Origin of the sequence: Streptomyces sp. ITFR-21 (genome assembly GCF_031844685.1) — a bacterium.
GTDB lineage: Bacteria > Actinomycetota > Actinomycetes > Streptomycetales > Streptomycetaceae > Actinacidiphila.
Window position 1 is genome coordinate 4865666 of the sequence record NZ_CP134605.1, and the last position, 57017, is coordinate 4922682.

Genomic DNA, 57017 nt, shown 5'->3' on the forward strand with positions numbered 1-57017 from the left:
AACAGTGCCCGCCCCCCTCACCCGGGGCCCACGGCGCGTTGTGCGGCGCGTCCGGTGTCCGATTGTCGTCACGTCCACTTCCTTCCGGCGGTACGGACACCGAGCCCGCCTCCGCTCGTTTTCCGGGCGGAGCAATTTCCCTCATCTGTCAGCAAAGGCGGTCAAACAAGTGGCTACGGAGATCGACGATCCGCAGGCCGGTACGGATCCGGGCGCGCGGGATGCGGCCGGCCGGGGCGGATCTCCGGCCGATCCGGTTTTCGCCCTGCACCGCGGCGGGAAGATGGCTATCGTCTCCACCGTGCCGGTGCGGGACGCCGACGACCTGTCGCTGGCGTACACGCCCGGGGTCGCCGAGGTCTGCACGGCCATCGCCGAGGACCCGGACCTGGTGCACGACTACACCTGGACGTCGCACGTGGTCGCGGTGGTCACCGACGGCACCGCGGTGCTGGGCCTCGGCGACATCGGCCCGCAGGCGTCGCTGCCCGTGATGGAGGGCAAGGCGATCCTGTTCAAGCAGTTCGGCGGGGTCGACGCGGTACCGATCGCGCTGGCCTGCACGGACGTCGACGAGATCGTGGAGACCGTGGTCCGGCTCGCGCCGTCCTTCGGCGGCGTCAACCTGGAGGACATCTCCGCCCCCCGCTGCTTCGAGATCGAACGCCGGCTGAAGGAGCGGCTGGACATCCCGGTCTTCCACGACGACCAGCACGGCACCGCGGTGGTCACCCTGGCGGCGCTGCGCAACGCCTGCACCCTCACCGGCCGGAGCCTAGGCGAGCTGCGCGCGGTCATCTCCGGTGCCGGCGCGGCCGGTGTCGCGATCGCCAGGATCCTGGTGGAGGCGGGCATCGGCGACGTGGCGGTCACCGACCGCAAGGGCGTGGTGCACGCCGGACGCGACGACCTCAACCCGGTCAAACGGGAGCTGGCGTCGTATACGAACAAGGCCGGCCTGACCGGAACGCTGGAGTCCGCGCTCCTCGGCGCGGACGCCTTCATCGGCGTCTCCGGCGGCACCGTCGCCGAGGCGGCCGTGGCCGGGATGGCCGAGGGCGCCTTCATCTTCGCCATGGCCAACCCGACCCCCGAGATCCACCCCGAGGTCGCCCACAAGTACGCGGCCGTCGTCGCCACCGGTCGCAGCGACTTCCCCAACCAGATCAACAACGTCCTCGCCTTCCCCGGCATCTTCGCCGGCGCCCTCCAGGTGCGCGCCTCCGCGATCACCGAGGGCATGAAGCTGGCCGCCGCCGAGGCGCTGGCGGCGGTGGTCGCCGGTGAGCTCAGCGCCGACCACGTCATCCCGTCCCCCTTCGACCCCCGGGTCGCCCCGGCGGTGACCGCGGCGGTCGCCGCCGCGGCCCGCGCGGAGGGCGTCGCGCGGCGGTAGGCCGGCCGGCGCGGCGGCCTGCGGGCCACCGGTTGCCGACGGCAATGCCCACCTGCCCGCTCAGCAGGCAGGTGGGCATTGCCGGTTCCGCCGGTACTGCCGGTACTGCCGGTACTGCCGGTACCGTGGTCGGGCCGCTTCCCGCGGTGCCGCCGGCCCCGGCCCGGTGGGCGGGTCAGCGGTTGACGCGGGCGCGCCAGGCGAGGAACGGCACCAGCGGGGACCTGCCGTCCAGGTACAGCCAGGGCCGCTCGGTGGCCCTGTTCCCCAGCGCCCGGAACAGCCGGCGCGCAGCGCCGTGGTCGCCGGCCATCGCGAACGCCATTGCGAAGGCGTTGAAGGCCAGCGCCCAGTCCCGGTCGCGGGCGAAGGCCGGGTGGAACACCGAACGCCCCGCGGCCTCGTACAGCTCGCCCAGCACCCGGGCGCCGCCCAGGTAGACCGACTCCGGGTCGCCGCCCAGGCTCAGCCACTCCTCCAGGTGGGCGAGGGCGACCAGTTCACCGAGCCGGCCGCCCTCCGGGGCGGCGAGCATCGACGCGCGGGCGAAGGCGTGCATCTGCCGGTGCGAGCCGCCCCACTTCCGGCACAGCTGCTGCAGGTGCTGCCGGTACGCGGCGGCATGGCCGGGCGCCCGGCGGCAGACCGCCTCGAACCGGTACTCGGCGACCTCCGGCCCGACCTGGAGGCCGCGGCCGGACATCTGCAGGAAGTACCAGGGCGCCGCCCACGCCGGTTCCCGTTCGGCCGCTTCGAGCAGCTGCCCCTCGGCGGTCCCGAGCCGGGCGTGGAACAGCTCCCACTGCCCCTCGGAGACGTGGCGCGCCTCGAAGCCGGTGCGGGCGTGCCAGGCCCAGCCCACGTGCCGGGCGCCGGAGACCAGCAGCGGCAGCGGGTCGCCCGGGTCGGCGGCGATCACGTCCCCGATCCAGCGCTCCACCCCCGCGACGTCCTGCAGCCCCTCGACCAGGAAGCTCAGGTCCTCCCCGTCGGCCGCGGCGGCGGCCAACCGCCCGCGGATCTCCGGCCACCTCTCCGCGCCCTCCCTGGCCGCCGCCCGGATCCCGGCGCGCCGCGGGTCGCCGAACGACGGGTCGATCGCCGGCGCCCGCCTGCGCGGCCGGAGGAACCGGTCGCCTTCCGCCTGGCGGACACGCAAGCGGCTGGTCCAGGGCATACGGCGACCTCCTCGGGCTCGGCAGGATCGTACGTCCGCGAGGCCCCGCCCGCTCGCCGGGCCGGCTCAGCCCTGGCCGGCTCAGCCCTGGTCGGCGGAGCCGCGCAGGGCGGCTGCGATGTGCTCGGCGGCGGCCGACAGATGGCGGCGCACCTCGCGCAGCCCGGCGTCGTCGACACCGCGGTCGCGGGCCGTGTCGCGGATGCCGTCGCGGAAGCGGTCCAGCAGCCGTTCGAGGTCGCGCAACGGGTCCTCCGACGGCGGGGTGCCGTCGTCCGCGGCGGGGTACGGGGGCGGGGCCGCCCAGCCCCGGGGCGTGGCGGGGGCGTCCGTCCGGCAGGCGCCTGCCCCCGCCCCGGCGCCGGGCCCCGGGTCCGCCGCGAAGCCGCCCGGTCCGGGCTGCCCGAACCGGCCCATCTCCCGGGTGAGTTCGGCCAGCCCCTCGCGCAGCCCGGTCTGCCAGTCGCCGCCCTTGCTGTACGTCTGGACCTGCTCCTGCACCTGCCGGGCGATCCGCTGCACCTCGTCCCGCGCGCTGTCCACCGCCTCGCGGGCCGCCTTCGCCTGGCGGCGGGCGTCGTGGGCCTCCTCCTTGGCGCGGCGGCTCTCCTCCCGGGCCCGCTGCGCCTGCTCCCTCCACTCCTGCCGGTCCCTGCCGTCCTGGCCGTGCCGGGGGGCGCCCTCCGGGGCGCCGGCGGTACGGGTCTGCTGCGCCGCCGCCCACACCTCGCGGCGCAGATCGCCGGCCGCTCCCCGTACGTCCTCGCGGATCTCGGCCGCCAGGGTGGACACCGACTCACGGATCTCCGCCTCCAGGCCGGCGATCTCGTCGGCGCGGTCGGCCAGTTCGGCGCGGCCGGCCGCGGTGAGCGCGTAGACCTTGCGCCCGCCCTCGGTGGAGTGGGTGACCAGGCCCTCCTTCTCCAGCTTGGCCAGCCGCGGGTAGACGGTGCCGGCCGAGGGCGCGTACAGCCCCTGGAAGCGCTCCTCCAGCAGCCGGATCACCTCGTAGCCGTGCCGCGGCGACTCGTCCAGCAGCTTGAGCAGGTAGAGCCGGAGCCGGCCGTGGGCGAAGACGGGCGCCATGTCAGATGTCCTTTCGCAGCGAGGCAAGCTCCCCGCCCGGTACGCCGGGGCCGTTCGGGCCGTCGGCGGCGTCCCGCGCGTCGTCGAGCGGCGGCCGGCGCAGCAGCGCGATGGCGCCCGAGACGGTGGTGGCCCGCAGCCGGGCGCTCCCGCCGCCGATCCGGCCGGTGATCCGCTGGGGACCCCACTGGCCGGTGACCCGCAGTTCGTCGAAGGCGCAGGAGACCGGCCCGCTGGTGGTGTTGGCGTCCACCTCCGCGTCGCGGGGCTCGGGGATGCGGATGGCGATCTGGCCGGAGACGCTGGTCAGCTTCACCTGGGCGCCGGCGACGTTGACCGCGCCGTTCACGATCCTCACGTTCAGGGTGTCCACCCGTTCGGTGAAGACGAACTTCTCGGGTTCGCCGACCGTCCGCTCCGACGTGCCGCTCATCGTGCCCCTCCTCGGGTACGCCAGCAACGCAACATATCGCGTCTTCGTAAGACACGATATATCGCGTGAGGCGGAAGTCAAGACCCCGGTTGGTGCCGCCGTCCGCCGGCGGCGGTGCGCACGGCATCCGCGGGCGGGGGAGGGAACCCGGGACTACTCCGCGTCCCCGTCGTCCCCGTCGTCCAGCCGGGCCAGCCAGGTCGCCAGCCGCTCCACCGGAATCTCGAACTCCGGATTGAGGTCGACGAATTCCCGCAGCCGGTCGGCGAGCCACTCGAAGGTGACCTCCTCCTCGCCGCGCCGGTCCGCCAGCTCTTCGATGCCGCGGTCGGTGAAGTACAAGGTCTGCTCCGGAAACAGGGTCGGGACGGGCGGGGACGGGCAGGGGCGAACAGGGACGGGCAGGGACGGACGGGGGCGAGGGCGGGTCAGGGCGGGCGGCGACGGGTCAGGACGAGGGGGACGGGACGCACACCGCGGGGACGGGCGGGGGCGGGCGCGGCCGGGGGCCCGTACCGCGAAGGTACGGGCCCCCGGCCGTCGCCCAGACCGACGCGGGATCAGATCTCGAAGACCTCGTTGATCAGCTCGTCCTGCTGCGCCGCGTGCCGCTTCGCGGAGCCGACCGCCGGGGAGGACGACGCCGGACGGGAGACGCGGCGCAGCCGGTCCGCGTTGTCCGGGGCCGCGCCCAGCAGCAGGTCCAGGTGGTCGATCAGGTTGAGTGCGATGAACGGCCAGGCGCCCTGGTTGGCCGGCTCGGCCTGCGCCCAGACGAACTTCTGCGCCTTGCTGTACGGCGCCACCGCGGCCTGGATCTCGGTGCCCGGCAGCGGGTACAGCCGCTCGATCCGGATGAACGCGATGTCGGTCGCGCCGCGCTTGGCCCGCTCCTCGATCAGGTCGTAGTAGACCTTGCCCGAGCAGAACACCACCTTGCGCACCGCGTCCGGCTCCACCGTGGTGTCGCCGATCACCGGCTGGAACTGCCCGGCGGTGAAGTCCTCGGCCTTCGACGCCGCCGCCTTCAGCCGCAGCATCGACTTCGGGGTGAAGACGATCAGCGGCTTGTGGTGCGGGTTGTGCACCTGCCAGCGCAGCAGGTGGAAGTAGTTGGCCGGGGTGGACGGCACGGCGACCGTCATGTTGTTCTGCGCGCACAGCTGGAGGAAGCGCTCGATCCGGGCCGAGGAGTGGTCCGGGCCCTGGCCCTCGTAGCCGTGCGGCAGCAGCAGGGTGACGCCGGAGGTCTGGCCCCACTTCTGCTCGGCCGACGAGATGAACTCGTCCACGATGGTGGCCGCGCCGTTGACGAAGTCGCCGAACTGCGCCTCCCACATCACCAGCGCGTCGGGCCTGGCCAGCGAGTACCCGTACTCGAAGCCCATCGCCGCGTACTCGCTGAGCAGCGAGTCGTAGACGTTGTAGCGGGCCTGGTCCTCCGACAGGTGCTGGAGCGGGGTGTAGTCCGCGCCGGTCCGCCGGTCGATGAGCACCGCGTGCCGCTGGCCGAAGGTGCCGCGCCGGGAGTCCTGGCCGGCCAGCCGGACCGGGGTGCCCTCCAGCAGCAGCGAGCCGATCGCCAGCGTCTCACCCATGCCCCAGTCGATGGTGCCCTCCTCGACCATGGCCGCCCGGCGCTGGAGCTGCGGCAGCAGCCGCGGGTGCACGGTGACCGCCTCGGGGATGTTCACCTGCGACTCGGCGATCCGCTTGACCACCTCGGAGGAGACCGCGGTGGGCACCGGGACCGGGAAGTCCGGCTGCGCGGAGCCGGACTGGCCCGCGGGGCCGGCCGGCGCGGAGGCGGCCTCACGGACCTCGGTGAAGACCTTCTCCAGCTGGCCCTGGTAGTCCTGCAGCGCCTGCTCGGCCTCTTCCAGGGTGATGTCGCCGCGCCCGATCAGCGACTCGGTGTAGAGCTTGCGCACCGAGCGCTTCTTGTCGATCAGGTCGTACATCAGCGGCTGGGTGAAGGCCGGGTTGTCGGACTCGTTGTGGCCGCGGCGACGGTAGCAGATCAGGTCGATCACGACGTCCTTGTTGAACGCCTGCCGGAACTCGAAGGCCAGCCGCGCCACGCGGACCACGGCCTCCGGGTCGTCGCCGTTGACGTGGAAGATCGGCGCCTCGATCATCCGGGCCACGTCGGTGCAGTACATCGAGGAGCGCGCCGACTCCGGGGCGGCGGTGAAGCCGACCTGGTTGTTGATCACCACGTGGATGGTGCCGCCGGTGCGGTAGCCGCGCAGCTGCGACATGTTGAGCGTCTCGGCCACGACGCCCTGGCCGGCGAAGGCCGCGTCGCCGTGCAGCGCGATCGGCAGCACGGTGAAGTCGGTGCCCGCCTTGTTGATGATGTCCTGCTTGGCGCGGGCGATGCCCTCCACCACCGGGTCGACCGCCTCCAGGTGGGAGGGGTTGGCGGCCAGCGAGACCTTGATCTGCTCGCCGTCCAGACCGGTGAAGGTGCCCTGGGCGCCCAGGTGGTACTTCACGTCACCGGAGCCGTGCATCGACTTCGGGTCGAGGTTGCCCTCGAACTCGCGGAAGATCTGCGCGTACGACTTGCCGACGATGTTCGCCAGCACGTTCAGCCGGCCGCGGTGGGCCATGCCGATCACGGTCTCGTCCAGCCGCGACTCGGCGGCGGCGTCGATCACCGCGTCCAGCAGCGGGATGACGGACTCGCCGCCCTCCAGCGAGAACCGCTTCTGGCCGACGTACTTGGTCTGCAGGAAGGTCTCGAACGCCTCCGCCGCGTTCAGCCGGCGCAGGATGCGCAGCTGCTCCTCGCGCTCGGGCTTGGCGTGCGGGCGCTCGATCCGGTCCTGGATCCACCTGCGCTGCTTGGGGTCCTGGATGTGCATGAACTCCACGCCGACCGTGCGGCAGTAGGAGTCGCGCAGCACCCCGAGGATGTCGCGCAGCTTCATCAGGGACTTGCCGGCGAAGCCGCCGACCGCGAACTCCCGCTCCAGGTCCCACAGGGTGAGCCCGTGCTCCAGCACGTCCAGGTCGGGGTGCTTGCGCTGGCGGTACTCCAGCGGGTCGGTGTCGGCCATCACGTGGCCGCGGACCCGGTAGGAGTGGATCAGCTCGAAGACCCGGGCGGCCTTCGTCACGTCGTCGTCGTGCCCGGCGTCGATGTCGGTGCGCCAGCGGACCGGCTCGTACGGGATGCGCAGCGCGGCGAAGACGTCGTCGAAGAAGTCGTTCTCGCCCAGCAGCAGCTGGTTCATGATCCGCAGGAACTCGCCAGAGGCGGCACCCTGGATCACCCGGTGGTCGTAGGTGCTGGTGAGCGTCATGACCTTGGAGATGCCCAGCTTGTTCAGGGTGTCCTGCGAGGTGCCCTGGAACTCGGCCGGGTAGTCCATCGAGCCGACGCCGAGGATCATGCTCTGACCGGGCATCAGCCGCGGCACCGAGTGCACGGTGCCCAGGCCGCCCGGGTTGGTCAGTGAGGCGGTGACACCGCTGAAGTCGTCCATCGTCAGCTTGCCGGCGCGGGCGCGGCGGACGATGTCCTCGTAGGCCTGCCAGAACTCGAAGAAGTTCAGCGTCTCGGCCTTTTTGATGGCCGCGACGACCAGTTGGCGGTCGCCGTTGGCCTTCACCAGGTCGATGGCCAGGCCCAGGTTCACGTGGTCCGGCTTGACCAGGGTGGGCTTGCCGTCCCGCTCGGCGAAGGAGTGGTTCATCGACGGCATGGCCTTGAGGGCCTGCACCATCGCGTACCCGATGAGGTGGGTGAAGGAGACCTTCCCGCCCCGGGCCCGCTTGAGGTGGTTGTTGATGACGATGCGGTTGTCGAACAGCAGCTTCACCGGGACGGCCCGCACCGAGGTTGCGGTGGGCAGTTCCAGCGAGGCGTGCATGTTCTTGGCGACGGCTGCGGCCGGGCCGCGCAGCGTGACGTACTCGGTGGCCGGTTCCGCGGTGGGCGCGGCGCCGTTCGCGGCGGCCTTGGCGGCGGGCGCCGGCGACGGGGCCGGCGCGGCGGCCGGGGTCGCCGGAGCCGCCGGGGGGGCGGTGCTGGCGACCGGGGCGGACGCGGGGGCCTGCGGGGCGGTTGGAGCCGCGGCGGCGGCCGAGCCGTTCACCGGCGGCTTGGGCGTCGTCGCGGCCGTCGCGGTCGCCGCGGGGCTGGCGGCCGGGGTCGCCGGGGTGGGCGGCGTGGCGCCGGGGGCGGCCTTGGTGGTGGCGGATCCGGGGACGCCCGCCACGGCCCGTGCGGCGGCTCCGGACGCCCCGCCCTGGCCGGCGGGGGCGGCCGGCGCGGCGGAGCCGTCCGGCTTGTAGTCGGCGAAGAAGTCCCACCAGGCTCGGTCTACCGAGTTCGGGTCCTGGAGGTACTGCTGGTAGATCTCATCGACGAGCCACTCGTTGGGGCCGAAGCCCGCGGCAGGGCCTTCGCCCTGCGCTTGGTGGTCGGTGGAGACGCTCGAGCTATTGGGGGACTGTGGCGACACGGCGGCAACCGCCCTCTTCCGCTTCACAAAAAAAGATGGTGGACAGCGGAAATAAAGGCTACGCCTTCATGACCCCTGCTCGCAGGCCCGGGGGTCCACTCGTCGCGCAAGTCACACCCGGAACCTGGTTTCACCGCCATTCCTGGCGGGAAAGTGGTCCCTCTTCAGGGTTCACCCGCGCTATGCGGGTAGCGCGCGGGCGTCGACGGCCGCGCGCCGGCCGGGCAGCGCACCTCCATGGTGCCTGAACCGCGTCAATGTTGCACCGAGGGTCCACCTGGAAGGGTGACGAGGATCCGGCAGCCGCGCGGGGATTCGGCCACCTCGATCCGGCCGCCGTGCAGATCCACCGCCCAGCGCGCGATGGCCAGGCCCAGTCCCGTACCGCCGTCGCCGCCCGGGTGGGAGCCGCGGTGGAAGCGGTCGAAGACCCGGACCCGGTCCGCCTCCGGGATGCCGGGCCCCTCGTCGCGAACGTCCAGCAGGAGGCTGCCGGGCGCGGTGCCGCCGCGGGCCCGTACCGTGACCCGGCCGCCGGGCGGGCTGTGCTTGACCGCGTTGTCCACCAGGTTGGCCACCACCTGGTGCAGCCGCTCGCCGTCGGCGTAGGCGACCAGCTCGGGCGGCGAGACGTCCAGGTGCAGGTGGACGTCGGCGCGCGGCCGGGACCGGGAGCCGGTCGGCTTGGCGCTGCCCATGCCCAGGCTCGCGGTCTTGATCACCGCCGACAGGTACGGCCACACCTCGAACCGCTTGGCGTCCAGCCGGACCGCCCCGCTGTCCAGCCGGGACAGGTCCAGCAGCTGGCTGACCAGCTTGCCGAGCCGCTCGGTCTGCTGCAACGCCAGCCGCATGGTCTCCGGGTCGGCGGCCGAGACCCCGTCCACCACGTTCTCCAGCACCGCCCGCAGCGCGGCGATCGGGGTGCGCAGCTCGTGCGAGACGTTCGCCACCAGCTCTTTGCGGTGCCGGTCGGCGGCGGCCAGGTCGGCGGCCATCCGGTTGAAGGTGCCGGCCAGTTCGCCGACCTCGTCGCGGCGCCTGCGGCTCACCCGGCGGCTGTAGTCGCCGCCGGCCATCGCGCGGGCCACCGCGGTCATCTCACGCAGCGGCGCGGTCAGGTTGGTGGCGACGATCTGGCTGATCAGCAGCGAGGCGATGATCGAGAAGATGGTGATCACCCGCAGCTCGGTGGCCGAGCGGATGGCCACCGTCACCAGCAGGGTGGTGATCAGCACCGAGACGATCACCAGCAGCTGAAGCGCCGCCTTGATCGAGCGGAAGGGGTCCCAGGGCCGCAGCGCCGCCCATATCCGCCGCCGCCAGCTCACCGCGCGCCTGGTCCCCCCGCCCGGGGCGGCGGCCTTGGCGCTCATGGCGCCGGGGTCTCCAGCGCGTAGCCCACACCGTGCACGGTACGGATCCGCTCGGCGCCGATCTTGCGGCGCAGCGCCTTGACGTGGCTGTCGACGGTACGGGTGCCGGAGGCGTCGGCCCAGTCCCACACCTCGGCCAGCAGCTGCTCGCGGGAGAGCACCGCCCGCGGCTGCTGGGCGAGGCACACCAGCAGCTCGAACTCGGTGGGGGTCAGGTGGATGTCCGAGCCGCCGACCCGGACCCGGCGCTGGGCGTGGTCGATCTCCAGGTCGCCGAGCTGGATACTGGCGCCGCGCGGGCTGTGCGCCGCGGTCGCCGCGCGCTCCATCCGGCGCAGCAGGACGTGCACCCGGGCAGCCAGCTCCCGCATGGAGAACGGCTTGGTCATGTAGTCGTCGGCGCCCACCCCGAGCCCCACCAGCATGTCGGTCTCGTCGTCGCGGGCGGTGAGCATCAGTACCGGGACCGGCCGGTCGGCCTGCACCCGGCGGCAGACCTCCAGGCCGTCGAAGCCGGGCAGCATCACGTCGAGGACCAGCAGGTCCGGGCGCCAGGAGTGGGCCGAGTCCACGGCGGACGGGCCGTCGCCCGCGGTCCGTACCGAGAATCCCTCCGCCTGCAGCCGGGCCGCGATGGCCTGCGTTATCGTCTGGTCGTCCTCGACGACCAGCACCCGGCGCTGCGCGCCCGGAGTCTGCGTGCTGTCCACTTCCGCCCCACAAAGTCGTCCTGAATACGGGCAGCGTACGGGGCCGTCCGCGGGCCTGACTACGACGCCTTCACGCCGTGACGGCTATGTGCACCACGTCCGGCACCCCGCGGGCGACCTGGATCTCGATGGTGCGCACCCGGTCGAAGCCGGCGTCCCGCAGCGCCGTCTCGAAGGCGGCCGACGGCTGCGCCGACCAGACGGCGAGGACTCCGCCGGGACGGAGGCGGCCCCGGCAGGCGGCGAGGCCGCTGGGAGTGTAGAGACTGTCGTTGTTCTCGGTGACTGTCCAGTCCGGGCCGTTGTCGATGTCCAGGCACAGCGCGTCGTAGGTGTCGGAGGAGGTGCGGACGTACGCCACCAGGTCCTGGTGGAGCACCCGCACCCGGGGGTCGTCCAGCGCGTGCGCGGAGAAGCGGGCCAGCGGCCCGGTCCGGTGCCAGGCCACCACCGCGTCCTCCCGCTCCACCACCGCGATCCGGCCCCAGCGGGGCTCGGCGGCGGCCCTGGCCAGCGAGAAGCCGACGCCGAGGCCGCCGATCAGCAGGTCCGGGCCGCTCGTACGGTCCCCGTCCCCGTTCCGGTCGGGGGTGTGGTCCGGGCCGGACGTACGGCCGCGGTCGCCGTCCCCGTCCAGCGCTTCGAGGGCGGCGTCGACCAGCAGCCGCTCGGACCGGCCGTCGGAGGTGTCCATCAGGAAGCAGCCGTTGGCGATGATCTCGAACCGCTCGCCGCGCCGCCGCAGCACGACTTCGCCGTACGGACCCTCGCGGCGGTCGAGGACGACGGGTGAGGCGGCGGTGTCGGGCGGTGACGGCATGGGTCCATTCTGGCGGAGGCGCGGGGCCGGCGCGGACCGGGAGGCGGGGGCTGTGGACAACTGGCGGGAGGCTGTGGAGAAGCCGGCGGGGGAGCGCACACCGGCGGGTGAAAAGGGGCGCCGCGGGGTCTTCCCGGCGGGCGCCGTTCACGGCCCGCACACCGGGACCTCCGTGAGCGTTGGCCGGCGGGCAATGGACACCGGAGCCGCCCGTGCGTAGGTTCCGCGCATGTCATCCCTTTTCAAGAACCCCGTGGCGCGGCGTCTGCTGCGTCCGGCCGCCTCGTTGGTCGACCAGCGGGTGCAGCGGCCGGTCAGCCGGCTGCGCAAGGACCTCGACCGGGCCGCGTACGGCGACCGTGAGGCCCGCGAGGCGCTCCGCAGGGAGCTGGACGGCCTGCGCGAGGAACTGGGGTCCCTGCGCGAGGAGGTGACCGGGCTGCGCGTCCGGCAGTTCGCCTTCGACCTGCTCTTCGAGCGGGTCGGCCGGTCCGGGAACCGGACGCCCACCCGGCAGGAGCACGAGGAGCTGGTACGGGAGATCGCCGCGGTGTCGGGGAAGGACGCCCGTTTCGCCCGCCGCGACGCCGCGGCCGCCTTCCGCAGCGTCATCGCCCTGGAGTCGCTGGGGCTCGGCCGGCTGGCCGGCACCACCGCGAACGTGTGCGGCAAGCTCGCCGCCATCCCGCTGCTCGACCCGCCCAACGGCGACGTGCTGGAGATCGGCACCCTCTTCGGGCTCTTCTCCGCCGCGATGCTGCGGATGATGCACCGGGCCGGCGTCGAGCCGCGGCTGACCGTCGTCGACCCGCTGGCCGGCAGCCAGCTCCAGCCGGGCACCGCCTCCGGCGCCGAGCCCACCGGCACCCCGGTCCGGCTGGACGTGGTCCGCGCCAACCTCGCCCTCGGCGGCACCGCGGGCGAACTGGCCCGGGTCCACCAGGGCCTGTCCGGCGACCCGGCCGTCCGCGAGGCCGTCTCCGACCGCAAATACGGGGTCATCGTCGTCGACGGCGACCACACGGCGGCGGGGGTGGCCGCAGACCTGGAATGGGCCGAGCTGATCGCCGCTCCCGGCGGCATCGTCGTGCTCGACGACTACGGCGACCCCGGCTGGGCGGGCGTCCAGGAGGCGGCCGACGAGCACCTGGCCGGCCCGACCCGCTTCGAGATGCTCGGCCGGGTGGCCACCTCGGCGTTCCTGCGCGCCCGCGACTGAGAGGCCGCCCGCCGCCCACTGCCGCCCGCCCGCCGACACCCCGCCGCCGCGGGCCGGGGAGATCGCTCTCGGCGAACACGCGGCCGGGAACACCGGAGCCCTTCGCAGCATTGAGCCAGGTGTACTCAACTTGCTTGCAAAGGGAGCGATCATGGCGTTTGAGCCCCGGACCCCCAACCCTCTCACCCTGCCCGTCCTCCCGCTGGACGACGAGGTCGTGCTGCCCGGCATGGTGGTCCCGCTGGACCTGACGGACTCCGAGGTGCGCGCCGCGGTGGAGGCCGCCCAGGCGGCGCACGGCGGGCCGGGGCCGGGGAAGCCCCAGGTACTGCTGGTGCCGCGGGTGGACGGGAAGTACACCGCGGTCGGCACGCTCGGCACCGTCGAGCAGGTCGGCCGGCTGTCGGACGGCGACCCCGGCGCGGTGATCCGCGGCCGGTCCCGGATCAGGATCGGCGCCGGCACCACCGGCCCCGGCGCGGCCCTGTGGGTGGAGGGCACCCCGGTGGCGGAGCCGCCCGCCGCGGAGGCGCCCGGCACCGTCGCCGAGCTGATGAAGGAGTACAAGGCACTGGCCACCAGCTGGCTGCGCAAGCGCGGCGCCTGGCAGGTCGTGGACCGCGTCCAGCAGATCGAGGACGTGGGCCAGCTCGCCGACAACTCCGGCTACAGCCCCTACCTGACCACCGAACAGCGCGTCGAGCTGCTGGAGACCACCGAACCGGTGGCCCGGCTGCGGCTGGCCATCCAGTGGCTGCGCGACCACCTCGCCGAGCAGGACGTGGCCGAGACCATCCGCAAGGACGTGCAGGAGGGCATGGAGAAGCAGCAGCGGGAGTTCCTGCTCCGCCAGCAGCTCGAAGCCGTCCGCAAGGAGCTCGCCGAGCTCAAGGGCGACCCGGAGAACGAGGGCGACGACTACCGCGCCCGGGTGGAGGCCGCCGACCTGCCGGAGAACGTCCGCGAGGCGGCCCTGAAGGAGGTCGGGAAGCTGGAGCGCTCCTCGGACGCCTCCCCCGAGGGCAGCTGGATCCGCACCTGGCTGGACACCGTCCTCGAACTGCCGTGGAACACCACCACCGAGGACACCTACGACGTGGCGGGCGCCCGCGCCGTCCTGGACGCCGACCACGCCGGACTGGACGACGTCAAGGAGCGCATCACCGAGTACCTGGCCGTCCGCAAGCGCCGGGCCGACCGCGGCCTGGGCGTGGTGGGAGGCCGCCGCGGCGGCGCGGTGCTGGCCCTGGTCGGCCCGCCCGGTGTCGGCAAGACCTCGCTCGGCGAGTCGGTGGCCCGCGCCATGGGCCGCACGTTCGTCCGGGTGGCGCTCGGCGGTGTCCGCGACGAGGCGGAGATCCGCGGCCACCGCAGGACGTACGTCGGCGCGCTGCCCGGCCGGATCGTCCGGGCGATCAAGGAGGCCGGGTCGATGAACCCGGTGGTGCTGCTCGACGAGGTCGACAAGGTCGGCTCCGACTACCGGGGCGACCCGGCCGCGGCTCTGCTGGAGGTCCTCGACCCGGCGCAGAACCACACCTTCCGGGACCACTACCTGGAGGTCGAACTGGACCTGTCGGACGTGGTGTTCCTGGCCACCGCCAACGTCCTGGAGGCCATCCCCGAGCCGCTGCTGGACCGGATGGAGCTGGTCCGGCTGGACGGCTACACCGAGGACGAGAAGATCGTCATCGCCCGTGACCACCTGCTGCCGCGTCAGCTGGAGCGGGCCGGACTGGCCGCCGAGGAGGTGGCCCTGGCCGAGGACGCGCTGCGCAGGCTGACCACCGAGTACACCCGTGAGGCGGGCGTGCGGAACCTGGAGCGGACCCTCGCCCGGATCCTGCGGAAGATCGCGGCCCGGCACGAACTGGGCGACCGGCAACTGCCCTTCACCGTGACCTCGGCGGACCTGCGGGCGCTGATCGGCCGGCCGCACCACGTGCCGGAGTCCGCGCAGGACCCGGAGGAGCGGCGGACCGCGGTGCCGGGTGTGGCCACCGGTCTCGCGGTCACCGGGGCGGGCGGTGACGTGCTCTACATCGAGGCGTCGCTGGCCGACCCGGAGTCCGGCGGCGCGGGCCTGCAGCTCACCGGCCAGCTGGGCGACGTGATGAAGGAGTCGGCGCAGATCGCGCTGTCCTTCCTGCGCTCGCACGGCGCCGAGCTGGAGCTGCCGGTCGGCGACCTGAAGGAGCGCGGGGTGCACCTGCACGTGCCGGCCGGCGCCGTCCCCAAGGACGGCCCGAGCGCCGGTGTGACGATGACGTCCGCGCTGGCCTCGCTGCTGTCGGGACGGCGGGTGCGCACCGATGTGGCGATGACCGGTGAGGTGTCGCTGACCGGCCGGGTGCTGCCGATCGGCGGGGTCAAGCAGAAGCTGCTGGCCGCCCACCGGGCCGGGATCACCACGGTGATCATCCCCAAGCGCAACGAGCCCGACCTGGACGACGTTCCGGCCGAGATCCTCCAGGCGCTGGAGGTGCACCCGGTGAGCGACGTGCGCCAGGTACTGAAGCTGGCGCTGGAGCCCGCCGCCGTGACCGCGTCCGCCGCCGCGACCGGCGGGGACCCGGTGCAGGTGGCCGCGTAGGGCCGCCCGCCCCCGCGACCGCGCGGCGGCGCGTCCCAGCCCCCCGCCCGGCGACCGGGCGGGGGGCGGCCCGCGTCCTGGGGCGCCGCGGGAGCGGCGCGGATCAGCCCGCCGCGTACGCCTGGAGCCGGTCCTGCGCGCCGTTGAACCGGTCCTGGTCACCGGGGAAGGTGCCGGAGTCGGCGAACTGCCAGATGGTCTGGTAGCCCCAGCCGGCCGGCAGGGCGCCGACCGCGGTGCTGTAGCGGGCGATCCACAGCGCGTTGGTGCCGGCGAAGGCGGCGCTGTTGCCGGTGCACTGCGTCCACCAGCTGGTGGTGCTGTAGATCGTCGGGTAGCGGCCGGTACGGGCGTGGTACTCGTTGCTGAACGCGGAGATCCAGCCGACCATGCCGCTGGCGCTCAGCCCGTAGCAGGTCGCGCCGTACGGGTTGTACTCGATGTCCAGCGCGCCCGGCAGCGTCCTGCCGTCGGCCGACCAGCCGCCGCCGTGCGCGATGAAGTAGTCGGCCTGGGTGGCGCCGGCCGAGACGTCCGGCAGGGCGAAGTGGTACGAGCCGCGGACCATGCCGACGTTGTAGGAGCCGTTGTACTGCTGGGCGAACGACGGGCTGGTGTACGAGACGCCCTCGGTGGCCTTGACATAGGCGAACCGGGCGCCGGCCGCCCAGGTGGCCGCCCAGTCGACGCTGCCCTGGTAGTTCGAGACGTCCAGGCCCGGCGTCTGGGTGGCCAGCAGGGACGCCGCGCCGCCGCCGGCCGGGCGGGCGGAGCCCTCGTGGGCGCGGACGGTGGAGCCCATCCAGTCCAGGTCGGGGTGGGCGAGGCGGCCGCCGCCGGCCGCGTGGGCGGTCCCCGGGGCGGTCAGGACCAAGGCGAGCAGGGTGACGAAGAGACCGGCCAGCAGCGCGAGCCTGGTCCGGGCCGAGCCGGTGCCGTGCACGACGGAGAGACCTCCGTGGGACATGCGTGCCTCCAGATGGCAGGGGGGGACTCGGCATGACCTTGATTGGGCCATGACAGATCTGACGGTACGTCGGACGCTACGCGCGTGGAAAGAGGGGCCTTGAACCGCCGTTGGTCTACTCCTGCGAAATACTTGGCGCGCTGCGGAAACCGCCGTGGGTGGAGAGAAGTTTCAGGTGTTGAAAGCGGGGAGTCTGTGACCGACGCCGAGGAGCGCGCGCCGGACGGCCGGCGGGAGCCCGCCCGCGTGCCGGACCCGGCGGGTCCGCCCGCCGGCGCGGGAGCCGCCGGCGCCCCGGCGGGCGGGGTGCCGGAGTGGGGGACGGACGCGCTGGAGCGGGAGCTGTCGGTGCTGTTCCGGCGGGCCGGGGCGGCGTCCGGCGAACTGGCCAGGGCGGTGCACCCGGAGCTGGAGCCGGCCGCGTACGGACTGCTGGCCCGGCTGGCGGAGGCCGAGCCGGCCCGCGCCACCGACCTGGCCGGGTACTTCGGGGTCGGCAAGGCCACCATGAGCCGGCAGCTGCGCGCCCTGGAGGAGCTCGGCCTGGTCGCCCGCGAGCCCGACCCCGCCGACGGCCGCGCCTACCTGATGCGGCTGACCGCCGAGGGCGGCGACCGCTTCACCCGGGTCCGCACCGCCCGCCGCGAGCAGTATCTGCGCCGGCTGGCCGCCTGGGACCAGGCCGAGGTCGCCGAACTCTCCAGGCTGCTGCACGAGCTGAACGGCCTTCCGTTCGGCGAGGGCCCCCCGTAGCCGCCGCGGCCGACGGCCCTCAGAACTCCACCAGCACCGCCGTGGCGTCGTCGTAGGGTTTGCCGCGGGGCACGCGCACTCCCGCCGGGTCGGCGTCCTCCAGGGACCGCACGCGGGCGATCAGGGCCCGCGGACCCGCCTCCTGGAGCAGGGCGAAGACGCCCGGCCAGTCGTCGCCGCCGAAGACCTCCACGCCCCGGGCCGCGCCGTCGGTGAGCGCCGCCAGCGCCCGTACCCCGGCGGCCGGGGTACGGCCGGTCACCGCGCGGGAGACCACCGCCGGGTCCGCGGCGGCGGTGAAGAAGCCGCCGTCCAGATTGCGCAGCGGCGCCACCGGCACGCCCGCCGCCCGCAGCCGGTCGATCCGGTCGTCCAGTACCGGCGTCACCGAGCCGTCCGGCGCCTGGAGAAGCAGCGCCGAGTCCGACAGCACCAGGTGCTCCACCTCCGCCCCGCCCCAGCGCACCGCGACCACCGTGGCCTGTGGGGTCAGTGGGTGAGAAAGATCACAGGTCGCGCGATGCGCGTCGGCGGTGCGGGAGATGGCCTCGGCGAGACACGCGGCCAAGGGCACCGCGGGCCGCGCGACGGACAGTTCGAGCAGCGCGCCGCCCAGCCGGGCGGTGAACCAGGGCACCGAGTGGCGGCAGTCCCCGTTGCCGGGCGGGGGCGTCACCCCGTCCAGCAGGACCACCGTCCCGCCCCGCCCGCCGGCGGGCAGCGCGACGGACACGAAGTCCTCGTTGGGCACCTCGGGGCGGCCGGGTTCGGTCGCCGTCTCGATCCGCATGCGGCCAGTGTGCCGGACCCCCGGCGGTTCCCGCCGGCACCGGCCGGTACCGGCGGCTCCCGGCGGCCGGGAGAGCCGCGCACCCGGTCCGGACCAAGATCACCGTGGCTGCGGGTGCGTATCCTGCCAAAGCCCGCTGCCGGACGCCAGGGGACCGCCGGGCCGGGGCAGTCTGGCCCCCGGTGCCGGACTTGTCGGTCAACTCACCTGTGCGATTCACTCGTTCGGGTGTCCGGGGGAGGGACGCCTGGCCCCCCTCCCGGCAGGGCTGCAAGGGTCGGAGGGACTTCTGCATATTCCCGGGGGACACCCCGGCCCCGGCCCCGGGCGATACGTGATTGCGAGCACCGACATTGCGTGAAGGACGTCACCCGCGACGCGAAGGGCGGGTCAGGCGGCGCATGCTCGCCGCGCTGCTCGGCTGCGCCGCCGCGCTCCTGGCCGCCGCCACGCCGGGCGTGGCCCTCGCCGGGCACGACCTGTCAGCGGCCCAGGAGCAGGTGGACGCGGCCCGGCTGGCCGCCCGCGCCGTCGTACTGGCCCACGACCTCGCCGACGAGCGGGACGACGCGGCGATCCGCGCGGGCGGCGGCCCCGTCGGCCGGGACCGGCTGGCCACCGACCGGTCGAACGCCGACCGCCAGGCCCGGGACGTGGCTCCCGGCGCACCCGCCGAGGTGCGGACCGCGCTGGCCGCGCTGCCCGCCGCCCGCGCGGCGGCCGACAGCGGCAAAGGCGGCCCGCAGGCCGTCGTCGCCGGCTACCAGCCGCTGATCGACGCCCTCGGCAGACTCTGCGGACCGGTCACCGCGCCGCTCGGCCGGGCGGTGGACGCCGCCGCCCGGCAGCGCGGACTGCTGGTCGGCGCGCTCGCCGCCGGCGGCAGCCGGCGCGGCCCGGTCGCCGCCGCGCAGGCCGCGCACCTCCAGGAGCAGGCCGCGCTCGCCGACTTCCGGGCCACCGCGCCCGCCGCCCTGCGCGCCCGCTACGACCAGACGGTCAACGGCGCCGACGCCGCCGCCGCGGACCGCGACCTCGCCGAACTCCTCGACGGCCCCGCGCTCACCGGCGCCGACCGCGGACTGGGCGCCGACGCCACCGACCGGGCGCTCACCGCCCGGCTCGCCCTGATGCGCAGCGTCGAGGCGTCCGCGGCGGCCGACGAGGCCCGGCGGGCCGCCGACCACCGCGACCACCAGGTCACCGTCCTGGAACTGCGGGTCGCGCTGGTCGCGCTGTGCCTGATCCTGTTCGCCGGCGTGCTCGTCTCGCTGTTCCGCAGCGTCACCCGGCCGCTGGCCGCGCTGCACCGCTGGTCGCGTGCGGACGGCGAGAGCGGCCAGGGCGCCAGGGTGCTCGGCCGCGACGAGTTCGCCGCCGTCGCCCGGCGGGCCAACGCGCTCACCCAGGAAGCGCAGGCACTGCGCGCCCGGGTCCACGAACTCGCCGCGGAACGCGACGCGCTGTCCGCGGCGCACAACGCGCTGACCGCCGAGCGCGATGGCCTGCTGCGGACCAGGGACGACCTGCTGCGCAGCCGCGAGGAGCTCGCCGGCCGGTTCACCGAGGCCAGCGCCCGCAACGCCGCCCACGTCACCTACGTCAACCTCGGCCTGCGCACCCTCGGCCTGGTCGAGCGCCAACTCGCCCTGATCGAGGCGCTGGAGGACCGCGAGCAGGAGCCGGAACGGCTCGACCAGCTGTTCCGGCTCGACCACCTCGCCACCCGGATGCGCCGCAACAGCGAGAACCTGCTGGTGCTGACCGGCACCGAGCACAGCCACGGCGCCACCGCCCGCCCGGTCGCGCTGGTCGACGTGGCCCGCGCCGCGATCTCCGAGGTCGAGCGGTACGAACGGGTGCACATCCAGACCATGCCCGACGTCCGGGTGGCCGGCCGGGCCGCCGACGACATCAGCCACCTGATCGCCGAACTCCTGGACAACGCGACCGGGTTCTCCGCGCCGGCCGCCTCCGTCCACCTCTCCGGCTGGCTGCTGGAGAACGGCGAGGTGATGCTCTCGGTCGAGGACTCCGGCATCGGGATGCCCGACGAGCGGCTGAACGAGCTCAACGAGCTGCTCGCCGATCCCCGCCCGGCGCCGCCCGGCACCGCCGCCGGCATGGGCCTGTACGTGGTCGCCCGACTGGCCCAGCGGCACGGCGTCCGCACCCAGCTGCGCCCCCAGGCGGTCGGCGGCACCGCGGCCGTCGTGGTCCTGCCGCAGCGGCTGCTGCCCGCGGTCGACCCGCAGGAGCCGCCCGCCACCCCGATCGAGGCCGCGCTGGCCGGCGCCCAGGTCACCGGCCGCCGCGCCGCGCCCGCCCCGGGACCGGACAGCGGCCCCGACACCGCGCCCGCGGCGGCGCGATCCGTTCCGCAGCCGTTCGCCGGGCCCGCCGCCGTACCGCAGGACCGGCCGTCCCCGCTGGCCCGGCGGGTACCGGCCGGGCAGCCCGTGCAGGCGGCGCGACCCGCGCAACCCGCGCAACCCGAGCAGTCCGCCCGCGCCGCCGAAGCCGTGCGGCACGACCGGGCCGGGCCGGAGGCCGGGGCCGGCGGCGAGGCGCCGGCCACCAGGAGGCTGCCGCAGCGGGTGCCGCGGCCGGCCGGGATGGGCGACGTGCTCGTACAGGGGCCGCGGCGACCGCGCGGCGGACCGGTGGACGCGGCCGAACTGCGCCGCAAGCTGGGCGGGTTGCAGCGGGGACTGCAGGCCGGCCGGCGCGACGCCGAGCACGAGATCAGCGCCGGTACCGGCCCGACGGCCGGCCCGGCCGGCGCCGCGGACCAGCCGCCCAGGCCGCGGACCGAGCCGCCGGCGCCGCAGCGCCCCGCCACCCGGCGGCACGCCGCGCCCGGACCGCCGGCACCGGAACCGCTGCCGGCGGCGGCACCGGCCCAGCGGCCCGCGCCCGCGCCCGCACCGCAGCCGCCGCCCGCCGCGTGGCCCGTGCCGCAGTCCGCGCCCGTGCCGGAGGCACCACGGGTACGAAGAAGCACTCAGGGGGACACCGGGGAAGCCGCACACGCAGGCCCAGCTGATAGCGCCGAGGAGGCGACCCGTTGAACGCGGTCCGCACGCACACCAGTGAACTGAGCCACGAAGCACGCAACATCCGGTGGCTGCTGCAGAACTTCGTGGAGGAGGTACCCGGCGTCCACTCGATCGCCGTGGTCTCCTCCGACGGCCTGCTGCTGCTCAGCTCGCAGACCGAGGAGCAGACGGCGCCGGCGGCGCCCGCACCGGACGGCCCGGCGCGGCCGTCGGCCGACAGCCCGATGGACCTGGCCGCGGTGGTCTCCGGCCTGGCCAGCCTCACCGTCGGCGCGGCCCGGCTGATGGACGGCGGCAAGGTCCGGCAGACCACCGTCGCGATGGCGGACGGCATGCTGTTCGTGACCGCCATCAGCGACGGCTCGCTGCTGGGCGTGCACGCCACCGCCGACTGCGACATCACCGTGGTCGGCTACCACATGGCACTGTTCGTCGGCCGGGCCGGGCACGTCCTGACCCCGGCGCTGCGCAGCGAGCTGCGCCAGGTAATGGAGAGTGCCCACTGATGGCCGCCCTGCCCCACCGCGGTGCCGACCGCCGGACGTCCAGGGTCCGGCCCTACACCCTGACCGGCGGCCGAACCCGGTTCGGCCATGTGCTGCTTGTCGAGACCTTCGTCGCTACGATCGACGCTGCGGAGGAACAGCCGGCTCTCACCAGGGGCAGCTGGACCGAGCGTGTCATGCCGGAATTTCGCGCGATCGTCGAACTGTGCCGCAGAATGCGGTCGGTGGCCGAGATCTCCGCGCTGCTGAGCATGCCGCTCGGCGTCGTCCGGGTCCTGATCAGCGATCTGGCCGACCAGGGAAGAATCCGCGTGTACGGCACCGGGCACGGGCCCGGCCGGCCGGACCGCGCACTGCTCGAAAGGGTGCTCAGTGGACTTCGCAGGCTTTGACCAGCAGGAGGGCCTGCAGGACTGGCAGACCGAACGCGGTCGTGCCCCGGTCTCCACGAAGATCGTCGTGGCCGGCGGCTTCGGCGTGGGCAAGACCACGTTCGTCGGCGCGGTCTCCGAGATCACCCCGCTGACCACCGAGGCGGTGATGACACAGGCCAGCGAGGCGGTGGACGACCTGGCCGCGACCCCGGACAAGACGACGACCACGGTCGCCATGGACTTCGGCCGGATCACCCTCGACCAGGATCTGGTGCTGTACGTGTTCGGCACCCCGGGGCAGCAGCGGTTCTGGTTCATGTGGGACGACCTGGTGCGCGGCGCGATAGGCGCGGTGGTGCTCGCCGACACCCGGCGGCTGGCCGACTGCTTCCCCGCGCTGGACTACTTCGAGGGCACCGGTCTGCCGTACACCGTCGCGGTCAACCAGTTCGAGGGCACCGCCGAGTACACGGCCGACGACGTACGGGAGGCGCTGGCCGTGCCGACGCACATCCCGGTGCAGATCATCGACGCCCGCCAGCGGTACTCGGTGGTGGAGGCGCTGCTGTCGCTCGTCGCCCACGCGATGAACGAACAGCCCCTTTAGCCACACCCGTTCGGCCCGATAACGTTGCCGTTATCCATTGCTCTTGCGATTACCAGGCGTAATCCCGACTGCCAGATAGCGAGCCGCTGTGCGCAAGATACTCATCGTCGGGGCCGGTCAGGCCGGTCTCCAACTCGCCCTGGGCCTCCAGTCCCAGGGCTATGACGTCACCGTCATGTCCAACCGCACGGCCGATGAGATACGAAGCGGCCGGGTCATGTCGACCCAGTGCATGTTCACCACCGCGCTGCAGCACGAACGGGACCTGGGCCTGAACTTCTGGGAGCGCCAGGCTCCCAGGATCGAGGGGGTCGGCGTCTCGGTCTCCGCCCCCGACGCCTCCCGTCCGATCGACTGGGTGGGCCGGCTGCGCGGCTACGCCCAGTCGGTGGACCAGCGGGTGAAGATGGCCGGCTGGCTGGAGACCTTCGCCGAACGCGGCGGCAGGGTCGTCCTCCACGGCGTGGCCGTCTCCGACCTGGACTACTTCGCCCGTGCCTACGACCTGGTGCTGGTGGCGGCGGGCAAGGGCGAGCTGGTCTCCATGTTCGGCCGGGACGCCTCCCGTTCGCCCTACGACGCCCCGCAGCGGGCCCTCGCCGTCGCCTACGTGCACGGGCTCGGACCGCGCCCCGAACACCCGGACATGCTCGCGGTGCGCTGCAACCTGGTGCCGGGCGTGGGCGAGTTGTTCGTGATGCCGACCCTGACCACCACCGGGCCGGCCGACATCCTCTTCTGGGAGGGCGTCCCCGGCGGCCCGCTCGACGCCTTCCAGACGGTCAAGGACCCCGAGGAGCACCTGCGGCTGACGCTGGAGCTGATGCGCCGCTTCACCCCGTGGGAGTACGAGCGCGCGACCCGCGTCGAACTGACCGACGCACACGGCACGCTGTCCGGGCGGTACGCGCCGACGGTACGCCGGCCGGTCGGCGAACTGCCGTCGGGCGCACCGGTGCTGGGCGTCGCCGACGTGGTGGTGGCCAACGACCCGATCACCGGCCAGGGTTCTAACAACGCGGCCCGGTGCGCGGCCTCGTACCTCGCCGACATCGTGGCGCGGGCCGACCGGCCGTTCGACCGCGAATGGATGCAGAGCACCTTCGACCACTACTGGTCGCTGGCGGCGCCGGTCACCAAGTGGACCAACGCGATGCTCGCGCCGCCGCCTGAGCACGTCCTCGGCCTGATCGGCGCGGCCGGCGAACTCCCGCCGGTGGCCGAGCGGTTCGCCAACGGCTTCGACGACCCGGCCGACTTCGAGCACTGGTTCTACGAGCCGGAGAAGGCCGCCGGGTACCTCGCGGACGTGGCCCAGCCCGCCGCGCGCTAGAAGCGTCCGGCAAGCCGCCTTCCGGGCGGACGCCGGGCGGGCGGCGGCGCCGTGACCGCTACCGGCCGCCGTGCCCGCGCGGTACGGACCTCGGACGGTAGTCCTTCAGTGGCTGCCTGCCGGGGTCCGGGCGGACCGCGCCGAGGATCGGGTCGGCGGCGATCGGCGAGACCCGGACGGTGGCGCCCGGCCGGGGCGCCTGGACGACCAGGCCGTCGCCGACGTAGAGCGCCACATGGGTGGCGTTCTTGAAGTACACCACCAGGTCGCCGGGGCGCAGCCGGCGCAGCGGCACGTGCTTCAGCGCGGCCCACTGCCCCTGGCTGGTCCGCGGCACGGCGATCCCCGCGTGCGCCCACGCCTGCGAGGTGAGCCCGGAGCAGTCGAAGGAGGCCGGGCCCTGGGCGCCCCAGACGTAGGGCTTGCCGAGCTGCGCGAAGGCGTAGCCGACGGCCCGGTCGCCGGGCGCGGAGGGGGCGCGTCCGGCGGGGTCGTCGCCGAGTGCCCTGGAGTCCAGGAAGTCGGTCTGCGCCTCGGCGTCGCCGCGCTCCTCCAGCGTCCGCAGCGCCTCGCTCTGCGCGCCGGTGAGCCCGGCGAGCGTCGCCTCCACCTGCCGCAGCCCGGTCTCGACCTGCTTCTTGCGGGCGGCCAGCACGTCGCGGGTGTGCCGGGCGGCGTCCAGCGCCCGCTGCGCCGTGGCGTTCAGCGCCTTCAGCCGGGCCTCGCTCCTGGTCAGCTCGCCCAGCACGTCGCGCTGGCGGCCGGCGGCCCGCTGGAGGGTGTGCCGCTGGGCGAAGAAGTCCTGCGGGGTCCGGCCGGTGAGCATCGACAGGAACGGCGACACCCCGCCGTCCCGGTACATCTGGCGGGCCATCAGCCCGAGTTCGTCCCGGGCCGCGGCCACCACCACCCGCTGGTCGGCGAGCTGCCGGTCCATCCGCTCGGCGTCGGCCCGCTGCCGGGCGGCGGCCTCCGCGGCCCGGTCGTAGGACTCGGTGGCCGTCTCGGTGCGCAGGTAGGACGTCTTGAGCCGGGTCAGCAGCTCGGTGAGCGGCACGTCGGGCCCGGCCGGCGGGTCGTCCGGCCGGGCGGCGGCCTGTCCGGCGGCGGGCAGGGCGAGCACCGCCGCGGTGAGCAGCGCGCCGCCCGCCACCGCGGCGCGGAGCCGTCCGCCGGTCCGTCGGGCCACTGGTATCCCCTCACCTCGGGTAACCGTTCGGTAACACGTCTGTCGTCGGCATCCTGCCATGGTTGGTAATATTTTCGACAGAAGTGCGGGAGAAGTGGCGGTTCGTGCCCGCTCCGGTCACTCCCGGGAGTGACCGGAGCGCGCGCAGACAGACGTACGGCCCGGCCACCGCCCTCGGGGACCGGGCCGTACGCGTGCGGGGGGACGCGCCGGGTCAGCTGCCGAAGTAGCCGTCGAAGGTGCGCTGGAACTCCCAGTTGCTGAACTTGTCCCAGTTCACCGACCAGGTCATCAGACCGCGCAGGGCCGGCCAGGTGCCGTGGGTGCCGTAGCCGCCGCAGTTGGTCTTCTTGGTCAGGCAGTCGAGCGCCTGGTCGACCTGCGCGGGCGCGGTGTAGCCGTTGCCGGCGTTGGTCGAGGCGGGCAGGCCGATGGCGACCTGGGAGGGGGCCAGCGCCGGGAAGACGTTGGCGGTGTTGCCCGCGACCGGAAAGCCGGTGAGCAGCATGTCGGTCATCGCGATGTGGAAGTCCGCGCCGCCCATGGAGTGGTACTGGTTGTCCAGGCCCATGATCGAGCCGGAGTTGTAGTCCTGGACGTGCAGCAGCGTCAGGTCGTCGCGCAGCGCGTAGATCACCGGCAGGTAGGCCCCGCAGCGCGGGTCCTGGCCGCCCCAGGGGCCCGAGCCGTAGTACTGGTAGCCCATCTGGACGAAGAAGGTCTCCGGCGCCATGGTCAGCACGAAGCCGCTGCCGTAGCGGGCCTTGAGCGACTTCAGCGCCGAGATCAGGTTGACGATCACCGGGGTGGTCGGGTTCTTGAAGTCGGTGTCGCCGGTGTTGAGGGACAGCGAGTGGCCCTCGAAGTCGATGTCGATCCCGTTCAGGCCCCACTTGTCGACGATCGAGCCCACCGACGACACGAAGGCGTCGCGGGCCGCGGTGGTGGTCAGCTGGACCTCGCCGTTGGCGCCGCCGATGGACAGCAGCACCTTCTTGCCCTTGGCCTGCTTGGCCTGGATCGCGGCCTTGAAGTCGGCGTCGGACTCCACCGACGGGCACTCGCCCACCGAGCAGCGGTTGAAGTGGATGCTGCCGGAGGTGGGGGAGTCGGTCTCGCCGAAGGCCAGGTCGATGACGTCCCAGCTGTCGGGGACGTCGGCAAGCTTCAGGTAGCCGGAGCCGTTGGCGAAGGTCTCGTGCAGGTAGCCGACCAGTGCGTGGGTGGGCAGGCCGCCGGAGGGCGGCGGTGAGGTGGGGGGCGGGGTGGTCGGCGGCGGTGTGGTGGGCGGCGTCGTTGTCGGCGGGGGCGTCGTCGGGGGTGGGGTGGTCGGTGGCGTCGTCGGGGGCGGTGTGGTGGGCGGTGTGGTGGGCGGCGGGGTGGTGCTGCCGCCGCCCGGACCCTGGAGCGAGATGTCGTCGGCGTAGTACACCGGCTGCCCGTACCACCCGTGCACGTAGACCGCCGCGCTGGTCTGGCTCGCGGTGGTGGTGAAGGACACGCTCAGCTGCCCGTAGCCGCTGCCCGTGCCGGGGGTCCAGGTGCTGGTGCCGCCGTCCACGCCGATGTAGACGTAGGAGCCCTTGACCTGGGCGGTGAGGGTGTACGTGGTGCTGGGCGCCACGCCCACCGTCTGCTCGCACTGGCCGGTGGCGCTGGAGGTGGGCGTCGCCTTCAGCGCCCAGGTGCCGCTGTGTGCCTGGCCGGTGACGGCCGAGCTGCCCGCGTCGCAGGTCCAGCCGGACAGGGTGCCGGTCTCGAAGCCGCCGTTGCCGAGGAACTCGCCCGCGCTGGCCGAGGGCGCCAGGGCGACCAGGCCGCCGACCGCGACGGCTCCGGCGAGCGCGGCGGAGGCGGCGACGAGGGATCTCCTGCGCGGCGCGGATCTCGTGCGCGGCGCACGTGACGCAGAGGTGAGCATGGGCGGATGCTCCTTCTGTGAGGGGGCGCGTGTCATCGCGCAGCAAACAGGTCCAGACCAATCGTGTCAATGGTCCGGACCAGTTCCGTATCCAATCCCGGGCCCGCCGGGGCCCCGCTCACGCGCCCCTGGACCAGGGCCACTTCAGCCGGTCGGGACGGCCGCCGGCCGGGTCGTGGACGAAGACCCAGCGGGTGCGGCGCTCGCCGCGCGGGCCCGGGTTCGGCTCGCGGCGGTAGGCGTGCACCCGCTCCGGGCCGCCGCCCTCGGGCGCGGGCACCGGCACGGTGTAGACCCGCGGCGGCTGCCCGGTCATCCCCACCAGCACGTCCAGTACCCGCCCGTCCAGCGGGCCGCCGACGAACTCGGTCCTCTCGTGTCTCACCGCCCCAGAATGCCACGGCGCTCCGCCGTGGCAGGCCCGCCCGGTGGGTACCCGCCCCCGGCGGTGACCGGGAGCTAGGCTTCGCCCATGACCAGCAGGGCGGCGCCCGCGTACCGCCGGATGAGCGTCGAGCAGCGCCGGGCCCAGTTGCTGGCCGCGGCCGTCGACCTCTTCGGCCACCGCCGCCCCGAGGACGTCTCGGTGGACGACGTGGCCGCCGCGGCCGGCGTCTCCAGGCCGCTGGTCTACCGCTACTTCCCCGGCGGCAGGCAGCAGTTGTACGAGGCCGCGGTGCGCGGGGCGGCCCGCGAGCTGATCGGCCGGTTCGCCGTACCGCCGCACGGCCCGCCCACCCGGCGGCTCGCCGACGCCCTGGACCGCTACCTCGCCTACGTCGACGAGCACGACGCGGCGTACGGGGCGCTGTTGCGCGGCGGCGGCGTCGCCGAGACCCGCCGCACCGTGGCGATCGTGGACGACGTACGCCGCCGGGCCGCCGAGCAGGTGCTGCGCCATCTGGGCGTCACGGGCCCCGGCGGCGGGCCCGGCGCCGGTCCCGGTGCGGTCGGCCCGGGTGCCGCCGCCCTCGCCGGCCCCTCCCCGGCACCTGCCTCCTCCCCGGCACCTGCCTCCGCCCCCGCCCCCGCCCCCGTCGCCGGCCCCCGGCTGACAATGATGGTCCGCTCCTGGATCGCCGCCGTCGAGGCGGTCTCGCTGACCTGGCTCGACGAGGGCAAGCGCACCCCGCGCGACCAGCTGCGGGACTGGCTGGTGGACCACTTCACCGGGCTGCTGCTGGTGACCGCCACCACCGACCCGGTGGCGGCGCTGGCAGCCCGGCGGGCGCTGGCCCAGGAGACCCCGGACAGCCCCGCGGGCGAACTCGCCGCCCGGCTGCTGCCGCTGCTGCCGACCGTCGCCCACCTGCTGCGCTGAGCCGCCTGCCGCCTGCCGCCTGCCGCCTGCCGCCTGCCGCCTGCCGCCTGCCGCGCCGCCCCTGCCGCTCCCGCCGCCCGCCGGTCTCCCGCCGCCCGCGGGTTATCAGGCCAGCAGCCCTGAGGAGCGCCACAGCCGCCGGCTCGGGCCGTGCAGCAGCCCGACCTCGTCGAAGAAGTCCATCAGCCGGCGCGCCGACTTCCGCATGATTTCCCGCCGGTGGGCACTGGTACGCGCCACCTCCACCGCCCGCACCGGGTCCAGGCCCACCGCGGCGTAGACCCGCGGGCTTATCAGCGAGCGGGCTATCACCCGGGCCGCCTCGGCGGAGGTGAAGCGGGTCAGCTCCGCCTCCCAGCGCGGCGCGGTCGCCATCTGCCGCCGCAGCTCCTCGCGGGCGTACCGGATGTGCCGCGCCTCCTCCACCACGTGGATCCGGGTGACGTCCCGGACGAACGGCTGGACCCGCTCGTCGGGGAAGGCCAGCCGCTGCATCCAGTCCAGGATCTCCTCGGCCAGCAGGGTGCCGGCGAACGAACCCGGCGTGGTGGAGGCCGACTTGAGCACCCGGCCCAGCCGGTGGTCGCGCCGGCTGGGCCGGTAGGTGGGGGTGCCCATCTTCGTCACCGCGCGGGCGAACATCGTGGAGTGCCGGCACTCGTCGGCGATCTCGGTCAGCGCGTACCGGACATGACCGCTCGTCGGGTCCAGGTCGTAGGTGTGGCGCAGCAGCAGCTGCATCAGGATGGTCTCGAACCACACCCCCATCGCGCACAGCGACGCCGCCTCGTGCCGGCTCAGCTCGATCCGCTGCTCCTGCGACATGGCCTTCCACAGCGGGGTGTCGTAGAGCGAGACCAGCTCCGGTGGCCAGAACCACCCGCCCTCCGTGAAGGGCGCGTCCCAGTCGAGGTCGGTGTCCGGGTCGAAGGAGTGCCTGGCGGAGGCCGCCAGCAGCCGCTCCGCGGTCTTCTCCCGGTCGATCGGTCCAGCGTCCATGGCGAATCGGCTCCCGGTGCACGAGGGTTACCTGGGGTACGGCTCTTATGAGACTCTGTGTCAACAAGGCCGTCAACCCCTCGCGCCGAAGGAGCCGACGATGTCGACGGAAGGCCTCTACACCCAACCGCCCGCCGAATGGTCATGGCAGGTGCCGGCCCAGGGCGCCGCCCGCTTCTCCTGGGAGTACGACGACGGCCGCGACCGGCTGCTCGCGCTCTACCAGAAAGGCAAGGACAAGCAGTGGGACGCGGTCCGCCGGATCGACTGGGACCTGGAGGTGGACCCGCACGACCCGCTCGGCACCCCCGACGAGTCGCTGGCCCTGCACGGCACCCGCTACTGGGACGCGATGAACGAGCGCGACCGCGGGCTGCTCCGGCAGCACCACACCGCCTGGCAGTTCAGCCAGTTCCTGCACGGCGAGCAGGGCGCCATGGTGTGTGCGGCGCGGATCGTGGAGTCGGTGCCGGACCTGGACGCGAAGTTCTACTCGGCGACCCAGACCATGGACGAGGCCCGGCACGCCGAGATCTACGGCCGCTTCCTGCGGGACAAGATCGGCATGCTCTACCCGGTCAACAACAGCCTGCAGGCGCTGCTCGGCGACACCCTGCGCGACTCCCGCTGGGACATGCCCTACCTCGGCATGCAGGTGCTTATCGAAGGGCTCGCGCTGGCCGCCTTCGGCCTGATCCGCGACACCACCACCAAGCCGCTCCCGCAGCAGATCCTCACCTACGTCATGCAGGACGAGGCCCGCCATGTCGCCTTCGGCCGGATGGCGCTGCGCGACTACTACCGGCAGCTCGGCGACGCCGAACTGCGCGAGCGCGAGGAGTTCGTGATCGAGGGCTGCTACCTGATGCGGGACCGGCTCGGCGGGGTGGAGGTGCTGGAGAACTGGGGGGTGCCGGCCGCCGAGGCGGCCGAACTCACCGAGCGGTCGGAGTTCCTGCGACGGTTCCGGCGGATGCTGTTCAGCCGGATCGTGCCCTGTGTGAAGGACATCGGCCTGTGGGGTCCCCGGCTCCAGCAGGCGTACGTCGACATGGGCGTGCTGGAACTCGGCGACAGCGACCTGGACCTGCTGATGGCCCGGGACGAGGAGGTCGCCGAGAGGCTGGACGCCGAGCGGTTCGCGGCGGAGGAGAGCGCCCGCGTTGCCGAGGTCGCGCGGACCATCGCCCTGGGCGGCGGTGACATCCACCCGTAACGTCCGGATCCGGCAACGGTCCGGGGCGCCCGGGAGCGACCGCGGAACCATACCCCTGTCACCGGCATCTCCTCGTGCGTGCGTCCGATCCGACCCGCGGCGGGCGTCTACGGACCGGGCACGGCAGAGGGGCGGTACAGGCGATGGCGGTACCCGGACGTACCTTGGCGCGGTTCATCCCGGCGCCCCTGGCGGCGGTCGTCGCGGCGGTCCTGGTGGTGGGGGCGTCGGCCGCGGTGCCGGCGCTGCTGGAGCCGGGCGCGGCGGGCGGCCGCAGCGCCTCGTCCTCCTCCTTCTCCGGCGGCGGCGACCGCGGCCAGACCGTCACGGCGCTGGACCGGGCGCTGACCTGGCACAGGCAGCAGGGCTACGGGTTCAGTTTCCCCTCGGTCGCCTGACGCCGGCGGCCGAGCCGGACCCGGCGGGCGGTGCGAAGCCCGCGGGCGGCCCGGGGGCGGGCGGCGGGGCGGACACCGGCGGGACCGTCCGGCCGCGCCGCGCGCCGAGCACCGCCGCCATCACCGACCGCGCCACCGGCGCGGCGTCGCCCCCGCCCGAGACGTCCGCCCGCGCCGCCGCCGCGTCCTCCACCACCACGGCCACCGCGACCGAGGCGGCGGCGGCGCCGCGCGGCACGGCGTAGCCGATGAACCAGGCGTACGGCGTACCGGCGTTGCCCCGGCCGTGCTGCGCGGTGCCGGTCTTGCCGCCCACCACCGCGCCGGGAACGGCCGCGTTGGCGCCGGTGCCGGCGGTCACCACCGCCTCCATCAGCTGCCGCAGCTGCCCCGCGGTCCTCGCGCTCACCGCCTGGCGCAGCAGCTCGGGCCGGTAGGACGCGACCGTCAGACCGCTGTGGTTGGTGACCTTGTCCACCAGCCGGGGCCGCATCAGCCGGCCTTTGTCGCCGACCGCCGCCGCGACCATCGCCATCTGGAGCGGCGTCGCCGTGGTGTCGAACTGGCCGATGGCCGACAGCGCCACCTGGTCCGCGCTCATCGCGGTGTCCACGGTGCTCTCGGCGACGCGCGGCGGCAGCCGCAGCCGGGTGTCGTTGAACCCGAACCGCTCGGCCTGGTCCACCATCGCGTCCGCCCCCAGGTCGGCGCCGAGCTTGGCGAAGACGGTGTTGCAGGAGACCCGGAAGGCGTCGTACACGCTGGCGTCCGCGCAGCCGGGGCCCTCGTTGCCGAGCGAGACCGCGGTGCCGGGCAGCCGGTACGGGTCCGGTGAGTCGGTGGGCGCCCGCAGGTCCCGCACCAGGCCGCCTTGGAGGGCGGCGGCGGCCGTCACGACCTTGAAGGTGGAGCCCGGCGGATAGGTCTGGCGGATCGCCCGGTCCAGCATCGGCTGGTCCTCGTCGGCGGTCAGCCGCCGCCAGGCCCGAGTCACCTCGCGGCCCGCGCCGGCCAGCGCCGTCGGGTCGTACGAGGGCGACGACACCAGGGCCAGGATCCGCCCGGTGGCCGGGTCGAGCGCGGCCACCGCCCCCTTGCGCCCGGCCAGCCCCGCCGCCGCGGCCCGCTGCGCCGCCGGGTCGATGGTGGTGTGCACGTCCCCGCCGCGCTGCTGGACCCGGGTGATCTCGTGCCACAGCGGCACCGAGTCCAGCCGGCGGTCCGTACCGGCCAGCAGTGCGTCCTCGGTGCCCTCCAGCAGCGTCGTGCCGTAGATCTGCGACGCGAAGCCGGTGACCGGCGCGTAGAGCGGCCCGTCGGCGTACGTGCGCTCGTACCGCAGCTGCCCGCCGGTCCGGCGCGAACCGGTGACCCGGTGGCCGCCGACCAGGATGTCCCCGCGCGGCTGACGGTAGCGCGCCACCGCGATACGCCGGTCGGCGGGGTTGCCGGCGTAGGCGCGCGCCTCCACCAGCTGCACCCGGCCGGCGTTGACCAGCAGCGCGGCCAGCAGCAGGACGCAGAAGCCGGCCGCGTACCGGATGCAGCGGTTCACCCGGCGGCCCCCGCGGTCCGTACCGGCCCACGCCGCCGCACCCGGCCGGCGGGCGGTACGGGCCGCGGCCGTACGGGCGCCCGCCGCCCGGTCGCGGACGTGGTCCGGCGGTGGCGCGCGGCGGCCGTCACGCGGCCGCACCCGGCGCCCCGGTGGCGGGCTGCGGCTCCGGCTCCGGGCGGCGGGCGTGGTCGCTGATCCGGACCAGCAGCGCCACGATGACCCAGTTGGTGACCACCGAGGAGCCGCCCTGCGCCAGGAACGGCATCGCCAGGCCGGTCAGCGGGATCAGGTCCATCACCCCGCCCGCGATCACGAACACCTGGAGCGCCAGCAGGGACGCCAGTCCGACCGCCAGCAGCCGCCCGAACGGGTCGCGCAGCGCGAGACCGGCGCCGAACCCGCGGGCCACCAGCAGCGCGTACAGCAGGAGGACCGCGCACAGCCCGGCCAGGCCCAGCTCCTCGCCCGCGGTCGCCAGGACGAAGTCCGACTTCGCGGCGAAGCCGATCAGGTACGAGTGGCCCTGCCCCAGCCCGGTACCGAGCGCGCCGCCGCTAGCGAAGGCGAACAGCGACTGGGCGATCTGGCTGGGGCCGAGCCCGGCGTCGACGGTGGCGAACGGATGCAGCCAGTCCTGCACCCTGCTGTGCACGTGCGGCTCCAGTGAACCCGCCGTGAAGGCCCCCGCCGCCGCCAGCAGCAGGCCCACGGCGATCCAGCCGGTACGGCCGGTGGCCACGTACAGCATCACCACGAACAGGCCGAAGAACAGCAGCGAGGTGCCCAGGTCGCGCTCCAGCACCAGCACCCCGACGCTCGCCAGCCAGATCGCCAGCACCGGGCCGAGCACCCGGCCGGTGGGCACCTGGAGCCACCGCAGCCGCCGGGACCGCACCAGCCGCCGGCCGGTGTACGCCAGCGCCGCCCGGTTCGCCGACAGGTAGCCGGCGAAGAACACCGCGAGCAGCACCTTGGCGAACTCTCCCGGCTGGATGGACGACCCGGCGACCCGGATCCAGATCCTGGCGCCGTTGACCGCCGGGAAGAAGATCGGCGCCGCCAGCAGCGCGAGTGCCGCCGTCACGCTGACGTAGGCGTACCGGGACAGCACCCGGTGGTCGGGCAGGGCCAGCACCACCGTGACGAACAGCCCCACCCCGACCGCCGACCACACCAGCTGGGAGCCCGCCGCCCGCGCGCCGAGCGACGGCGCCAGGTCGAGCCGGCCGATCAGCACCAGGCCGATGCCGTTGAGCAGCACCGCGATCGGCAGCAGCAGCGGGTCGGCGTAGCGGGCCCTGAGCCGTACCGCGAGGTGGGCCGGCAGCGCCGCCCCGGCCAGTCCGGCCGCGTAACCGGCGGTGCCCGCCGGCAGCCGCCCGTCGGTGGCCAGTCCCACCTCGGCGTAGCCGTACATCGAGACGGCGACCGCGGCCACGACCAGCGACAGTTCGACGCCGCGGCGGGCCGGCCGGCGGGGGGCCGGCCGGGCGGGAGCGGCGGGCGCGGTCGCGGTCGGTGCGCTCATGGGGTGCCACGCTAGCAACCGGCAGGGCTTTTGCCCCGCCATGTCGGCTTGTACCGGCTTGTGTCGGTTTCCGGCACCGCCGCGCGGCGGCCCCGCAGCAGGGGTTCCCCCCGCCGGTCGGCGGGACCGGGTCGTACGCTGGACGCTGTGACCGTCGCCGACGAACTCGCCGATCTGCCCTACGCCGACCTGCTGCGCCGCCACGAAGGCCCGCTCGCCGTCGAAGGGGACTACGACACCGTGCACTTCGGTCGGCTGTCCTTCGAGGACGCCGACCGGGCCCGCGGCGCCCGGTTCCTGGAATCCGCCGTCACCGACTGCGTGTTCGGCGGCACCGATCTGCGCCGGGCCCGCTTCAACGACGTGTGGGTCGAGGGCAGCCGCTTCACCGGCGTCTCACTCGTCGAGAGCGACTGGCTGGACTCCGCGCTGACCGGCTGCTCGCTGGCCGGCGTCGAGGCGTTCGGCTCGGTGCTGCGCCGGGTGGTCCTCCGCCGCTGCAAGCTCGACTCGGTGAACCTGCGCTCCGCCGCGCTGCACGACGTGGTCTTCGAGGACTGCGTGCTGCGCGAGGTCGACCTCGGCGGCGCCCGGCTGGACGGCGTGGGCTTTCCCGGCAGCCGGCTGGAGCAGGTCCGGCTGGCCGGGGCCACGCTGACGAAGGCGGACCTGCGCGGCGCGGTCGGCATCGACCTCGCCGACGGCCACGACTCGCTGCGCGGCGCCGTCATCGGCTCCGCCCAGCTCCTCGACCTGGCACCCGCGCTCGCTCAGACCCTCGGCATCACCGTCAAGGACCGCTGAACGCGCCCGGGAGCCGGACCGTACCACCGGCGCGACCCGTACCACCGCCCCTTCGGGCGACCCCTCCGCCGCGTCAGGCGTGGGGTATCGGCTTACAGCTATCAGGAGAGATGACCATGAGCACGCTGTACGACATCCCGCTGCACACCATCGACGGCACACCCACCACCCTGGGCGACCACCGCGGCAAGGCGCTGCTGGTGGTGAACGTGGCCTCCAAGTGCGGCCTCACCCCGCAGTACGAGGGCCTGGAGCGGCTCCAGCAGCGCTACGCCGACCGCGGCTTCACCGTACTGGGCGTCCCCTGCAACCAGTTCGCCGGCCAGGAGCCCGGCACCGCGGAGGAGATCCAGACCTTCTGCTCCACCACCTACGGCGTCACCTTCCCGCTGCTGGAGAAGATCGAGGTGAACGGCGACAGCCGGCACCCGCTCTACAGTGAGCTGACCCAGGCCGCCGACGGCGCGGGCGAGGCCGGCGACATCACCTGGAACTTCGAGAAGTTCCTGGTCAGCGCCGACGGAGAGGTCGTCGGCCGGTTCCGGCCGCGGACCGAGCCGGAGGCGCCGGAGGTCACCGCGGCGATCGAGGCGCAACTGCCCCGCTGACCCCGCCGACCCCCGGTGAGGCCGGTGGGACAGGGGATCCGGGGCACCGCCGGACGCCTTAGATGCGCGAACGCGCCATGGCAGAATCAGGCCGGTCGGTGACCATTGTCCGGATCACCCCCATCCTGTTGGCTTTACCTACCGCCCCGAAGCGAGGAAGGGACAGCGGCAGTGCAGGAGAACGAGTTCCGTAACGGACACCTCTGTGTCGACACGGACCCTGCCCTGTGCGTTCCTTGCCAGGAGCGGTTGGATCGGCAACTCGCCTTGCTTCCCCGGGTATACGGCGAGTTGGAGGTTGCGCTCGTACCGGCGCCGAACTCCGGCGACCGAGTGACCGGCACTGCCCGGCCCGGCATCCCCCTGAACGGGCCGGCTGTCGAGGCGCGCGCCGCTATTCGAGGCACCCTTGCCTCCTGGGCCGATCTGCTTGTCGAGGGCCGCACCGTCCGTCTCCCCCTACGGACGGTGCCGGCCCTCGCTGCCTTCCTTCGCCGCCACCTCGGCTGGCTGGCCGTACATCCGGCCGCCGACGACGCGGCCACGGAGATCGACGCGCTGCTGCAGCGCGCTGTGCAGATCGCCCGGTCGTCCGAGTCCGGCGACCGCCAGCTGCCCCTCAGCGCCTGACACCCCGCACCGCACTCTCCCCACGGGTTTCCCGGATCCCCCCACACAATGCGGGAAACGCCGTACGGCCCGCGAACCATCGCGGGCCGTACGGCGAAGTACCGGGGGTTACGGCGTTCAAACCTCTACGTCGGCCGACTCGGCGGGGGGCCTGAAAGCCGCGAATCCGGGCAGCCAATTCGCCGGCTGCACGGACGCCGGTTCCGGTTCCGGGGTCGGAACGGGCGCCGGGGCGGCGGCGATTCCGGGCAGCCAATTCGCGGGGGTCGCGCCCGGCAGCCAGTTGTCCGGCTTCACGCTCGGCTTGGTGTCGGGGGCGATGTTCGGCGGCGAGTTGGGCAGCCAGTTGTCGGGGTCCGGGTTCACGTCGCCGGTCGGGGTGGGCGGTGGAGCCGGTTCGTCCTTGGCCACGGCGGCGGTGACGCCGGCCGACGACAGAACAAGGACCAAGGCTGCGACGGCAGCGATCTCAGTCTTGCGCCGGGAACGCGACATCGTGGTCCTTCGGTTCGGAGGCTCGGGGGGTGCCTCAAAAGATGATGGTCGTACTCAGATTCAGAATGGCAAGATCTGGCCGCTGACGACCAGGTTCCACTGGTGCGTATGTACGCAATGGCGCAAATGCGCAGGTCAAATCAGCCCGTGGGTCGCGGCCAGCACTCCGGCCTGAAAACGACTGTCCGCCTGGAGGTACCTCATAATCTCAGACACCAGGCGACTCACAGTGCGCAGTGACACGCCTAGTTTGCGCGCGATCCGCTCGTCTGTCAGCCCATTGGCCAGAAGTCGCATCGTCGTTCTGTGCTGATCGGTCAGTTCGCCGTCCGGGTCGAAGCCGCCGACCGCCTGGGCGGAGTACGGCACCGACCGCAGCCAGCAGTCCTCGTACAGCGCGATGTAGGACCGGACCAGGCTGGTGCCGCGGACCACGATCGCGCCCTCGGACGGATTTTCCGGATTGGCCGTCAGAAGCGCCGTGTGGGAATCTCCGATCAGCAGGTCGAACGGCACCTGTGCGGCGAGGCGCACTTCGACTCCGGTTGCGGAAAGCTGGCCCAGGTATTTCCGCTGGCGCGGCGCGGAATCCACGCTCTGCGGATAAATCGCGCGCACCTTGATTCCGCGCTCCACGAGTTCGCTGTCGGCTTTGACGGAATGCATCAGGACTTCCGACGGCGGCAGCGGTCCCGGATGCATGGAACCGGTCGACACGGTGATCGAGGCATTGAAATCGGCGAGCAGCTGGCGTTTCTGGTTGTCGCTCGTCACCAACTCCACCTCGATTTCCGAGGATTCCCGCAGCAGCGACGGCCGGTACCGCTCCATGAGCGACTCGGCGGCCCGCAGCATGTCCGACAGGTCCTCGCGCTGGGCGCGCAGCGACTCCCGCTGCCTGGCCAGCAGGCCCAGCAGCGCGGTGTCGGGCTCGATCGGGTCGACCTCCTCGGGCAGCCGGCCGGCACGTATCAGCCCCAGCTCCCACAGCTCCGCCCAACCCGCCGCCGCCTCCGCCTCGGTCAGCCCGACCGCGGCCGTGGTCTTGGCGGGAACGGAGGAACCGTGGCTGCGCAATGCCTGATAAAGGGCGAGACCGATCTCCCCGGCGTCCCCCCCGCCGTTCCGAGCAGAAATGGCCACGGCTTCCCCCTTTCGTCACCGCGTGCCCCGCTACGTGGCCCAGTCGTGATGTGGCGCGGCACCCGATGCGACTCTAGCAACTGATCCGCCGCGTGCCAGTGGGTAAGCTCACGCATCCCCCGGGGGAGCGAGCCGCGGACGGCTTCCCGTTCGGTCTCCGGCCGCTTTCCGGCCGCTTTCGGAAGCCCAATTCCACACCGGGGCCCGCGCACCGCCCGCACGGCGGGATGGTAGATCTTCAACCCCGGGCCACGGCACGCGCCCCCCGAAGGCGAAAGAAGGGCCCATGGATCTTCCGGCCGGGACGGCCGCCCCCGTCCCCGTGGCGCTGGTCGGCGCGGGCAAGGTCGCCTACGCCGCCCACCTGCGCGAGATCCGCGACCTGCCGCACGCGCTGCGGCTCGCGGCGGTCGTGGAGAGCGACCCGGCACGGGCCGGGGCGCCGCCGGCCGCCGGCTTCCCCGGCGTCGCCGTGTGCGCGACACCGCGGGAGGCGGTACGGTCCGGCGCCCGTGCCGCGCCGGTCTGCACCCGTGGGTGGACCCACCGCGAGGTGGTGCTGTCCTGTCTGGAGGCGAGGCTGCCGGTGCTGTGCGAGAAGCCGGTGAGCCTGGACCCGGCGGAGACCGGCGAACTGGCCGCCGCCGAGCGCAGGACCGGCCTCCCGGTCGCCGCGGGCTACATGAAGCGGCACGACCCGGTGGTCGCCCGGTTCGTCGAACGGGCCGCGAGCACGCGGACCGGGCGCTGCGCCTGGTGGTCGACATCCACGACCCCAACGCACCGCACCAGGTGGCGCACCTGATGCCGTCGACCCGCCGCCCTTCGGCCCGCAGCCGCCGCCCGCCCGGGAGGCGCGCTCCGGGCTGGGCGCGGCGGCCGGCCCGGCGCAGCGGGAGGCGTACGCCCGCGGGCTCGGCGGCTCGCTGATCCACCAGGTCACCATCGTGCACGCGGTCCTCGCCGGGAGCGGGCGGACGCTGTACGGGCGGCGAGGCGGCCCTGCGGCTGGGCTGAGCCGGGCGGGCGCGGATCCGGCGGGAGCGCCGGGCGGCCCCGCGGGCGGGCCCGCGGCGGGAGTTCGGCCGCGGGGGCGCGGATCCGGTGGCGTGCGGCGGCGACCCGGGGGTAGCCGACCGGCACAGCGCACTATCGGAGGTGACCGCAATGCTGATCCTGGGACTGCTGCTGCTCGTCTGTACGGCCGCGTTCACCGGGTTCGCCCTGGCCGACAACCTGAACGGCGGCCCCGACTACGACGTCACGGTGTTCGGGCACCACATCGCCACCATGGACTCCCTCGCCATATTCTGCGCGGGGCTGGCCCTGGCACTGATCTTCGGCCTGGGCGTCATCATGGCCATGGCCGGGCTGTCGCTGCGCCGCCGCAAGGCCCGCAAGCTGCACGCGGCCCGCAGGGACGCGCGGGACGCGGCCCGGGAGCGGGACGAGCTCGCCGCCCGGCTGGAGAACGCCGACACCCTGGCCGCCACCGGGCCGGACCGTCCGGCCACCGGTGACACCGACCGCCCCGCCCGCCAACAAGACCTCGCGGCCAACCGCGACCTGGACGAGGCCGGCGCCGTCCACACCGGCAAGACGCCCCGCCGCCACGCCCGGCACCTGTTCGGCCACTGACCCGCCGAGCGACCCCACCCGCCGCATCCGCCACCCCACCGACCCGCCGGTCCCCGCACTCCCCGGACCCGGAAACCGCGCCCGCGGGTCCCGCGAACAGCCCCGCCCCGCAGCCACCCCCCGGCTGCGGGGCCGGGGCGCGTTCCGGCGCCGGGCGGTCAGTCCGCGCCCGGCGCCAGCAGCGCCCGCGACAGGGACACCCGCGAGCGCACGCCGAGTTTGCGGTAGGCGCGGGTCAGCGCGGCCTCGACGGTCTTGACGCTGACGGTGAGGATGGTCGCCGTCTCCCGGTTGGTGGCGCCCTGCGCGACGAGCAGCGCGACCCGGCGCTCGGTCGGCGTCAGCGCGGTCAGGCCGGGCGCGGGCGGCGCCGCGGGAGCGTCGAGACCGTCGAGTTCCGCGGTGGTCAGGGCCAGCCAGGGGCGGGCGCCGGCCCGGGTGAACAGCCGCGCGGCCTCGGCCAGCGCGGTACGGGCGGCCCGCGGGTCGCCGCGCCGGGCGTGCACCCGGCCGAGGGTGAGCCGGGTGCGGGCCTCCTCCAGCCGGTACGGGAGCGCCGCCGCCTCGGCCGCCGCCCGCTCCAGCCGGGTCACCGCCGCCGCCGGGTCGCCGCGGGCCTCGGTGACCAGGGCCGCGGACCGGTCCAGGACCGGCAGGATGCCGCGCCGTCCGAGCCGTACCGCCTGGGCCCGGGTCTCGGCGAGCAGCGCCGCCGCCTCGTCCGCGCAGCCCGCCGCCACCAGCGCCTCCGCGAGGTCGGCCTGCCAGCGGCGTACCGCCGGATCGCCCTGGCCCTGGCCGAGTTCCAGCAGCCGGGTGCGCTGGAGGGCGTGCAGGGCCGCCGCGGTCTCGCCGCGCAGCAGCCGGATCTGGCCCTCGGCGTGCAGCGCCCGCGGCAGGAACAGCTGGTCGTCGTCGTCCTCGCTGTGCCGCCTGGCCCGCTCGGCGGCGGCCAGCGCCCGGTCCGGGCTGCCGCCGGCCGCCTCCGCGAGCGCGACCGCGTACCAGGCCGGCCCCTGGCTCAGCCCGGCCTGCTCGGTGACCCGCAGGCTCTGGTGCGCCAGGTCCAGCGCCCGCTCGCAGCTGCCCCGCAGGATCTCCACCTGGGCCAGCCCGGACAGGCACTGGCACAGGCTCTCGGCCGAACCCCGGTGCCGCACCGTGTAGATGAGCGCCCGCAGCTCGGTGCGGGCGTCGTCCAGCCGGTCGTGCAGCAGGTGCCGGCGGTGCTTGAGGAACACCGGGCCGTTGTGGTCGAACAGCACCCGCGGATCCTGCGGCGCGGCCAGCGCCAGCGCCAGGGTCTGCTCGGCGGCGGCCTCACCGAGGTAGAACTCCAGCGCCGACTGCTGGGTGAGCGCGAGCAGTTCGGTGCGCCGGTCGCCGGCCTGCCGGGCCAGCACCGCGGAACGCTGCGCGTGCGTGTGGGCGGTGGCCGCCGAACCCGCCACCAGCCAGGCCCGCCAGCTCATCCGGTAGTGCAGCCGGGCCAGCAGCTCCGGGTCGTCGCGGGCGTCCTCCAGCGCCTGCGGGAAGACGTCGGCGACCTCGGCGAGCGCCTGCCCGCAGGAGTCCACCACCACGATCCAGGCCCGGACCCGCTCGGCGGGCCGCCCGGGTCCGGCCAGCACCTCGTGCGCGATCCGGCGGGCCAGCGGGTAGTCGCCCGCGGCCACCGCGTCCTCGGCGGCGGTCAGCCGGCGGTCGGCGTCGGCGGCCGGGTCGTCCGGCGGGGTGTGGTCGGCGGCGAGCCGGCCGAGCCGGGCGGCGGTCGCGGGGGCGCCGCGCCGCCGGGCGGTGGCCGCCGCGTCGGCCAGTACGGCGGCGGTCCGCGCGTCCCAGCCGGGCGTCAACGCGGCCAGGTGGTGGGCCCGTTCGACGGGGTCCTCGGCCGCCTCGGCGAGCGCGGTGTGCGCCCGGCGGCGTGCGTCGGGGCCGGCCGCCTCGTACACCACCCGTGGCATCAGCGGCTGGGAGAACCGCACCGGGCCGAGCCGCGGCGGCTCCAGGACGCCCAGGGCCACCGCCTCGGCCAGGTCGGCCGCCGCGTGGTCGCGGCCGGCCCGCCGCAGCAGCCGTACGGTCGGCCGGTCGGCGGCCCCGGCGGTCAGCAGGGTCCGGCGGGCCCGTGCGGACAGCGGCGCCAACCGGTCCAGCAGCAGCGCCCGTACGGTCGCGGGCACCGGCAGCGGACCGCCCGGGTCGGGACGGCCCGGCGGGTGGCCGGTGGCGAGGAGCGCGCGGCCCAGTTCGAGCGCGAGATACGGGTTGCCGGCCGCGGTCTGGGCGATCCGGGCGGGCAACGGGTGCGGCCAGGACGGCAGTTCGGATTCGGCGAGCAGCGCGGTGGTCTCCCGCTCGGTCATCGGCGGCACCTGGAGCCGCAGCTGCGGGCCGGGCAGCAGCCGCTCGGCGGCGGGTTCACCCCCCGGCGGCGTCCTGGCGGCGGCCAGCACGGTCAGCGGCAACCGGCGGGCCCGGCGCAGCGCGAAGGCCAGGGCGTGCGCGGTCGGCGGGTCGAGCCACTGGGCGTCGTCCACGACGAGCAGTACGGGGGAGCGGTCGCACAGCGCGGCGAGCGTCTTCAACACGGCCATGTGCAGCGCCAGTAGGGCGTCGGCGCCCTTGTGCGGCGGTCCGCCGCCGGTCTCGGACCGGTGCAACGCGGCCCGGAGCGCCGCCAGTTCGGCGGGGGCCAGCGCGGAGTCCAGTACCGCGTCACCGACCTCGGCGAAGAGGTCGATCAGGCCGAGGTGCGGCAGCCGCCGCTCCTCCGGCGCGGGCTGGCAGCGCAGCAGCCGCCGCCCGGCCGCGGCCTGTCCGGCGGCGAGCCGGCCGAGCAGGGTGGTCCGGCCGATGCCGGGTTCGCCGCTGAGCAGCACGCCCGTGCCCGCGGTCAGCGCGTCCGCCGCCGCGGTGAGCAGCGCGTCGCGGTCGGCGGCGCGGGTCTGCGGATACGGTCTGCCTCGCACGGACCCCACGGACCCCTTCCGGTGGCCCCCGGGACCGGCCGGACCGGCCGACCCGCGGTGGGCGTGAACCTGCCAATCCTGTGAGCTGACCCCAGTGTCGGAACGGGCGGCCGGTCGGTCAATGGCGCGTCAAGAACCTAAAGCCCCGGGGAAGCCGCACCGGCGGCCCCGGGCACGGGGCGCCCCGCCCGGAGACCTGGGGCCGGTTCCGGGCGGGGCGCGTGGGGAAGGCGGTCCGGAGCGGGGTGGGGGCCGCTCCGGACCGGCGGTGGTCCGGGTGCCGATCGGCCGCCGGTCAGCCGTCGATGCGGTGCGTGCTCCAGAACGACGTCAGGTCCGTGCCGGTCGCCGCCTGCGCCGCCGCCTTGAACTCGGCGGTGGTGGAGACGCCGTACCAGTGCGCCGTCGCGTAGTCGCGCAGCAGCGTGGTCATCGCGGTGTCGCCGATCAGCCGCCGCAGGTCGTGCAGCGCGCATTTGCCGTAGCCGTAGACGACGGTGGAGTAGCGGGAGGAGTGCGCGTCCCAGTACGCCATCGAGTTGGTGATCTTCTCGCTGGAGGAGGCCCAGGAGACGCTGTTCCAGCAGCTGGCGCCGGTCTTGCCCTGCGCCAGGTCGGTGGAGTAGTCGGTGAACGCCTCGTCCAGCCAGGGGCTGTTGTACTCGTCGTCGCCCACGATGCCGTACCACCACTGGTGGCCGAGCTCATGGGTGAGCGCCGTGGTGTCCACCAGGTCCAGCACGAAGCCCGGGTACTCCATGCCGCCGAACCAGAAGTTGTTGTCCAGCACCGCGTCCACCTCGCTGTACGGGTACGCCCCGAAGCGCTGCGCGTGCGCGTCGATCGCGTTCTCCGAAGTGGTCAGCATCGACTGGGCGTTGGCGGAGCTGATGCCGCTGACCGCGTAGACGTTGACCTTCACCCCGCCCGGCGAGGTGCCCGAGACCTTGCTGAACGCGCCCGCGCCCCAGGCGAAGTCGCGCACCTTGCGGGCGGTCGCCTTGGTGACCGTGCGGCCCGAGGTGCCGGCAGTGTCGACCGAGGTCCCGGTGGCCGGCACCAGCAGGCTCGTCGGGTGGTCCAGGGTCACGTCGAAGTCCGACGCCAGCGAGTAGAAGGACTCACCGTTGTTGGTGTACGGGTCCAGGTGCCAGCCCGAGCCGTCGCGGACCGCCAGCAGCGGCAGCGCGTTGCCGATGAAGGCGAACGCGCCGTCGTGGCCGAACCGGTCGGCGCCGCTGGGCACGGTGATCTTCAGGTCGAAGCCGATGCTGCCGCTCTGCCCCTGGTTCAGCGCGGTGGGCAGGGTGATGTGCAGCGCCGTGCAGTCGACGCTGAGCGCGCTCGCCGTACCGCCGGTCACATTGGTGATGGTGATCGGCGTCGTCGGGCAGCTGCCGTGGTAGTTGTCCCACAGCCGCAGATAGAGGTCCCCGAGCGGCGACGCCGAGGCGTTGGTGAAGGTGACGCTCTCGTGCCCGTTCCAGGTGAAGCCGGACGCGTCGCTGGTCAGGCTGACGGTGTACGCGGGCGTGGCGGGGGTCCGGGTCGAGTCGGCCGGCGGCGTGGTGGGCGGCGTCGTCGGCGGGGTGGTCGGGGGAGTGGTCGGCGGGTCGGTCGGGCCGCCGCCGGAGACGTTGAGCGCCACGTCGTCGACCACGAAGCTGGTCTGCAGCCCCGAGTCCTCGACCCCGCTGAACGCCAGACTCGCCGTCTGCCCGATGAACGACGAGACGTCGAAGGTCCGTTGCACATAGCCGGGCGTCGCGTTCAGGTTGGAGTACGTGGCCAGCGTGGAGCTGCCGAGCTTGGTGGTGAGCTTGTCGTACGCCGTGGAGGTGGTCGTCTCGGCGGTGTCGATGTGCAGCCACACGGTCAGCGTCGCCGTGGTGCACCCGGCGGGCAGCGTGAGCGACTGCGACAGGGTGTCGGTGTGCGTGGACCCGTAGCCGTCCAGCCAGGCGAAGTGGGTGCCGCCGTGGGCGCTCTGCCCGGTGGCGGTGGAGATCACCCCGCTGGACGCGGTCCACGGTGCGGTGCCGTCCTCGAAGCCGCCGTTGCCGACGACCTGGGCCGGCACGCAGGCCGCCGCGGTCGCCGCTTCGGGCCGGGCCTGCGCGACCCCGGTCACGGCGGCCGTCACCACGAGCCCGGCGGCCCCGGCGGCGGCCATGAGGGTGAGCAGTCTGTTGCGCATCGGATCCTCTGCGGTGGGGGAAGGGCGATTGACCAGACGCGACAGGAGTGTGCGGGGCGCGGGGGGTGCCGTTAAGGGGCGCCCGCGAGCTGTAGGGATTTCCCTACGGGGGCGGCGGGCCCGCGGCGCGCGGCGGCGGTGGGGGCGGCCGGCGGCCCGGGGTCCGTCCGCCGCCGGAACGGCGAAGGGCCCGGCGCCCGGCGGAGGTCGCTCCGCCGGGCCCCGGGTCCTGCCGTCAGGCCGCCGTCAGGAGGGCAGCGTCCACTGCTGGTTGGTGGCGCCGGCGCAGGTCCAGATCTGCAGCCGGGTGCCGTTGGCGGAGCTGGGGCCGGTGGCGTCCAGGCACTTGCCGGACTGCGGGTTGACCAGGGTGCTGCCGGACTTCTGCCACTTCTGCGAGCCGGTGCCGTTGCAGTCGTACAGGTCCACCTTGGTGCCGTTGGCGGTGCCGGCCGCGGTGACGTCCATGCACTTGCCCAGCGCCTTCAGGGTGCCGTCACTGCCGACGGTCCAGTTCTGGGCGGCGGTGCCGTTGCAGTCGTAGAGCTGCACCGCGGCGCCGTCGGCGGTGCTCGCCGCCGCGACGTCCACGCACTTGCCCGCGTAGCCGGAGCGGATCGGGCCGGTGGCGCCGCCGCCGGGCGGCGGGTTGGTGGTGGGCGGCGGGGTGCTGCTGCCACCCACCCACGTGGTGGCGGCGGCCGAACCCGCCGCGTCGATGGCGGTGTTGTTCTCCACCGGGCTCGGCACCTTGCCGGGGAAGACGACGAAGGTCACCGGCCCCTCGGTGCCGCCGGTCGCCGGGTCCGGGTCGATGCCGAGCGCGGTCGCCAGCGAGTACGACCCCTCGCCGATGATGTCGTCGGGGCCCTCGTCGGCGAAGACCGCGTAGACCACCTTGTTGCTGTAGACGACGGCGGCCACGCTGCCCGGGGAGATGCCCGCGGACTGGTAGTCGAAGCGGCTGCTGGGCAGCGGGACCACGTAGTAGTGCGTGACGTCGGAGGTGAAGAACTGGCCGGTGGAGGTCTCGAACGAGGTCTCGTTGTAGTACCAGGGGTCGGTCGAGCTGTTGCAGTGCGAGGTGGAGATCCCGTCGCAGTCGATGTCCATGTCGGACGTCCAGGTGTACGCCGAGCCGTTCCTGCAGATCTGGACGGTGGCGGCCTCGCCGTCGTCGGTGGCGTACTTGCCGTTGGAGGCGGGCGTACAGTTCGCGGCCTTGGCGAGCAGCTGCGCGGCGGTCGGCCCCGCGGCCGCTGCCGCGGGCCTGGTGGCGACGGCGTCCGAGACGGTCGCGCCGACGCTGACCGCGGCGGCGAGCGTGGCCACCGCGACGCCGAGGGCGGCCAGGCCCAGGCGGAGGCGTTTACGTGTCATGGGTCACCTCTTCGATCATGTTCGAGGGTCCGAACGAAGGTGGGGGTGGGGGTAACCGGATGGACAGGTAACCTTACTGACAGATACCTGTCAATACTTGGGGCGGGCGGGAGCGTGCCGCGTCGTGCCGCGTCGTGCCGCGTCGTGACCGGTGCGGCCGCGCGGCCGGGCCGCGCTGTGAGTGGCGCGGCGGTACGACACGGCCGGGTGGTGCGGCGGGTGGCGTGGGCCGACGGTGTCGGGTGGAGCGGCGGGTGGCGTGGGCCGACGGTGTCGGGTGGAGCGGCGGGGGTGCGGCGGGCGGCGGCGGACGGCGCTACGGACGGTGGGGCTGGCGGGTGCGGGCGAAGTCGCCGCGCAGGACGCGGGCGGCGAGGCCGTCGGGGCTGCCGCCGCCGGCGTCGTCGCCGGTTCCGGTCGGGCCGGGCTCGTCCGGGATCAGCGAGCCGTACCCGGTGGCCGCCCACACGCTCTCCCGCGCCGGGAGCTCGAAGTAGGGGACCAGGCGGCCGTCCGCGGTGCGGTCGGTCAGGACCTCGGGGGCGCGGTGGGCGCGCAGCGACCGCTCGCAGTCGCGGCAGACGGCCACGTCCAGGGCCTCCCGGCGGCCCAGGGGCCGCCAGGCGGTGCGGTGGACGGCCCGGCCGTGCAGCGGGTCGAAGAAGCACAGCGGCAGGGCGCCGGTGTTGCCGTCCAGTGCGTCCCGCCCCTCGGCGACCAGCACCAGGACGCCCGCCAGGTCGGGTATCCCGCGGGCCCCGTCCAGCACCTTGCCCGCCGCCGCGTACGCGTCCAGCGCCCGGCTCAGCCCCGGCCGGGGCGCCGCAGCCTCGGCCGCCTCGCCGAGCGCGATGACCTCCGCCTCCGCCCGCCGCCGCAGTCCCGCCTCGTCCGCCGCCCGTCCGGCCGCGAACACCGCCTGCGGGAAGGCGTACGGGCCCGTACGCTTCGCCTCGCGCCGCCGTCTCACCAGCAGCAGGCCGCCGAGAACCGCCACCGCGGCGGCGGCGCCCAGCGAGACCGGCAGCGCCGCGCCGCCGCCGGAGCCACCGCCGCGCTTGGCGGCCCGGGAGGCGGTGCCGCCCAGGTCCGCCGTCGCCTCCTTGTAGACCCGGGCGCCGTCGCCCGCCGCGATCAGGTCGATCGCCTTGTCCACCCGGTCGGCGATCCCCGCGTTCCTGGTCTGGTCCAGGAACCCGACCGCCCACACCGCGTACCGGGCCTGGTGCCGGTCGTCGGGCCACTCGTAGCCGTCGAGCATGTCGGTCGACTGGTCCATGGTGATCAGGATCAGGTCGTGCAGGCCCAGCCGGTCGTGCACGACGCTCGCCAGGACGGAGGAGTCGCCGTCGAAGGCGTCCCCCTTCACCAGCGGCACCAGCGCCACCTTCACCGGCAGCCCGGTCCGCGCGATCCGCGCCGCCACCTCCTGCCGCCGTGCGGCCGGTACGGCGCCCGCGTAGGCGGGGTCCACGTACACCGGCGAGGTACGCAGCGCGTCGGCGACCCGCTCGCCGGGCCCGGCCGGCGCCGCCCCCGCGGGCGCGGCTCCCAGCAGCAGCCCCAGTACCAGCGCCCCGGCCGCGCCGAGCGCCAGGGCCCCGCGCCGCAGCCGTCGGCCGCCACCCGGGCCGCCGGTGCCGCCGCTCGGGCCTCCGCGGGCGGCCACGCCGGTGCCGGCGGCCGTGCCGCGCCGGCCGGACCCGGCGCCGCGCCCGCCCGCCGCCGCGTCCCGCTCCGGGCCGTGCTGCGCGGCTTCCGCCCGGACCCGGCCCCCGTGCTCACTGGACACTCGCGTACTCCCTTGTGCGTTCGATCAGCCGGTCGAGACCGTCACCGACGGCCGGGAGGGGGCCCGGGGCGTCCTGGTAGGGGACGCGGGGGCCGCTCCGGGCGGGCAGGGTCAGGGGATGGACGGCCGTGGCGCGGCAGGCGGCGCACAGACGGCGGCGGTCGGGGGCGGCGCCCGCGCCCTTGCGCAGCTGCGCCGGGGCCTTCTCGGCGCGGCCGTGCAGCGGGTTGACGGCGCAGCAGTGGTTGTAGGGGTGGCCGTCGAGGGCGGCCTGGCCGGCGCGGGCCAGGACGATCGCCGCGGTCCGGTCGGCCGGGGAGGCGTTGTCGGCGGTGAGCAGCACCGCGGCGTCCAGGTACTCCCAGACCCGGGCCCGGGTCGCGGCGGACGGGTCCGCCGCCGCGAACCCGGCGGCCAGCGCGTCCACTTCCCGCCGGGCGGCGCGGGCGAGGTAGCCGGCCGAGGGACGGCTCGGCGCCCTCGGCGCGGCGCGCCGGCCCGGGACGGCCGCCCGGCGGCGGCGGATCGCCGCGACCGAGCCCCGGGTTCCGGCGGTGAGCGCGAGCAGCAGGGCCGCGCCGAGGGCCCCCATCACCAGGCCCGGCCAGAAGTCCCCGTGGTAGAGGCCCGGCAGCCGGTGGTCGTCCAGTGCCGGTGCGGGCTCGTCGGGGCCCTCGGCGGCGGAGGTGGTGCGCGGCACCTTGACGAGGTACGTCATCAGCTGGTCCAGGCGGGCGCCGAGCCGGTGGTCGTCGGCCTGGTAGGTCTGGTCGTAGCCGATGGCGGCGGGCAGCAAGGTGCCGTAACCCGCGTCCAGCCGGAGCCCGTAGACGTAGACGTCGATGGTGCCGCCGAGCGGGTCGGCGACCACGTACACGCCGTCCTCGCCGAGCCGGCGGTGCAGCGCGGTGACGAACGCCTCGGTGTCGCCCGCGGACTCGTCGTCGGTGAGCTGGGGGACGACCGCGATCCGTATCGGCCCCGGGGTGAACGCGGCGATCCGGCGGTCGAGCCCGGCCAGAGTCGCCGCGTCCAACTGCTGCGGGCTCTCCGGGTCGGTGTAGACGGAGGCCCGCGCGAGGCCCGCCGCCACCCGGTCCACCCGGGCGGTCAGATCGGCCTGCGTGGGCCGGGGCGCGGGGCTGTCCAGGCTCTGGTCGAACAGCCGCGGTGCCCCGGCGCCGATGGCGAGCGCCAGCACCGCCGTGACGCCGAGCACGGCCGCACCGGCCGGTCCCGACCGGCGGCCGGCGCCGCCCCCGCCGCTCTTTTCGCCCTCGTCCTTCCCGCCCTTCCCGGCTTTGCCGCCTCGGCCGGCTCTGCCGCCCTTGCCGTTCCATCCGCCCGGCCCGTCGGCCCCGGCCAGGGCGCGCGCCCGCCGCCGCACCGCGTACCAGCCGAGCAGCAGCACCGTCAGCGGCACCCCGGCCAGGACGAGGCCGGTCAGGAAGGACTGGTCGGCCCGCCCCGTGCTGTCCAGGTAGAAGTCGGCGACCTCGCGGTTCGTGCCGCCGTACCGTTTGCGCAGCTGCGCCGCCCGCGCCGCCGCCTTGTCCGGGCCGGAGGCGACGGCGTCGGTGAACTCCTGGAAGGACCGCAGAGGTCCGGCGTCGTACGGCAGCCCGTAGAGCGCGATGGTGAAGGCGTCCTCGGCGGGGGCGGCCACTCCGAAGGCCCGCGCGTTGGCCACACCCAGCGGTCCGACCAGCACGTACAGCCCGTCCCGGCCCAGCCGGTCGTGGACGGTGCCGAGCAGGGTGTCGGCGCGGCTGCCCTGTTCGGGCAGCACCAGCACATACGTGGGCACGCCGGTGTGCCGGGCCAGCGCCGCGAACCGCGGGGCGGTGGACCGCGGCACCCGCCGGGGCAGCTGGTCGGTGACGTACACCGGGTTCGACCGCAGCGCCGCCGCCAGCCGTTCGGACTGCGGCGCGGCGTCCGCCGGCTCGGCCGCGGCCCGCCCGGCGCCGAGCGCCAGCACCGCCGCCGCCATCAGAAGGGCACCCGCGACCAGCCTCCCGGGACGCCCTCTTTCCTTGCTTCTCTTGTCCATCACCGGCTCCATCCCCCGTGCCTGACGCACCAGACCTTAGCGGGGGGCACGGACGGCGGCACCGGCCGTCCCCTTAACCGGCCCGCGCGGAGCCCGTATCGAGCCCCGCCGTTCACAAAGCGGTTCTCCGTTCACGTCCTTGACGCCTTCTTTGGGCGGGCGCAGACTTCCAGTCGTTTGCGCTCAGCTCCTGAACCCGCAGGCCGACGACGCCCTCTTGGACTATTGGAGAAGACGGCTGAAGCCCGGCCAGACCCGGACGGTACGGCTCACCCTCGGGCCGGACGACCTGCGGGTGTGGGACAGCGCCGCACACGACTGGACGGTGCCGGACGGCCGTTACCCGGTCTACGTCGGCCAGTCGTCGGCCGGTACGCCGCTCGCCGGTACGGTCACGGTCCGCCGGACCGTCGGCACGCAGTACGTGTCGGTGGCCGCCCCCGGCACCACCGACGCGGGCCCGGACGGTGCGGCAGACCTTCACCAACACCGGCGACTCCACGGTCCGGGACCTGCGGCTCGCCCTCGACCTGCCCGCGGGCTGGACGGCGAAGCCCGCCGCGCACGCGAAGGCGGCCGCGGCGGTGGGCCCGCACTCCTCGGTCAGCACCTCCTGGAGCGTCACGGCGCCCGTCGCCGCCCCCGCACCAGGGGGCGCCGGCGGGCGTCCCGTCCGCCTCCCGCGCCCTCCCGCGCCCTTCCCGCGCTCTCAGGCTTCCTCGGCCACCGGGACGGACGGGTCGGGGACGTGCGGGAGGACGTCGGTGACGTAGCTGGCGACGGTCGCCTCGAGGCCCACGTCGTGCTGGGCGCGTTCGGACAGGTACCAGCGGTGTTCGAGCAGCTCGTGGTACAGCTGGGCGGGGTCCATCCTGCCGCGCAGGTCGGCCGGGACGGTGCGGACGGCGGGGCGGAAGACCTCGCGGACCCAGCGGTGGGCGAGCACCTCGGGGCGGGCGCCGAGCGGGTCGCCGGGAGCGTAGTCGTCCTGGGTGGCCATCCAGGACTCCAAATCGTTGAGCAGGCTGCGCGCCTGGTTCTCCTCGGTGTCCAGGCCGGTGAGGCGGAGCAGCTGGCGCTGGTGGTGGCCGGCGTCGACGACCTTGGGGACGAAGGCGACGGTGTCGCCGCCCGGGGAGTGCTGGATCTGCATCTCGGCGACGTCGAAGCCGAGGTCGTTGAGGCGGCGGATCCTGCGGTCGATGTGGTGCCGCTTGCCGGTCGGGTAGACGGACTCGCTGGTCAGTTCGTGCCACAGGTCGCCGTAGCGGGCGCAGATCGCGTCGGCGAAGGTCAGCGGGTCGACCGAGGGGTGCAGCGAGCCGCCCGCCTCCAGGTCCATCAGCTCGCCGGCGATGTTCAGCCGGGCCACCTCGATGTCGTAGTCGCGCTGGCCGTCGCTCAGACCCGGCTGCACCTGGCCGGTCTCGGCGTCCACCAGGTACGCGGCATAGGCGCCGGCGTCGCGGCGGAAGAGGGTGTTGGACAGCGAGCAGTCGCCCCAGGCGAAACCGATCAGGTGCAGCCGGACCAGCAGCACGGCCAGCGCGTCCAGCAGCCGGTTGACGGTGCCCGGCCGCATCGTCGTCTCGAACATCGACCGGTACGGCAGCGAGCCGTTGAGGTGGCGGGTGATCAGGGCCGGCTCCAGCGCCTCGCCGGCCGCGTCGACCCGCCCGGTGACCACCGCGATCGGGTCCACCGCGGGTATCCCCAGCCGGTCCAGGTCGCGCAGCAGCCCGTACTCGCGTACCGCCGCCCACTCGCTGACCTCCTTGATCGCCACCACCTCCTGCCCGGCGCGGGCGAAGCGCACCACGTGCCGGGAGATGCCGCGGGGGAGGGCGACCAGGGAGGCGTCCGGCCACTGTTCGAGCGGCAGGTGCCATTCCAGGTCGAGAAGGTCCGACGGGTGCTCCGCGTCGAAGGCCTTGATCTGCAGTGGCACGGGATGCCTCGGTTTCTCTCGCGTCGTCCGCTTGCCGGCCTGTCGGCCTGTCCGCTGGTCACGTCCGCCGGACGGTCCACCGTCAGGAGTCTAAGCAGGCCGTCCAGGGGGTCCGGCCGTCCGCCATGGTGGTGAAGTGGCGGGTGGCAGTGACCGGCGCCACAGTGAAGGGGAGGGGGCCGACAGCCATTCCGTCGTGAATGCTTCTGCGAAGGGGATTCCCCGTGGCGAACACCGAGAATGTGACCGGAGCCGTGACCAGCAGGAAGAAGGACGTGTCGGGCCGGACGTCCATCGCCGATTCGGTGGTGGCGACGATCGCCGGCATCGCCACCCGTGAGGTCGACGGCGTGCACGCCATGGGCGCCGGCGCCTCCCGCGCGGTGGGCGCGGTACGGGACCGGGTGGCCCGCTCCGCCGACCCCACCCGCGGGGTGAAGGTCGAGGTCGGCGAGAAGCAGGCCGCCGTCGACCTGGACATCGCGGTCCTGTACGACGTGGAGATCGCCGACACGGCGGCGGAGATCCGTACCGAGGTGGCGACCGCCGTGGAGCGGATGACCGGCCTGGAGGTCGTGGAGGTCAACGTCAACGTGCGCGACGTCCACGTTCCCGGCGACGACGGCGACGAGGACGAGGACGACGCCCGGGTCAGGTGACCGCCGGGCGCGGGCCGGGAGCCCCTCGGATCCCGGCTCGCGGTGTGTATACCACATAGTGCTACCAGTCGTGGCGTTGAGTTGCCGGTCCCGCCGTCACCACTCAGCATGAGGTGACAGGAGACCGCCCGCCGTTCTCCGGAAAGGTGTGGCATCGCTCATGGGTCTCTACTTCGCGAACGCGATCGACAACCTGGTGGTCGACGCGCTGGCCGGATTCGCCCGCGCGCACGCCGGAACGGTGACCTGGAACGAGCCGGACGGCTATGTGCGCGCGCTGCACACCTCCCCGGCCCGCCGGGTCGGACTGGTGTCCGGCGGCGGCTCCGGACACGAACCGCTGCACATCGGCTACGTGGGCGCGGGCATGCTGGACGCGGCCTGTCCCGGCCGGATCTTCGCCTCGCCGCACAACCGGGCCATCTTCGCCGCCTCCCGGGCGGTGGCCCGCGAGGACGGCGTGCTGCACCTGGTGAAGAACTACACCGGCGACAAGATCAACTTCGGTATCGCCGCGGAACGGCTCGCCCGCGAGGACATCCCCTGCGGCCGGGTCCTGATCGACGACGACCTCGCCTCGGAGTCGGCGGAGGTCGCCAACGGACGGCGCGGCACCGGGGCGACCCTGTTGGTGGAGAAGATCCTCGGCGCCGCGGCGGACACCGGCCTGGGCCTGAACGACCTGGTCGCCCTCGGCACCGACCTGGTCGCCCGCTGCCGCAGCCTCGCGGTGGCCTCCGCCCCGCACACCGCCCCCGCCACCGGCCTGCCCGCCTTCGACCTGCCGGCCGGCGACATCGAGTACGGCGTCGGCATCCACGGCGAGCGCGCCCGGCACACCCTCGGCGGCGGCCGGCCGCTGCGCGAACTGGCCGAGGACATGGTGGACACGCTGACCGGCTCCCTCGGGGTGGGCTCGGGCACCGAGGTCGTCGTCCTGGTCAACGGGCTGGGCGCGATCACCATGATGGAGCTCTACGCGGTGCTGAACGAGGTGACCCGGCGGCTCGACGACCGCGGCGCGCGGACGGTACGCACCCTGGTCGGCGACTTCGTGACGGCGCTGGACATGCGCGGCTTCTCGCTGACGCTGCTGCGGGCCGACGAGGCGACCCTCACCTACTTCGACGCCCCGGCCCGCACCCCGGCCTGGACCTGACGGGAGACGCCCATGCCCACACGAACCGACGCGGGATTCGCGCCCGGCTTCACCGACACCTGGATGCGCCGGTTCGCGGCCTGCGCCTCGGCGACCGAGGCCGAGCTCAGCGCGCTGGACCAGCAGGTCGGCGACGGCGACTTCGGCGCGAACCTGGTGGCCGGGCTACAGGCCACGCTCAGCCGGCTCGGCGCCGACGACGGCACCGCGACGGCTGGCGCGCCGCTGGACGCGGCGGCGGCGGCCTTCCTGGACGAGGTCGGCGGTACCAGCGGGCCGCTGTTCGGCCTGCTCTTCCAGGAGATGGCCGCCGCGGTGGCCGCCGCGGGCGACGCGCTGAACCTCGGCGCGCTGGCGGCGGGCGTCGGCAACGGACTGGCGGCGATCCAGCGGGTGGGCGAGGCGTCGGTCGGCGACAAGACGCTGATCGACGCGCTGGCCCCGGCCTGCGCGGCCCTCACCTCCTATCCGCCGGACGCCGACCCGGCCGAGGCGCTCTCCCGCGCCGCCCGCGCCGCCTGGGGCGGTGTCGCCGACACCGCCCGGCTCACCGCCCGGCGGGGTCGGGCCAGCTATCTCGGCGACCGCGCCGCCGGTGTGCCGGACCCCGGCGCGGTCGGTATCGGACTGCTGTTCTCCACGGCCGAGCAGCCTGTGACCCGGCTGGCTCCTTTCCTGCCGGGCGCCGAACGCACGGCCTGAGGCGGCGGGCCGCCCGTCCGGCCGACTCGGGGCACCTGCCCCGGGGGGCGCCGGGCGCGGTCCGGCCGGCTGCCGGGCCGGTCGCACCGCCGGCCGGTCGGCCGGCTTAGGACGCCGGGCCGGTCAGGCGGTCAGCTGCCGGCTGACCCGCCGGCTCGCCCAGTCGAAGATCTCCGGCTCGTCGAGGGAGCGGACCCACAGGTCGACGCGGTCGGCGACCTCCTCGCCCGGCCAGGGGCCGACGCCCAGGATCCGCAGGCCGGCCCGGGAGGCGGCCTCCACGCCGCAGCCGGAGTCCTCGACGGCGAGGGTGTCGGCCGGCGCGGCCCCGCAGGCGCGGGCCGCGCTGAGGTAGACGTCCGGGTGCGGCTTGGGGCGGTTGCCGTCGTCGGGGACGACGACGTGGTCGAAGTGGTGCAGCAGCTCCGCGTCGCGCAGGCAGGTCTCCACGACGTCCCGCGGGCAGTTGCTGGCGACCGCGAGCGGTGCGAACTTGGCGGCGTTGGCGACCAGTTCACGGGCGCCGGGCATGGTCTGCGGGTTCTGGGCGACCAGCGTCCTGAAGTGCCCGAGGAGCCGGGCGGTCAGGTCCGCGCCGAGCTCCGGCCGGCCCGCCTCGTCGGCCATGAGCTGCCCGCACTGGGTGTAGTGCAGACCCTTTGCGCGCTCGGCGAATTCCGGGGCGGCGACGAGACCGAAATCCCGCAGGGTGAGATCGCGGGCGTCCTGCCAATGCCGCTCGGTGTCCATGAGGGTGCCGTCGCAGTCGAACACGATGGCCGCGGGGGTCCAGGAATAGATGCGATGAGAGTTCATCGGGGAGTTCCGTTCGAGAATGCCTGAAAGCGCCGGGGAGTGCCGCCGCATTGGCGCGGCGGTCGGTCGGCGCGCCGGTGGATCAGGCAGGCGCGGGCTCTCAGTGGACGCAGCCCGATAAGGAGGCGCTGTAAGCGACCACCAAGAACATATCGATCGTTATGTTATTGACCGACACGCAAGGTAGTCAAGTGAATGCGCAAAGTCACGGGGCGTGTCGCCCGTATCCGAGGACCCCGTAAGCGGTGCAGCCGCCGTCCTGCCGGATCCTGAACACGCAGGTCCGGTGGTGCGGGAGGCAGTCGACACGGGCGGCCGGGGCGAACTCGGTGAACCGGGTGGCGATCAGGCAGCCGCTGGTGGGGCGGCGCAGCGCGCCGCCGCTCGCCGCCGCGGCGGCCTGCCGGGCCGCCTCCAGCAGCACCATCCCGGAGACGTGGTCGGTGGGGTGGTCGAAGAAGAACGGGTGGTTGGGGTCGGCGGGCTCCACCGTCGGCGTGTCCGCCCTTCGGGTGATCACCACGTCCCGCCGTTCGGCCACCGCGAGCAGCGCCGGGGCCGGGCGGCCCCCGGTGGTGGGCGGCGGGGGGCTGGCGGTGAGCCGGTCGGCGCGCAGCGCGGCGTAGCGGCCCGGGTCCACGAACCGGGCGCCGCCGCCGGCTCGGGCGAAGGCGGTGCCGTCGGCCAGGTAGGTCACATCGAGCCGCAGGCCGTTGGTGACGCCGTTCCCGCCGCGGCGGATCCCGCTCACCGCGACCTGGCAGGTCACCTCCGTGCAGCCGTGGCCGACCCGCGGCTCCTGGTCGGGCCGCAGTGAGAAGCGCAGGTCGGTGATGAGCAGATGGGCGTCGTCGGGCACGCCGAGGTACCGCAGCGAGACGTAGATCCCGAGCTGGCGCAGGGTCTCCACCATCACCAGCGGGCTGTGCAGATCCGTGCCGTCGCGCGGGAAGGTGGTATGCGATCGGGGCCAGCTCGCCGCCGCCGCGAAGCCGCCGTCGCGGTCCGGCCGTACGTCGGTCAGCAGGACCTCGGCGACCGACGCCCGGTGCACCATCTCCCGGTCGACCGTGCGGGACCAGCTCAGCGGATGGCCGTACCCTGGCCCCGAGGTGTCCCCGACCGATGGTTTCATAACATAAGCAGAACTCAAGCTCGGCTGACCCGCATGCGCATTGGTGCCGGATTCCTGTCCGATTTCCGCGTGGAATGCTTCGCGGATGTTACCCGGAGCCGCCGGGAAGGCAGTACATTGCTGCCGTTGGCAACGCCTGGCAGCGATGTGGCATCCGGAGTGAGCGAGCGTGCAGGTACGTGCGGAGACAACGCGAAGGTTCCTCCTGGAGTCCGCGGCGCAATTGTTCGACGAACGCGGGTACGCCGCGACCAGCATCAGCGACATCAGCGCTCGTTCGGGCCGTACCAGCGGCGCGATCTACTTCCACTACGCCAGCAAGGAAAAGCTGGCGCTCGCCGTCGTGGAGGCGCACTTCGCCACCTGGCCCGCGCTGATCGGCCGGGTCCGGGCCGCGGACGGACCGGCGCTGGAGAAGCTCGTCGCGCTCAGCTTCACCGTGGCGCGGGCGTTCCGGGACGACGTGGTGGTACGCGCCGGCTCGCGGCTGTGGATGGAGCGCAAGGCCATCGACGAGCAGCTGCCGACGCCCTTCGTCGGCTGGATCGAGGCGGTCACCGCCCTGCTGGAGGAGGCCCGCGCGCAGGGCACCCTGGCCGCCGGCGTCGACCCCGCGACCGCCTCGCTCGGCATCGTCTACGCCTTCTTCGGCCTGCACACCGTCTCCGACGCGCTGGAAGGCCGCGACCGCATCGAGGAGCGACTGCACGACCTGTGGCTGCTGCTGCTCGCGGCACTCCAAGCCACCCCCGATCCCGCGGCGCTGCTGGCCCGGGTCCGCGCCGCGGAGACCGGGGCCCCCGCGGAGACCGGGGCCCCCGCGGAGACCGGGACGGAGACCGGCACCTCCGCGTGAGGCGCGGGCGCAGGGGGCGCCGACGGGACGGCGCGGGGGCGCGCGGCGGGGAGCGGCTGCCGGGGCCGGCCGCCGGGAGCGGGTGGGCGGACGCTCTTGACGGTCGGGGCTTTGGTCCAGTCCAATGCAGAAGCAGCTCCGCGTCCCCCCACGTCCCGCGAGGATGCCCGTCATGCGCACACCCGTCCGCGCCGCGCTCGCCCTGACCGCCGCCGGCCTGACCGCC

The 57017-nt window shown here is 74.2% G+C and carries 48 protein-coding genes and 2 pseudogenes (1 of these 50 cut by a window edge); 24 read left to right on the forward strand and 26 right to left on the reverse strand.

What is annotated here, in order from left to right:
* Positions 1-169 precede the first annotated feature (169 nt).
* Complete coding sequence (locus RLT57_RS21945; protein ID WP_399129132.1) at positions 170-1396, forward strand: NAD(P)-dependent malic enzyme; 1227 nt, start codon at positions 170-172, stop codon at positions 1394-1396.
* 175 nt (positions 1397-1571) lie between these two features.
* On the opposite strand, the gene RLT57_RS21950 is transcribed toward RLT57_RS21945, so the two are convergent.
* The 8 genes from RLT57_RS21950 to RLT57_RS21985 form a co-directional block, all read right to left on the reverse strand.
* Entirely contained in the window at positions 1572-2573 is a 1002-nt protein-coding gene (locus RLT57_RS21950; protein WP_311298992.1) for a hypothetical protein, read from the reverse strand.
* An 81-nt stretch (positions 2574-2654) separates the two neighbouring features.
* Complete coding sequence (locus RLT57_RS21955; RefSeq protein WP_311298993.1) at positions 2655-3659, reverse strand: helix-turn-helix transcriptional regulator; 1005 nt, start codon at positions 3657-3659, stop codon at positions 2655-2657.
* 1 nt (position 3660) lies between these two features.
* Positions 3661-4092 (reverse strand): DUF4097 family beta strand repeat-containing protein, encoded by a 432-nt coding sequence (locus RLT57_RS21960; protein ID WP_311298994.1) that lies wholly within the window; start codon positions 4090-4092, stop codon positions 3661-3663.
* Between the two features lie 153 nt (positions 4093-4245).
* A complete protein-coding gene (locus RLT57_RS21965; RefSeq protein WP_311298995.1) occupies positions 4246-4434 on the reverse strand; it encodes a DUF6104 family protein in 189 nt (62 codons plus the stop codon).
* 218 nt (positions 4435-4652) lie between these two features.
* Complete coding sequence (locus tag RLT57_RS21970; RefSeq protein WP_311298996.1) at positions 4653-8567, reverse strand: multifunctional oxoglutarate decarboxylase/oxoglutarate dehydrogenase thiamine pyrophosphate-binding subunit/dihydrolipoyllysine-residue succinyltransferase subunit; 3915 nt, start codon at positions 8565-8567, stop codon at positions 4653-4655.
* A gap of 254 nt (positions 8568-8821) precedes the next feature.
* On the reverse strand, positions 8822-9943 hold the full coding sequence (locus tag RLT57_RS21975; protein WP_311298997.1) for a HAMP domain-containing sensor histidine kinase: 1122 nt from the start codon (positions 9941-9943) through the stop codon (positions 8822-8824).
* Positions 9940-10653, reverse strand: coding sequence for a response regulator transcription factor (locus RLT57_RS21980; protein WP_311298998.1), 714 nt, complete (start codon positions 10651-10653; stop codon positions 9940-9942). Before RLT57_RS21980 ends, RLT57_RS21975 begins: the two co-directional genes overlap by 4 nt.
* A 70-nt stretch (positions 10654-10723) precedes the next feature.
* On the reverse strand, positions 10724-11473 hold the full coding sequence (locus tag RLT57_RS21985) for a spermidine synthase (protein WP_311299000.1): 750 nt from the start codon (positions 11471-11473) through the stop codon (positions 10724-10726).
* Between the two features lie 229 nt (positions 11474-11702).
* Here RLT57_RS21985 and RLT57_RS21990 point away from each other — a divergent pair, with 229 nt between their 5' ends.
* Both RLT57_RS21990 and lon read left to right on the forward strand, forming a co-directional pair.
* Positions 11703-12692 (forward strand): class I SAM-dependent methyltransferase, encoded by a 990-nt coding sequence (locus tag RLT57_RS21990; RefSeq protein WP_311299001.1) that lies wholly within the window; start codon positions 11703-11705, stop codon positions 12690-12692.
* A gap of 151 nt (positions 12693-12843) precedes the next feature.
* Positions 12844-15285: an endopeptidase La gene (gene lon, locus RLT57_RS21995; RefSeq protein WP_311299002.1), complete on the forward strand. Its 2442-nt coding sequence runs from the start codon at positions 12844-12846 to the stop codon at positions 15283-15285.
* Positions 15286-15388: 103 nt separating this feature from the next.
* Here lon and RLT57_RS22000 read toward each other — a convergent pair whose 3' ends face one another.
* The gene (locus RLT57_RS22000) at positions 15389-16252 is read right to left on the reverse strand and encodes a lysozyme (RefSeq protein WP_311299003.1); all 864 of its coding nucleotides are present in this window, start codon (positions 16250-16252) and stop codon (positions 15389-15391) included.
* Between the two features lie 306 nt (positions 16253-16558).
* Between RLT57_RS22000 and RLT57_RS22005 the strand changes: the two genes are divergently transcribed.
* Entirely contained in the window at positions 16559-17005 is a 447-nt protein-coding gene (locus RLT57_RS22005) for a MarR family winged helix-turn-helix transcriptional regulator (RefSeq protein WP_311300805.1), read from the forward strand.
* Between the two features lie 19 nt (positions 17006-17024).
* On the opposite strand, the gene RLT57_RS22010 is transcribed toward RLT57_RS22005, so the two are convergent.
* Positions 17025-17795, reverse strand: coding sequence for a hypothetical protein (locus RLT57_RS22010; RefSeq protein ID WP_311299004.1), 771 nt, complete (start codon positions 17793-17795; stop codon positions 17025-17027).
* A gap of 401 nt (positions 17796-18196) precedes the next feature.
* On the opposite strand from RLT57_RS22010, the gene RLT57_RS22015 reads away from it, so the two are divergent.
* The 5 genes from RLT57_RS22015 to RLT57_RS22035 all read left to right on the forward strand — a co-directional run bounded on the left by RLT57_RS22015 (position 18197) and on the right by RLT57_RS22035 (position 23674).
* Positions 18197-20866, forward strand: coding sequence for a nitrate- and nitrite sensing domain-containing protein (locus RLT57_RS22015; RefSeq protein ID WP_311299005.1), 2670 nt, complete (start codon positions 18197-18199; stop codon positions 20864-20866).
* Positions 20863-21360 carry a roadblock/LC7 domain-containing protein gene (locus tag RLT57_RS22020; RefSeq protein ID WP_311299006.1) on the forward strand — a complete coding sequence of 166 codons (498 nt, stop codon included), beginning with the start codon at positions 20863-20865 and terminating at the stop codon, positions 21358-21360. Before RLT57_RS22015 ends, RLT57_RS22020 begins: the two co-directional genes overlap by 4 nt.
* Entirely contained in the window at positions 21360-21752 is a 393-nt protein-coding gene (locus RLT57_RS22025; protein ID WP_311299007.1) for a DUF742 domain-containing protein, read from the forward strand. The genes RLT57_RS22020 and RLT57_RS22025 overlap by 1 nt, the downstream gene beginning before the upstream one ends.
* Positions 21733-22341 carry a GTP-binding protein gene (locus RLT57_RS22030; protein WP_311299008.1) on the forward strand — a complete coding sequence of 203 codons (609 nt, stop codon included), beginning with the start codon at positions 21733-21735 and terminating at the stop codon, positions 22339-22341. Before RLT57_RS22025 ends, RLT57_RS22030 begins: the two co-directional genes overlap by 20 nt.
* Before the next feature lie 88 nt (positions 22342-22429).
* The gene (locus RLT57_RS22035; RefSeq protein ID WP_311299009.1) at positions 22430-23674 is read left to right on the forward strand and encodes a styrene monooxygenase/indole monooxygenase family protein; all 1245 of its coding nucleotides are present in this window, start codon (positions 22430-22432) and stop codon (positions 23672-23674) included.
* A 58-nt stretch (positions 23675-23732) separates the two neighbouring features.
* Here RLT57_RS22035 and RLT57_RS22040 read toward each other — a convergent pair whose 3' ends face one another.
* The 3 genes from RLT57_RS22040 to RLT57_RS22050 form a co-directional block, all read right to left on the reverse strand.
* Positions 23733-24863 carry a C40 family peptidase gene (locus RLT57_RS22040; RefSeq protein ID WP_311299010.1) on the reverse strand — a complete coding sequence of 377 codons (1131 nt, stop codon included), beginning with the start codon at positions 24861-24863 and terminating at the stop codon, positions 23733-23735.
* 214 nt (positions 24864-25077) lie between these two features.
* The gene (locus RLT57_RS22045) at positions 25078-26784 is read right to left on the reverse strand and encodes a chitinase (protein ID WP_311299011.1); all 1707 of its coding nucleotides are present in this window, start codon (positions 26782-26784) and stop codon (positions 25078-25080) included.
* A gap of 118 nt (positions 26785-26902) precedes the next feature.
* Positions 26903-27169, reverse strand: a complete 267-nt coding sequence (locus tag RLT57_RS22050) for a hypothetical protein (RefSeq protein WP_311299012.1) — start codon at positions 27167-27169, stop codon at positions 26903-26905.
* 87 nt (positions 27170-27256) lie between these two features.
* On the opposite strand from RLT57_RS22050, the gene RLT57_RS22055 reads away from it, so the two are divergent.
* Positions 27257-28105: a TetR/AcrR family transcriptional regulator gene (locus RLT57_RS22055; protein WP_311299013.1), complete on the forward strand. Its 849-nt coding sequence runs from the start codon at positions 27257-27259 to the stop codon at positions 28103-28105.
* A gap of 105 nt (positions 28106-28210) precedes the next feature.
* Here RLT57_RS22055 and RLT57_RS22060 read toward each other — a convergent pair whose 3' ends face one another.
* On the reverse strand, positions 28211-29104 hold the full coding sequence (locus RLT57_RS22060) for an AurF N-oxygenase family protein (RefSeq protein WP_311299014.1): 894 nt from the start codon (positions 29102-29104) through the stop codon (positions 28211-28213).
* Positions 29105-29204: 100 nt separating this feature from the next.
* On the opposite strand from RLT57_RS22060, the gene RLT57_RS22065 reads away from it, so the two are divergent.
* Both RLT57_RS22065 and RLT57_RS22070 read left to right on the forward strand, forming a co-directional pair.
* Positions 29205-30320, forward strand: a complete 1116-nt coding sequence (locus RLT57_RS22065; RefSeq protein ID WP_311299015.1) for a ferritin-like domain-containing protein — start codon at positions 29205-29207, stop codon at positions 30318-30320.
* A gap of 143 nt (positions 30321-30463) precedes the next feature.
* Positions 30464-30718, forward strand: a complete 255-nt coding sequence (locus RLT57_RS22070; protein WP_311299016.1) for a hypothetical protein — start codon at positions 30464-30466, stop codon at positions 30716-30718.
* Here RLT57_RS22070 and RLT57_RS22075 read toward each other — a convergent pair.
* Positions 30696-32273: a penicillin-binding transpeptidase domain-containing protein gene (locus RLT57_RS22075; RefSeq protein WP_311299017.1), complete on the reverse strand. Its 1578-nt coding sequence runs from the start codon at positions 32271-32273 to the stop codon at positions 30696-30698. The two genes, RLT57_RS22070 and RLT57_RS22075, sit on opposite strands and share 23 nt — an antisense overlap.
* A 127-nt stretch (positions 32274-32400) precedes the next feature.
* Positions 32401-33804 (reverse strand): FtsW/RodA/SpoVE family cell cycle protein, encoded by a 1404-nt coding sequence (locus tag RLT57_RS22080; protein WP_311299018.1) that lies wholly within the window; start codon positions 33802-33804, stop codon positions 32401-32403.
* Positions 33805-33951: 147 nt separating this feature from the next.
* On the opposite strand from RLT57_RS22080, the gene RLT57_RS22085 reads away from it, so the two are divergent.
* The 3 genes from RLT57_RS22085 to RLT57_RS22095 all read left to right on the forward strand — a co-directional run bounded on the left by RLT57_RS22085 (position 33952) and on the right by RLT57_RS22095 (position 35846).
* Positions 33952-34608, forward strand: a complete 657-nt coding sequence (locus tag RLT57_RS22085; RefSeq protein ID WP_311299019.1) for a pentapeptide repeat-containing protein — start codon at positions 33952-33954, stop codon at positions 34606-34608.
* 116 nt (positions 34609-34724) lie between these two features.
* On the forward strand, positions 34725-35216 hold the full coding sequence (locus tag RLT57_RS22090) for a glutathione peroxidase (protein WP_311299020.1): 492 nt from the start codon (positions 34725-34727) through the stop codon (positions 35214-35216).
* Between the two features lie 333 nt (positions 35217-35549).
* Positions 35550-35846 carry a hypothetical protein gene (locus RLT57_RS22095; RefSeq protein WP_311299021.1) on the forward strand — a complete coding sequence of 99 codons (297 nt, stop codon included), beginning with the start codon at positions 35550-35552 and terminating at the stop codon, positions 35844-35846.
* 117 nt (positions 35847-35963) lie between these two features.
* Here RLT57_RS22095 and RLT57_RS22100 read toward each other — a convergent pair whose 3' ends face one another.
* Both RLT57_RS22100 and RLT57_RS22105 read right to left on the reverse strand, forming a co-directional pair.
* Positions 35964-36296: a hypothetical protein gene (locus tag RLT57_RS22100; RefSeq protein WP_311299022.1), complete on the reverse strand. Its 333-nt coding sequence runs from the start codon at positions 36294-36296 to the stop codon at positions 35964-35966.
* 180 nt (positions 36297-36476) lie between these two features.
* A complete protein-coding gene (locus RLT57_RS22105; protein ID WP_311299023.1) occupies positions 36477-37484 on the reverse strand; it encodes a helix-turn-helix transcriptional regulator in 1008 nt (335 codons plus the stop codon).
* Positions 37485-37770: 286 nt separating this feature from the next.
* Between RLT57_RS22105 and RLT57_RS22110 the strand changes: the two genes are divergently transcribed.
* Together RLT57_RS22110 and RLT57_RS22115 are read left to right on the forward strand one after the other, a co-directional pair.
* Positions 37771-38289 carry a Gfo/Idh/MocA family protein gene (locus tag RLT57_RS22110; RefSeq protein WP_311299024.1) on the forward strand — a complete coding sequence of 173 codons (519 nt, stop codon included), beginning with the start codon at positions 37771-37773 and terminating at the stop codon, positions 38287-38289.
* A gap of 362 nt (positions 38290-38651) precedes the next feature.
* Entirely contained in the window at positions 38652-39122 is a 471-nt protein-coding gene (locus RLT57_RS22115; RefSeq protein ID WP_311299025.1) for a hypothetical protein, read from the forward strand.
* A gap of 158 nt (positions 39123-39280) precedes the next feature.
* On the opposite strand, the gene RLT57_RS22120 is transcribed toward RLT57_RS22115, so the two are convergent.
* The 5 genes from RLT57_RS22120 to RLT57_RS22140 form a co-directional block, all read right to left on the reverse strand.
* Complete coding sequence (locus RLT57_RS22120; protein ID WP_311299026.1) at positions 39281-42094, reverse strand: AAA family ATPase; 2814 nt, start codon at positions 42092-42094, stop codon at positions 39281-39283.
* Between the two features lie 295 nt (positions 42095-42389).
* Positions 42390-44291, reverse strand: a complete 1902-nt coding sequence (locus tag RLT57_RS22125; RefSeq protein ID WP_399129145.1) for a M1 family metallopeptidase — start codon at positions 44289-44291, stop codon at positions 42390-42392.
* A gap of 246 nt (positions 44292-44537) precedes the next feature.
* Positions 44538-45671: a ricin-type beta-trefoil lectin domain protein gene (locus RLT57_RS22130; RefSeq protein ID WP_311299027.1), complete on the reverse strand. Its 1134-nt coding sequence runs from the start codon at positions 45669-45671 to the stop codon at positions 44538-44540.
* Between the two features lie 316 nt (positions 45672-45987).
* Positions 45988-47283: a hypothetical protein gene (locus RLT57_RS22135; RefSeq protein ID WP_399129903.1), complete on the reverse strand. Its 1296-nt coding sequence runs from the start codon at positions 47281-47283 to the stop codon at positions 45988-45990.
* A gap of 169 nt (positions 47284-47452) precedes the next feature.
* Positions 47453-49516, reverse strand: a complete 2064-nt coding sequence (locus tag RLT57_RS22140; protein WP_311299028.1) for a hypothetical protein — start codon at positions 49514-49516, stop codon at positions 47453-47455.
* 217 nt (positions 49517-49733) lie between these two features.
* Here RLT57_RS22140 and RLT57_RS33420 point away from each other — a divergent pair.
* Positions 49734-49871, forward strand: a pseudogene (locus RLT57_RS33420) (fibronectin type III-like domain-contianing protein); the annotation flags it as partial.
* Positions 49872-49983: 112 nt separating this feature from the next.
* Positions 49984-50289 carry an NEW3 domain-containing protein gene (locus RLT57_RS33425; RefSeq protein ID WP_399129147.1) on the forward strand — a complete coding sequence of 102 codons (306 nt, stop codon included), beginning with the start codon at positions 49984-49986 and terminating at the stop codon, positions 50287-50289.
* Here the strand turns inward: RLT57_RS33425 and RLT57_RS22145 are convergent.
* Positions 50226-51464: a DUF4032 domain-containing protein gene (locus tag RLT57_RS22145; RefSeq protein WP_311299029.1), complete on the reverse strand. Its 1239-nt coding sequence runs from the start codon at positions 51462-51464 to the stop codon at positions 50226-50228. The two genes, RLT57_RS33425 and RLT57_RS22145, sit on opposite strands and share 64 nt — an antisense overlap.
* 224 nt (positions 51465-51688) lie before the next feature.
* Between RLT57_RS22145 and RLT57_RS22150 the strand changes: the two genes are divergently transcribed.
* The 3 genes from RLT57_RS22150 (at position 51689) to dhaL (ending at position 53984) form a co-directional block, all read left to right on the forward strand.
* Positions 51689-52123 (forward strand): Asp23/Gls24 family envelope stress response protein, encoded by a 435-nt coding sequence (locus RLT57_RS22150; RefSeq protein WP_311299030.1) that lies wholly within the window; start codon positions 51689-51691, stop codon positions 52121-52123.
* A gap of 160 nt (positions 52124-52283) precedes the next feature.
* A complete protein-coding gene (locus tag RLT57_RS22155) occupies positions 52284-53282 on the forward strand; it encodes a dihydroxyacetone kinase subunit DhaK (RefSeq protein WP_311299031.1) in 999 nt (332 codons plus the stop codon).
* Positions 53283-53294: 12 nt separating this feature from the next.
* Positions 53295-53984 (forward strand): dihydroxyacetone kinase subunit DhaL, encoded by a 690-nt coding sequence (gene dhaL, locus RLT57_RS22160; protein ID WP_311299032.1) that lies wholly within the window; start codon positions 53295-53297, stop codon positions 53982-53984.
* 123 nt (positions 53985-54107) lie between these two features.
* Here dhaL and RLT57_RS22165 read toward each other — a convergent pair whose 3' ends face one another.
* Together RLT57_RS22165 and RLT57_RS22170 are read right to left on the reverse strand one after the other, a co-directional pair.
* Positions 54108-54800 (reverse strand): HAD family hydrolase, encoded by a 693-nt coding sequence (locus tag RLT57_RS22165; protein WP_311299033.1) that lies wholly within the window; start codon positions 54798-54800, stop codon positions 54108-54110.
* Positions 54801-55005: 205 nt separating this feature from the next.
* Positions 55006-55935 (reverse strand): ScbA/BarX family gamma-butyrolactone biosynthesis protein, encoded by a 930-nt coding sequence (locus RLT57_RS22170; protein WP_311299034.1) that lies wholly within the window; start codon positions 55933-55935, stop codon positions 55006-55008.
* Positions 55936-56104: 169 nt separating this feature from the next.
* Between RLT57_RS22170 and RLT57_RS22175 the strand changes: the two genes are divergently transcribed.
* Entirely contained in the window at positions 56105-56791 is a 687-nt protein-coding gene (locus tag RLT57_RS22175; protein WP_311299035.1) for a ScbR family autoregulator-binding transcription factor, read from the forward strand.
* A gap of 172 nt (positions 56792-56963) precedes the next feature.
* Positions 56964-57017, forward strand: a pseudogene (locus RLT57_RS33430) (carbohydrate binding domain-containing protein) (its annotated part continues 372 nt past the right edge of the window); the annotation flags it as partial.

Excerpts from the sequence above, each read along its gene's own strand:
- RLT57_RS22170 (WP_311299034.1), bottom strand. The coding sequence starts at position 55,935 with ATGAAACCATCGGTCGGGGACACCTCGGGGCCAGGGTACGGCCATCCG.
- RLT57_RS22140 (WP_311299028.1), bottom strand. The coding sequence starts at position 49,516 with ATGGACAAGAGAAGCAAGGAAAGAGGGCGTCCCGGGAGGCTGGTCGCG.
- RLT57_RS21960 (WP_311298994.1), bottom strand. The coding sequence starts at position 4,092 with ATGAGCGGCACGTCGGAGCGGACGGTCGGCGAACCCGAGAAGTTCGTC.
- RLT57_RS21975 (WP_311298997.1), bottom strand. The coding sequence starts at position 9,943 with ATGAGCGCCAAGGCCGCCGCCCCGGGCGGGGGGACCAGGCGCGCGGTG.
- RLT57_RS22110 (WP_311299024.1), top strand. The coding sequence starts at position 37,771 with ATGGATCTTCCGGCCGGGACGGCCGCCCCCGTCCCCGTGGCGCTGGTC.
- RLT57_RS22055 (WP_311299013.1), top strand. The coding sequence starts at position 27,257 with ATGACCAGCAGGGCGGCGCCCGCGTACCGCCGGATGAGCGTCGAGCAG.
- RLT57_RS22130 (WP_311299027.1), bottom strand. The coding sequence starts at position 45,671 with ATGACACGTAAACGCCTCCGCCTGGGCCTGGCCGCCCTCGGCGTCGCG.
- RLT57_RS21955 (WP_311298993.1), bottom strand. The coding sequence starts at position 3,659 with ATGGCGCCCGTCTTCGCCCACGGCCGGCTCCGGCTCTACCTGCTCAAG.
- RLT57_RS22125 (WP_399129145.1), bottom strand. The coding sequence starts at position 44,291 with ATGCGCAACAGACTGCTCACCCTCATGGCCGCCGCCGGGGCCGCCGGG.
- RLT57_RS22060 (WP_311299014.1), bottom strand. The coding sequence starts at position 29,104 with ATGGACGCTGGACCGATCGACCGGGAGAAGACCGCGGAGCGGCTGCTG.
- RLT57_RS22165 (WP_311299033.1), bottom strand. The coding sequence starts at position 54,800 with ATGAACTCTCATCGCATCTATTCCTGGACCCCCGCGGCCATCGTGTTC.
- RLT57_RS22000 (WP_311299003.1), bottom strand. The coding sequence starts at position 16,252 with ATGTCCCACGGAGGTCTCTCCGTCGTGCACGGCACCGGCTCGGCCCGG.
- RLT57_RS22065 (WP_311299015.1), top strand. The coding sequence starts at position 29,205 with ATGTCGACGGAAGGCCTCTACACCCAACCGCCCGCCGAATGGTCATGG.
- RLT57_RS22080 (WP_311299018.1), bottom strand. The coding sequence starts at position 33,804 with ATGAGCGCACCGACCGCGACCGCGCCCGCCGCTCCCGCCCGGCCGGCC.
- RLT57_RS22025 (WP_311299007.1), top strand. The coding sequence starts at position 21,360 with ATGGCCGCCCTGCCCCACCGCGGTGCCGACCGCCGGACGTCCAGGGTC.
- RLT57_RS22045 (WP_311299011.1), bottom strand. The coding sequence starts at position 26,784 with ATGCTCACCTCTGCGTCACGTGCGCCGCGCACGAGATCCGCGCCGCGC.
- RLT57_RS22090 (WP_311299020.1), top strand. The coding sequence starts at position 34,725 with ATGAGCACGCTGTACGACATCCCGCTGCACACCATCGACGGCACACCC.
- RLT57_RS22070 (WP_311299016.1), top strand. The coding sequence starts at position 30,464 with ATGGCGGTACCCGGACGTACCTTGGCGCGGTTCATCCCGGCGCCCCTG.
- RLT57_RS21985 (WP_311299000.1), bottom strand. The coding sequence starts at position 11,473 with ATGCCGTCACCGCCCGACACCGCCGCCTCACCCGTCGTCCTCGACCGC.
- lon (WP_311299002.1), top strand. The coding sequence starts at position 12,844 with ATGGCGTTTGAGCCCCGGACCCCCAACCCTCTCACCCTGCCCGTCCTC.
- dhaL (WP_311299032.1), top strand. The coding sequence starts at position 53,295 with ATGCCCACACGAACCGACGCGGGATTCGCGCCCGGCTTCACCGACACC.
- RLT57_RS21990 (WP_311299001.1), top strand. The coding sequence starts at position 11,703 with ATGTCATCCCTTTTCAAGAACCCCGTGGCGCGGCGTCTGCTGCGTCCG.
- RLT57_RS22010 (WP_311299004.1), bottom strand. The coding sequence starts at position 17,795 with ATGCGGATCGAGACGGCGACCGAACCCGGCCGCCCCGAGGTGCCCAAC.
- RLT57_RS21950 (WP_311298992.1), bottom strand. The coding sequence starts at position 2,573 with ATGCCCTGGACCAGCCGCTTGCGTGTCCGCCAGGCGGAAGGCGACCGG.
- RLT57_RS22155 (WP_311299031.1), top strand. The coding sequence starts at position 52,284 with ATGGGTCTCTACTTCGCGAACGCGATCGACAACCTGGTGGTCGACGCG.
- RLT57_RS22115 (WP_311299025.1), top strand. The coding sequence starts at position 38,652 with ATGCTGATCCTGGGACTGCTGCTGCTCGTCTGTACGGCCGCGTTCACC.
- RLT57_RS22015 (WP_311299005.1), top strand. The coding sequence starts at position 18,197 with ATGCTCGCCGCGCTGCTCGGCTGCGCCGCCGCGCTCCTGGCCGCCGCC.